This is a genomic window from Pseudomonas sp. NFACC39-1 (genome assembly GCF_900110355.1).
GTDB classification, from domain to species: Bacteria; Pseudomonadota; Gammaproteobacteria; order Pseudomonadales; family Pseudomonadaceae; genus Aquipseudomonas; species Aquipseudomonas tehranensis.
Genome location: NZ_FODL01000022.1, coordinates 1 through 46,585 on the forward strand (window position 1 = coordinate 1; position 46,585 = coordinate 46,585).

Genomic DNA, 46,585 nt, shown 5'->3' on the forward strand with positions numbered 1-46,585 from the left:
ACCCATACTAATTGCCCGTGAGGCTTGACCATATAACACCCAAGCAATTTGCTGACCCGATACACAGGGCACCAGATTGCGGTGTGTGAAGACGCTATGAACCGAAAGTTCGCACAACACACAAACCTATCGCATACCCATTCGCTGGAACGTGACCGCAAGGCACGCACCGGCTACCGAATTTCTTGACGACCATAGAGCATTGGAACCACCTGATCCCATCCCGAACTCAGCAGTGAAACGATGCATCGCCGATGGTAGTGTGGGGTTTCCCCATGTGAGAGTAGGTCATCGTCAAGATTAAATTCCGAAACCCCTATCTGCTGATGCAGGTAGGGGTTTTGTTTTTGTGCCGAAAAAAAAGGATGACCTCTTCAGGTCATCCTTTTTTGCATCCGGCAGTTAAGCCCCAGGGACCGGGCAGCTCAGATCGCCTTCTTCGCACTTGAGGTAGGTCTTGAACGTCTCGACCCGGGCCTTGGTTACGGCTGTGGTGCAATTGCTGTGGACCAGCGGGTAGACGCTCCCCCCCTCGACTCCGGACGCAGAAAAATTGCATTCGGCGTCACGGAAGCTGATCCAGGCTCGCTGTGCCTTGACCAGTAGCTGCTTGGCCTGCGGGTCATCTTTCAGGCGTGCAGTGATCTGCTTGTACAGCTGGTTCAGCTCGTTGTCAGCGGCTTCGTACTCTTGGGCTGCGCACTGGTTCATCGCTCCCTGGGTGGTAGCATTGGCGCAGTCATTGGCTTGAACGACGCTGACAAAAAGCAGCGGCGTCAGTCCTAGGAACAAGCGTGAGGACATGGTCGATCTCTCCCTGATGGGGTTACAAATGCCGAAGGAGTGTACCCAAACGCGGGTTCGATACAACTTTCTGGTTGGCCTCGTGGTCTTACAGGCCTAGTGTTGAACACAGGAGGTGACTCATGCATTCATCTGATCGCATCGAAAGAAAAATTCTGCTCAAGGCGCCGCGCTCGCAGGTTTGGCGGGCCTTGGCCAATGCTGAAGCCTTCGGTCAATGGTTCGGCGTCGCGCTTGAGGGTAGACGATTTGTCGCGGGCGAGCGTACCCAGGGGCAGATCACCTATCCAGGCTATGAACACCTCATCTGGGACGTTGCGGTGGAGCGAGTCGAGCCGGAGCGGGTTTTTTCGTTTCGCTGGCATCCGTACGCCATTGAACCGCAGGTGGACTACTCTCAGGAACCCGAAACGAGGGTTCAGTTCGAACTTGAAGACATGGATGGCGGCACCTTGCTCAAAGTGGTGGAGTCGGGCTTTAACGGTATCCCGCAGGCGCGTCGGCTTAAGGCTTTTCGTATGGACAGCCGTGGTTGGGACGAGCAGATGGTCAATATCGAAGCATTCCTGGCCAAGGCCTGATCTTCAGTGTTTGAGCACTCTAAGGGTTTACGGAAGGGCGGCTATAGCGAATGTCTTACACGCTATGGTTGCTATATCGTCTGTTGCGTTTTGGATCCGATGCGTAATCTGTACTCAACCACTGAAGCACAGGGAGTGCTTCAGGATCAGGGACGATCGACCTTGCAAGGATGGCTATCGACAGGGAGTCGTGATGGTCTTGGAAAAACCCGCCTCGGCGGGTTTTTTTTCGTCTGCAGAAAAGCCGACCTATCAAGCCAGGCGTTGCGCCATAGTACGGTCCGAGCCATCAGCAGCAAGGGCCTGCCCAGGTGTACGGTCCGAACCATCAGCAGCAAGGGCCTGCCCAGGTGTACGGTCCGAACCATCAGCGGCAAGGGCCTGCCCAGGTGTACGGTCCGAACCATCAGCGGCAAGGGCCTGCCCAGGTGTACGGTCCGAACCATCAGCGGCAAGGGCCTGCCCAGGTGTGCGGTCCGAACCATCAGCGGCCACAGGCTGCTGATATCCGAGCGTTTGCGTAAAGAAACGGTCCTGCTGCTGGCTCGGCAGGGCAAAGGCACTGACGCTCAGGACGAAGGTGGTAACGGCGATCAAGGAGCTGAAAGTTTTCATGGCGATGACTCCGGTCATATCAAAGGGGTTGAGTGCCGGGTCGTTCAGATGTCGCGATCTGCTGAACCCGTTGCAGCCCGGACGGTAGTCTTGCTGCATGGGTTCAGAGTAGGGGCGAGGAGGGGGACGCCGTTAGACGGATACTGCCCTCGGTTTGCCTGATCCTGTTTGTGTGCAGGATCAGGCGCGACTCACCTGCAAGGCCTCGGCACGTAGCCGGGCGATGTCCTTGCTCGGCGAGGCCCCGAATAGACGGCTGTATTCGCGGCTGAACTGCGAGGGGCTTTCATACCCCATTTTGTAGCCGATTGACGAAACGTCGCTATTCTCCGCCAGCAACAGCCGTCGGGCTTCCTGCAGGCGCAGCTGTTTCTGGTATTGCAGCGGGCTCATGGCAGTCACAGCTTTGAAGCGATGATGCAGTGCCGAAGGGCTGAGATTGATCATTTGTGCCAGGCTATCGATGCTCAGCGGCTCGGCATAATGGCTGTTGAGCCACTCAATTGCGCGACTGATACGGTGGGTTTGCGTGTCGGGGATAGCAATTTCGTGCAAGCGCTGGCCCTGGGCACCCCGTAGCAGGCGGTAGAAAATTTCCTGTTGGGCCAAGGGCGCGAGTGTGGCGATATCGTCCGGACTCTCCAACAGCCGCAGCAAACGCAACACTGCATCGAGCAGCGGCGCATCGATGCGATCCAGGAATAATCCGCGACCGGTCCGCTGGGCCGGTACTCCAATGGGGCTGGCGTCGGCGATCAGACGGCAGATCTGCGCCGGGTCGATATCCAGACGAATGCACAGGTAGGGGTGCTCGGGGCTGGCTTCGATCACCTGACCCGCCAGCGGCAGGGTGACCGATACCACCAGGTAGTTGAGCGAATCATAGACGTAGCATTCATCCGCCAGCCGAACCTCTTTGCGCCCCTGGACGATCACGCACAAACCGGGCTTGTGGATCGTGTGCAGGGCCTCTGTGGGCTGGTCGCTACGGATCAGGTGCAAGGCCTCGATGGCCGTGGGATGAACGCCGAATTCCGGGGCGAAGCGCTTCATCAGTTCCGCCAGTTCGGTGCGGCGCTGGTTGGCGCCGTCGTCGGGCGCAATGTGTATGGACGTGGATACCGACATGCCGATCTATCTCCCTGGCCAAATGGGTGGACCGCGCTAGTAAAGCCGATTGTGCGCCCGGCGACCAGAGGCGGTTTTATCGCTACAGGATCGTGCAAGGGCGCAGGAGGATCCGGCTAACCCAGACACGGATCTGCTCCCTAATCTGGACCTGTCAAAACGCTCCCACCGGGGGGCAATACATCCAGACGAGGAAACCATCATGTCCACTATTCAAAACAAAGTTGTGGTTATCACCGGCGCCAGCAGCGGTATTGGCGAAGCCGCAGCACGGTTGCTGGCTGCCCGGGGCGCGCGAGTGGTGCTGGGTGCACGACGCGTCGATCGCTTGCAGGCGCTGGTGCAGGAACTTGAAGCCGACGGCCAGCAGGCTGCTTGCAAAGCCGTGGACGTGACGCGCCGTGATGATGTCCAGAGCCTGATCGACTTCGCTGTCGAGCGATTCGGCAAGGTCGATGTGATCGTCAACAACGCCGGGGTCATGCCGCTCTCCAAACTCGAGGCGCTGAAAGTTGATGAATGGGACCGCATGATTGACGTCAACATTCGTGGCGTACTCCACGGTATCGCCGCCGGTTTGCCCTTGATGCAACGCCAGCGCAGTGGCCAGTTCATCAACATCGCTTCTATTGGTGCCTACACGGTCAGCCCGACGGCGGCGGTGTACTGCGCCACCAAGTTCGCTGTGCGGGCGATTTCCGAGGGTTTGCGCCAGGAGGTCGGCGGTGACGTGCGAGTGACGGTGATTTCCCCTGGCGTAACCGAGTCGGAGTTGGCCGAAAGCATTTCCGATGAAGGCGGGCGCGCCGAGATGCGCGAGTTTCGCCGGATCGCCATTCCCGCCGAGGCGATTGCCCGGGCGATTGCCTACGCTATTGAACAGCCGGACGATGTGGACGTCAGCGAACTGGTGGTGCGCCCAACGGCCAGCCCGTTCTGACTTGAATCGTTATTGCAGTGTCAATCGCGCCGCTGCTCGTTGAGTAATCTGCGAGCGCACTCGAAACGACTCTGCTGCGCGTCGGTTGGCTTCTGCCAGCACTTGGGACGGCGCAGTGTCCGGGCAGCCGGCGCTGAATGGCGGGGCCGGGGCGTATTCAAGCTGTAGCTGGACCAGCTCGGCGGTGTCCTGGTCGAACAGTTCGGCCGCCAGGGTCAAGGCAAAATCGATCCCGGCGGTGATGCCACCCCCGGTGAACAAGTTGCCGTCGCGTACCACGCGGTCCTTGACCGGTGTGGCGCCCAGAGTTTGCAGCAGACTGTGATAGGCCCAATGGGTGGTGGCCCGTTTACCCCGCAATAGGCCCGCCGCACCCAGCACCAGCGAACCGGTGCACACCGAGGTGATGTACTGCGCGTGGGCCGCCTGTTGCTTGATGAACGCCAAGGTCTGCTCATCTTCCATCAAGGGCCCGACGCCGCTGCCGCCTGGGATGCAGATCACGTCGAGCTTGGGGCAATTCTCGAATGTGGTGGTCGGTAGAAGTACCAGCCCGGTGCTGGCGGTGACGGGGGCCAGGTCTTTCCAGATCAGATGCACCTTCACGTCGGGCAGCGAGGCGAGCACGTCATAAGGACCGGTGAGGTCCAGTTGTTGAACCTGGGGAAATAACAGAAAACCGATCTGCAACGCCATGGCGTTTTCTCCTGAAGTGATACCTGAGGGGTGGACGGTTTAACTTTAGGCCCGTAGGCTCTGGCGTATACGCCAATAAGCCCACGAATTACGCCAATATGCCAAATCCCCCGAAAACCGTTCATGTGCTGGCCTTTGCCAACGTGCAGGTGCTGGACGTTACCGGGCCTTTGCAGGTCTTTGCTTCGGCCAACGACCTGGCACGCCAGCAAGGTTTGCCGTTGCCTTACGCCCCGACCGTGATTGCTGCCGGTGGCGGGGCGGTGATGTCGTCGGCGGGGCTGGCGCTGCTGGCCGAGCCGCTGCCGAGCGAGGGCAGCGACACATTGCTCATCGCCGGCGGTTGGGGGGTGTACGAGGCGGCGCAGGACACGGCGCTGGTGGCCTGGGTCAAGGATCATGGCCTGCGTTCGCGCCGGGTGGCGTCGGTGTGCACCGGGGCGTTTCTGCTGGCCGCCAGCGGTTGGCTGGACGGACGCCGAGTGGTCACACACTGGACCCGTTGTGAACTACTGGCCAGGCAGCATCCGCAACTGCGGGTCGAACCCAACCCGATTTTTATCAACGACGGCCCGGTCTGGACTTCGGCGGGCGTTACGGCCGGCATCGACCTGGCGTTGGCCCTGGTGGAGGACGATTTGGGTCGCCCCATCGCCCTGGAAGTCGCCCGGCAACTGGTGGTGTTCCTCAAGCGTCCGGGCGGTCAATCGCAGTTCAGCGTGACCTTGTCACTGCAGAATCAGGGCAGTCGTTTTGACGATCTGCACGCCTGGATTGCGGAAAACCTCACCCAGGACCTGGGCTTGCCGAATCTGGCGGCCGAGGCGGGGATGAGCGAGCGCAGTTTCGTGCGCCACTACCGCGCCGACACCGGTCAGACGCCGGCGCGGGCGGTGGAGCTGATTCGCGTGGAGACCGCCCGCCGGCTGCTGGCCGACACTGCACTGCCGATCAAGCGGGTCGCGGTGCAGTGCGGCTTTGGCAGCGAAGAAACCCTGCGCCGCAGCTTCCTGCGGGCCATGGGCGTGACGCCTCAGGCGTATCGTGAGCGTTTCGCGGTCAGCCTTCAAGCAGATCCAGCAATGCCCTGAGCGTGGCCTGGGGGGCTTCCTGGGGAATGTTGTGGCCAACGCCGGCCAGCACTCGACGCTGGTAAAAACCGCTGAAATGCTCGGCGTCTTCGTCGTGTTCAGGCGCAGGTCCGACGCCGTCATCGGCACCGCACAGGGAAATACTCGGCACGCTGATGGTCGGTTGCGCGGTCAGTCGTTCCTCCATCCACTCCAGCGTCGGGTCGCCCGGTGCGTACATGAAGCGATGGCGGTAGGAATGAATCACAACCTCGACGAAATCCGGGTTGTCGAAGGACGGGGCGCTGAGTGGATACAGCGCTGCGCCGCGCGTCCAGGTCGGTGACCACAGGCGCCAGAGCAACTGGCACAGTTCGCGCCGGTTCTGGGTCAGGCCCTCGACGCCCCGTGCGGTGTGGAAGTAATACTGGTACCACAATCTGTGCTCGGTCTCAGGGGCCAGTGGCTGAGTCGATCGGGGAATGTCCTGCAAGTTGTAGCCATCCCCAGTCACCAGGCAGCGAACCCGTTCGGGCCACAGCGCCGCCACGATACACGCGGCCCGCCCGCCCCAGTCGTAGCCGCATAACGCTGCTTGGGGGATGGCGAGTGCCTGCATCAGGTCCAGCAGATCCTGGGCCAGCGCCGCTTGCTGGCCGGAGCGCAGGATGCTCGGGTTATTGAACCGGGTCGGGCCGTAGCCGCGCAGGTACGGCACGATAACCCAATAGCCGCGCTGGGCGAGGGCCGGTGCGACGTCATCAAAGGCCCTGGGGTCGTAAGGGAACCCATGCAGCAGGATGACCGGCTCGCCGTTGGCGGGGCCATGCTCTTCGTAGGCGATGCGCAACAGCGGCGTCACCGCAAAACTGACCTTCGGTTCCTGCTTCATGTCGACCTCCGGCGGCGCCCGGTTGAGGTTATGCGGGTTCCTGATTCACGTATTTGCTCCGATCCGGCGTGAAGGTCACGATCATGTTCGTGCTGGAGCAGGTCAGGGTGCGGTCCTGGGACAGGTCGATGTCCAAATCTTCACCGCGCAGGCCCTGCCATTGGGCGAGGTACTTGAGGCAGCCGAACTTTTCGTTTTTCTTCAGGCTGCGGCTGACACCGCCTTTCCAGCCGAGCACCGGCAACTCACCGGCCAGGCAACGCTGCGCCAGCTCGGGAAACTTCAGCGCCCGGTCGCGGCCGATTTCCCAGCACTTGATCAGGCCCTTGTCCTGGCCTTCCCAGAGGTCTTCCCGGGTCAGGCCTGTTCGGGGCGGGGTGGTGATAGAGCGTTTTACATGGGTCATGTCAGATCCTTGAATCGGGTTTTATCGGGCAGCTCCGCTGCACCCGTGAGTGCATCGATCTTAGGAGGGGTTTGCGGGGCTGGCAACCTGTAGCGGGGCGTGGCGATAAATGGCGGGCGTAAGTTGACAACGCTCTTGTGGCGAGGGAGCTTGCTCCCGCTGGGTTGCGAAGCGACCCCCAGGTTTTTTGCGCCTGCTGCGCAGTCGAGCGGGAGCAAGCTCCCTCGCCACGGGCTGTGTTCCTACAAAAAAACAGGTGAGCCGGAATTTTCTGACGAGTCGTGGCGGTTGTCGGTTCGGAAGCGGCGGGGCTAGGCTTTGCCGGTCGCTGCAAAATCAGCGACCGGGTTTGGTCGCCCGGGTTTAGAATGGCGCACGGTGCCGCGTGAGCGGCAAGCTGTTTTATGGCTGGCTGTGCGTGGGAGGGCTTCGGGCCCTGCCGGGTTTCCATTCCCTGGTCGACCAACCTGCGTACAGTTCGCCACCCTCCTGCTTGGTCGCGGAAAGGGCGAACTCCCTCTTTTGAATGGAGCTTCACGTCATGGTCAAGATCACCCCCAACCCCCCAAAAGCCGAAAACCTGTCCGCCTACACCACCCTCGACACAAAAAAGCTCCGCGAAGCCGCCGACCGGGCGCTGAATATCCACTTGTCTCCCCTGACCCCAACCCAACCCGATACCCAGCATGGCCAGGTATTTTCAGTGGTCCCAGGCCTCAACACCGAATCCGTGTTGACCAGCCTCAGCGAAACCCTGGCTTCGGCCAACGCCATGGTCAGTGACCTGGCATTCGAGCTGGAAGGCTCCCGGCGGCATGTGGCGCTGGGGATTCAGCAGTTGATTGAGCTGGGGACGTTGCTGGCCGATCGTGCGTTGGATGACATCGAATTGGCTGAGCCTACGCGGTAGTCATTGCACCTGTTCTCTGTGGCGAGGGAGCTTGCTCCCGCTGGGTTGCGAAGCGACCCCCTTGTGTCATGGAGACTTTGCGCCTGCTGCGCAGTCGAGCGGGAGCAAGCTCCCTCGCCACAAAAGATTTATTTTCATTCACACGCACAACTCACGGCTGCCAATGGGTTTTGTCCCCACTCAATTTTCGGTCCAGAAAACTGGCGGCGCTGATCAGTGCCAGATGGCTCAACGCTTGGGGGGTGTTGCCCAGGTGGTAGCCGTGGCTGTCGAACTCTTCGGCATATAAGCCTAGTGGATTGGCGTAGCGCAGCAACTGCTCGAACTCCAGCTGGGCTTTTTCCACGCGGCCGGCGCGTGCCAGGCATTCGACGTACCAGAACGAGCACGCGACGAACGAACCCTCGGTGCCGCTAAGCCCGTCGATGGGGCTGTCGTCGTTGCGGTAGCGGTACACCATGCCATCGCGCACCAGGTCTTTTTCAATGGCATCGAGGGTCGAAAGCCAGCGCGGGTCGCGGGCGCTGACGAAGCGCACAAGTGGCATCAGCAACATCGAACCGTCGAGGGCGGTGCTGCCCAGGCGCTGGATGAAATGCTGCCGTTCCTCGTCCCAGAAATTTGCCCATATGTCTTCGTAGATGGCCTGTCGGGTTTGGTCCCAGCGCGCGAACGGGGCGGGCAGGGAGCGTTTTTCGGCCAGGCGGATGGCACGGTCGACGGCGACCCAGCACATCAGGCGCGAATGCAGGAAGTGTTGCTTGTCGCCGCGCATTTCCCAGATGCCCACGTCCTTGTCCTGCCAGATTTCGCACACTTGATCGACCACGTTGACGGTGTGCTTCCAGCCTTGATGGGAAATGGCTTCGCCGTACTTGTTGACCAGGTACACCGCATCCATCAGCTCGCCAAAGATGTCCAGTTGCACCTGTTTGTAGGCTAGGTTACCGATGCGCACCGGCTGTGCATTGCCGAAGCCGCTCAGGTGCGGCAACTCGGTTTCCGGCAGCTCCTGCCTGCCATCCAGGCCGTACAGAATGTTGAGTTTGGTCGGCTGGTCGCAGCAGTCACTGACCCGGCCCCGCAGAAAACGCATGTAGGCGTTGGCTTCTTCAACGAAGCCCAGGCGCATGAACGCGTAAACGGTGAAGGACGCGTCGCGGATCCAGGTGTAGCGGTAATCCCAGTTGCGCTCGCCGCCACGGGTTTCCGGCAGGCCGAAGGTCGCGGCGGCGAGGATGGCGCCGTGTTTGCGCGAGGTCAGCAGTTTCAGCGCCAGGGCGGAGCGGTTGACCACCTCGCGCCAGCGCCCGCGATAATTCGATTGGCCAATCCAGCCGCGCCAGAACGCCAGGGTTCGTTCCAGGCAGAGGGCGCTGACGTCATCCTGAAGTCGTGGGTCGTCGATACCGCCCAACAGGAACTCGGCAGTCTGGCCCTCTTCCAGGGTGAACTCGGCCTGCGCCGCGTTGCCGCTCAGCGTCATGGCCTGATCGGAACACAAGCGCAGGGTCGGTTGTTGCGCGGCTTCGAAGAGGACGTGATCACCGTCCCGGCGCGCAGTGGTCGCTGCTCGCGCATAGTCGTGGCGCACCGCGCAGCGCATGCGAAAGGTCGCTCGGCCGACGGTCATGTGCACTTTGCGCATCAGCACCGGCAAATCATCCTCGCTGTCGCTGATGGGTAGCATGTCGGTGATCTCCACCACCGCACCGTCACTCAGCCAGCGGGTTTGCAGCACGTTGGTATCAGGCAGGTAGATCTGCTGGCGACGGGCGTGGGGCAGGTCCGGGGCGAGCTGGAAGATGCCCGCTTCGGGGGTGTCCAGCAGCGAGCAGAAAATCGATGGGCTGTCGAATTCCGGCCAGCAGAAAAAGTCGACGCTGCCTCGGTCATTCACCAGCGCAGCACTGCGCATGTCGCCGATGATGCCGTGGTTCTCGATAGGGCTTTGTGGTTCGTGATCGTTAGCCATTGCCGCGAAACCCCGGATAAAGGCTCATCCCGCCATCGATGAACAATGTGGTGCCCACGACATAATCGGACAAGTCCGACGCCAGCCAGACCACCGCGTTGGCGACATCCTCCACATCGCCGACACGCCCGTAAGGAATCAGCTCCAGCAATTTCTGCTCCTGTTCGCCTTCGGTCACCTCGCGGTTGATGGCCGTGCGGATCGCGCCGGGCGCGATGCTGTTGATGCGGATGCGTTGGTGGCTGGTTTCCTGGGCCAGACTCTGCATCAGCAGATCGACGCCACCCTTGGACGCGGCGTAATTGACGTGACCCGCCCAAGGAATACGCTGATGCACCGAGCTCATGTGAATGATTTTGCCCGCAGCCCGGGACACGCCCTGGCGAATGCCCTGACGTTCGAAAATCCGCAGTGCAGCGCGCGCGCAGAGGAACTGACCGGTCAGGTTGACGCCGATCACGGTGTTCCAATCCTCCAGGCTCATGTCGACGGCGGCGGCGTCTTTTTGCAGGCCAGAGTTGGCCACCAGAATGTCCAGCGTGCCAAACGCATCCAGGGTCTGGGCGAACAACCGTTCGACGTCTTGCTCTTTCGATACATCGGCACCGATAGCGATGGCCTGGCCGCCGTTGTCGTTGATCTCGCGGGCTAGTTCTTCGGCCGGGCCGGCGCTGGAGTGGTAGTTGAGCACCACGGCGGCACCGGCCGCCGCCAATGCCCTGGCCGAGCCCGCACCAATGCCGGAACTGGCGCCGGTGACCAGGGCAACCTGTCGGGCGAGGGATATCTGCATGGTCTAGCACCTTGAATGGAGGGCCTTACCTGCTGACTGGTATGAGGTGCGTGGAGTTCATTTAGGTAAAACAGTCTTCACATTTCAACCGCTGCCGGACGCCAAGGGAGCAAGCGCCTGTAGGACCTGTAGGAGCTGCCGAGCGAAGCGAGGCTGCGATCTTTTCCCCAGGCACTTGGATTTCATGTGAAAGATCAAAAGATCGCAGGCTTCGCCAGCTCCTACACAGCCCGGCGGGAGCATGCGCTCTCACCCGAACGTCACCAACCCCGCCCCGAATTCACCCAGAAATTCACCGACAACGAAGTGGACACCGACTCCACCTGATGGAACCAGCCTTCGGGCAGGAACAGTAGATCCCCGGCCTCCAACGTCACCCGCAGGAAGGTCACATCACGGGCGCGGGGGAAGCGCTGGTAATCCGGCGCGTCAGGGTTGAAGTCGCAACCGTCCAGCCCGCCTTGGGGCGCTGTGGACCAAGTGCCAAGGGCTTCGCGGTGATGGGGCGCAGCAAGGGTGAAGGTTTTCTGGCCCCAGACCTGGGCGAACAGGTTGTCGGTGTCGTCGCGGTGCAGTGGCGTCAGGGTGCCTTTGGGGCCGATCCAGATGCGCGGGGGGATGAACAGCGACGGGTCGAAGTAGGCCGGGTATTTGATCTGCTCCATCAACTGCGCCGGCAGAATGTTGTTGCCCATGTAGGCCGGCGGTTCGCCATCGGCGCCCTTGATCGCCGGGCTGTCCAGGGAAGCAATGAAATCGGCCATGGACGTTGAGCGAAAATCCCGCTCGGTGGAGAAGGTTTTCTTCACGTAGTCGCCGTGGCGGGTGATGCCTTGTAGCTCGGCAAAATGCACCAGGGATTCTTCGCGACTGAGCTTGAACAACGGCCAGTCCTGCAAGGCATCGCTGATCACCACCGGAATGCCGTGAGGCAGGTAGCGCGCGCGAAACTCCTGCACCGACAGCTCGCTGCGCGGCCGACGTTCCACGCTGCGTTGGGTCGGCAGGCTGGCGGTGAGCTTTTCGCTGAAGCGCGGCGGGGTGGGGTAGCGCTTGTTCATGTCGACCTTTTCCACCGCGCCGCCGCCATGGCGGGCATGCTCGATGATCTGCGGCAACAATGTCGCCAGACCCATGTTGCCGCCGATCTTCAGGCGTCCGCTGGCGAACAGCTCCTCGACATTGGCCATACCGGCCATGATCCCGAGAAAGTCTTTTTCCGCCACTTCGATGGTCACGTCGGGGCTGCTGTGGCGACCGGCTTGGGTGCGGCTGCTGGTCTTGACCTCGGACCAGTACGCCTGCTGGGGGCCGAACACGAATTGGAAAACACCTTCGATACCAACGGCGCCGGCGTTGGCGAACAGTTTGCCCAGGATGGTTTGCAGGTCCACGGCGGTCACTCTTGTGGGTTTTAGTCTGAGCAGGTAACGAGGGCCGGAACCGGAAATTTAACCCTCCTAGCGGGTTGCGACCATGAACACACGAGGAAATGGCAGCAGGACCGTTCCATCGTCCAGGGCTGGATAAGCCTGTTCGACGGCGTTGCGGTACTGCTCCAGGTACTGCCCGCGTTGCACCTCATCCAGCGGCTCGAGAAACGGCCGCAAGCCGCTGCCCTTGAACCACTCCACCACGCCAGCGGCGCCTCTGGCCAGCGGGTGATGGTAGGTGGTGCGCCACACATCGACGCGCGTGCAATGGGGCTTGAGGATCGAATAGTACTGGCTGGCATCGGCCACTTCCGTGCGCGTATCGGCTGCTCCGGCCAGTTGCCTGGCCCAGGGGCCGTTGGCGGCGATTTCTCGCATCAAACGGTGGGACGGCTGGTGCAGCGTGTCGGGCATCTGGATCGCCAGGCTGCCACCCTCGGCCAGTTTGTTCACCAGTGACGGCAGCAGGGTGGCGTGGTCGGGCAGCCATTGCAGCACCGCGTTGGCGAAGATCACATCAAAGGGGCCGGGTTCGTCCCATTGGCCGATGTCCGCGGTGTCGAATGCCACTTCGGGCAGGCGCTGGCGGGCGGCCTGTATCATGTCGCTGGAGCTGTCCAGGCCGCGCACCGTGGCCCCGGGAAAGTGCTCCACCAATAATTCTGTGGAATTGCCGGGGCCGCACCCCAGGTCGATCACCGAGCGCGCCTGCCCCGGCGGGATGGCGGCCAGCAGGTCGCGGGCCGGGCGGGTGCGTTCCTGTTCAAACGTGACGTATTGCTTGGCGGACCAGCTCATGGTGCTCTCCTGTGGAGTGGATCTGACCGAGATGCTCGCCAGTATAGGGGCGCCTGTGAAAGCATGGGGGCCATCCCGCGACGCTGACTAATTCGCCGTGTTGCCACTTCGTTATCTTTCATACACGACCGATCGGAGAAAACCGCAGTGACCCAACTGACCCTGCTGTGCCTGCCGTATTCCGGCGCCAGCGCGATGGTTTACAGCCGCTGGCGGCGCAAATTGCCGCAATGGTTGCACGTGCAACCGGTGGAGTTGCCGGGCCGCGGGGCGCGTTTCGGCGAGCCGCTGCACACCGACATGGGCCCGTTGGCGATGCAATTGGCCCGCGAACTGCGCCCCACTCTCCAGACCCCTTATGCGTTGTTCGGCCACAGCCTGGGCGCGCTGCTGGCCTGTGAAATCGCCCATGCCTTACGCGAATTAGGTTGCCCGGAACCGGTAGCGCTGTTCGCCTCGGGCACCGCGGCGCCGACGATGCGCGCTGATTACGACCGCGGTTTTGCCACGCCGAAAACCGATGCCGAATTGATCGAGCAACTGCGCACCCTCAATGGCACCAGCGAAGAAATACTGGCCAATGAAGAACTGATGGCCCTGACCTTGCCTGTGCTGCGGGCCGATTTTCTGCTGTGCGGGCGCTTCGAGCCGCGAACCCGAGCGCCGCTCAAATGCCCGGTGCACGTACTCGGTGGCACTACTGACAAGGCCAGTACCGAGCAGCTGATCGGCTGGAGCCGGGAAACCTCCGGCAGCTTTTCGGTGGACATGCTGGCCGGCGGTCACTTCTTTATCCATGAGCACGAGGCGCGGGTGCTAAGGCTGATAAAGGATCAGTTGAGCGTGCATCATCGGCGGCATGGGTTGGCAATCAGCGCCTGATGCACTGATTCACAAACAATCTGCTTTTGTGGCGAGGGAGCTTGCTCCCGCTGGGTTGCGCCGCGTGTAGGAGCTGACGAGTGTAACGAGGCTGCGATCTTGTCCCGGACAGTTTAGGTCTCAAGCGAAAGATCAAGATCAAGATCAAGATCAAGATCAAGATCAAAAGATCGCAGGCTACGCCAGCTCCTACAGCCACGGATTTCCCTCTTTCCTGACCTCTATTCTCAAACGCTAATTTTTCCGGTCTGCATTCGTTTTATAGGGACGACATGCCTTTGTGCCTTGTGCCCACTGATTCCGGATACCCAGAAATGAATGCTGAAGACGCCTTGAAATTTGCTCGCCGGTTTATCGGGTTGCCCCTGGACAAGCGCCGGATGTTCCTGGCGGCGCTGGCCAAGGAGGGCGTCGAGTTCAGCGGTTTCCCCATCCCCCAGGGCGTCGAAGCCGAAGATCGCCAAGCCTTGTCCTACGCCCAGCAGCGTATGTGGTTCCTCTGGCAACTGGAGCCCGGCAGCGCGGCCTACAACCTGCCGGGGGCGGTGCGGCTCAAGGGCGCGTTGAGCCTGACGGCGCTGGAGCAGGCCTTCGCCAGCCTCGTCGCACGTCACGAAACCCTGCGTACGGTGTTCCAGCGTCAGGCGGACGATAGCCTGTTGCAAGTGCCAACCTGCGCGCCGCTGGTGATCGAGCAACAGGATTTCAGTGCCTTGCCGGCCGCCGAGCGCGAGCGGGCGGTGGCCGAGGCGGCGCAGCAACAGTCACTGCTGCCCTTCGATCTGGCGGTCGGGCCGCTGCTGCGGGTGAAGTTGCTCAAGCTCGACGAGCAGGAACACGTGCTGTTGCTGACCTTGCACCACATCGTCTCCGACGGCTGGTCGATGAACGTGCTGATCGACGAATTCATCCGCTGCTACGACGCCCATGAAGCGGGACAGACGCCGCAACTCACGCCACTGCCGATCCAGTACAGCGACTACGCCCTGTGGCAGCGCCGCTGGCTCGAAGCGGGCGAGCAGGCGCGGCAACTCGAGTATTGGCAGGCGCAACTGGGCAGCGAGCATCCGGTGCTCGAACTGCCGACCGATCACTCGCGCCCGGCCATGCCGAGCTATCGCGGCAGCCGTCATGAGTTTGCCATCGACGCCGCTTTGGCGGAGCAACTGCGCAGCACCGCCCAGCAGCATGGCGTCACGCTGTTCATGCTGTTGCTCGGCGCGTTCAACGTGCTGTTGCATCGCTACAGCGGCCAGTCCGATATCCGCGTCGGTGTGCCGATCGCCAACCGCAATCGCGATGAAATCGAAGGCCTGATCGGCTTCTTCGTCAACACCCAGGTGCTGCGCACCGAACTCGACGGGCAGACGCGGGTTGCCGATTTATTGCGCGCAGTCAAAGAGACCGCGCTCGGTGCCCAGGCTCATCAGGACCTGCCATTCGAGCGCCTGGTCGAAGCCTTGAAGCTGGAACGCAGTCTCAGCCATACGCCGCTGTTCCAGGTGATGTACAACCATCAGCCGCACGTAGCCGACATCACCACGGTCAGCACCGCGTCCGGGCTGGAGCTTGGCATGCTCGACTGGCAGGGCCGTACCACCCAGTTCGACCTGACCCTGGACACCTACGAAAAGGCCGGCAAGCTGCATGCCGCGCTGACGTACGCCAACGACCTGTTCGAAGCACCAACCATCGCGCGCATGGCCCAGCATTGGTTGCGTTTGCTGGCGGCGATGGTCGCCGATCCGTCGCAACGCATCGGCGAATTGCCGCTGCTCGACGCCGATGAGCACAACACCCTGGTGCACGGTTGCAATGCCACGAGCCAACGCTATCCGAGCGACCGCTGCATGCATCAACTGATTGAAGCCCAAGTGGCGCGCACTCCGGATGCTCCGGCGTTGTTGTTTGGCGAACAAAGCCTGAGCTACGCCCAGCTCGATGCCCGCGCCAACTGCCTGGCCCATCTGCTGCGTGAGCGCGGTGTGCGGCCGGACACGCTGGTGGGGATCTGCGTCGAGCGTTCGGTGGAAATGGTGGTCGGCCTGCTGGCGATTCACAAGGCTGGCGGCGCCTATGTGCCGCTGGATCCGGAATACCCGCAGGATCGTCTGGCCTACATGATCGAAGACAGCGGGATCGCGTTGCTGCTGACCCAGCGCTCGCTGGCGGCGGGGCTGCCAACCGATGGCGTCACCGTGATTTTGCTCGATCAGCCGAGCGGCTGGCTCGACGGTTACAGCCAGCGTCGCCCCGAGGTGACGGTTGATCCGCTGAGTCTGGCCTATGTGATCTACACCTCCGGCTCCACGGGCAGACCCAAGGGCGCGGGCAACAGTCACGCGGCATTGGTCAACCGTGTGTGTTGGATGCAGCAGGCTTACGGCCTGGACGACAGCGATGCGGTGTTGCAAAAAACGCCGTTCAGCTTCGACGTGTCAGTGTGGGAATTCTTCTGGCCGCTGATGGCGGGTGCGTGTCTGGTGGTGGCCGCGCCGGGCGTGCACCGCGACCCGCAGCAACTGATCGAGATCATCAACCGTTACGGCATTAGCACGCTGCACTTCGTGCCGTCGATGCTGCAGGCGTTTATCCATGAGCCGGGCGTGGAAACCTGTGAAGGGCTAAGGCGCATCGTCTGCAGCGGCGAAGCCTTGCCGCTGGACGCGCAGAAACAGGTCTTCGCCAAACTGCCGAACGCCAGCCTCTACAACCTGTACGGGCCGACCGAAGCGGCCATCGACGTGACCCACTGGACGTGCGTCGACGAAGGTGCCGATTGCGTGCCGATCGGTCGGCCGATCGCCAACTTGCGCACCCACGTGCTCGACGCCCAATTGGCGCCGGTGCCGTACGGCGTGTCTGGCGAGTTGTACCTGGGCGGGGCGGGGTTGGCGCGCAGTTATCACCAGCGCCCGGCGCTGACCGCCGAGCGTTTTGTGCCGTGCCCCTTCCATGACGGCGCGCGCCTGTACCGCACCGGCGACCGGGTGCGCCAGCGTGCCGACGGGGTGATCGAATACCTTGGCCGCCTCGACCATCAGGTCAAGCTGCGTGGCCTGCGCATTGAACTGGGTGAAATCGAAACCCGCCTGATGCAGCACCCGCTGGTGCGCGAGGCGGTGGTGTTGGTGCAGGACGGCAAGCATCTGGTGGGTTATCTGGTGCTGGAACACACCCACCCGCACGAGCAGTGGCAGCAGGACGTCAAGGCCTGGCTGCTGGGCAGTCTGCCGGAATACATGGTGCCGACCTACCTGATGCCATTGGCCGGATTACCGGTCACCGCCAACGGCAAACTGGACCGCAAGGCCCTGCCGCAACCGGACGCGGCGCCGCAGCAGGCGTTCGTCGCGCCGCAGGATGCGCTGCAGATCGCGCTGGCTGAAATATGGCAGGACGTACTCGGGCTGGAGCGGGTCGGCCTCGAAGACAACTTCTTCGAGCTGGGCGGTGATTCGATCATCTCCATTCAAGTGGTGAGTCGTGCGCGACAGGTCGGTATCGGCATCAATCCGCGTGATCTGTTCCAGTACCAGACCGTGCGCAGCCTGGCCCTGGTCGCCAGCCTCGACCATCACAGTGCGGTGGATCAGGGGCCCATCACCGGCGCGGCCCTCCTCGGGCCGATCCAGCAGCAGTTTTTCTCGCGGCCGATGAACGCCCGTGAGCACTGGAACCAGTCGCTGCTGCTGACCGCTCGCGAGCCCTTGAATGGGCAATGGCTCGACGCGGCGCTGACCTGCGTGATCAATCATCACGATGCCCTGCGCCTGCGCTTTGTGCCTGGCGCGGACGGCTGGCAACAGAGCCACGGACCGCTGCGGCAAAGCGCTGATCTGTGGCTGCGCGAAGCCCAATCCGCCGAGCAATTGAATGCGCTGTGCGACGAGGCACAGCGCAGCCTCTCCCTGCAAGAAGGGCCGCTGTTGCGCGCCATGTTGGTGAATCTGGCCGACGGCAGCCAGCGGCTGGCGCTGGTCATCCATCATCTGGTGGTGGACGGCGTGTCGTGGCGGGTGTTGCTGGAAGATTTGCAGCAGGCTTACGAACAACTGGCGTCGGGTGGCGGCGTGACCTTGCCGGCCAAGACCAGTGCATTCCAGAGCTGGACCGCGCGTCTGAGCGCCGAAACGTCGCGCTTCGACGATCAGTTGGCCTATTGGAAAGCCCAGCATCTGGGCGCGCTGGATCTGCCGTGCGATCGGCCCCAAGGCAGCCTGGAAAATACCCACGGCGCGAAGATCGAATGGCGTCTGGATGCCGAACTGACCCGACAATTGCTGCAGCGGGCGCCTGCGGCGTATCGCACCCAGGTCAACGATCTGCTGCTGACCGCGCTGGCCCGCACCATCAGTCACTGGAGCGGGCAGCCGGACACGCTGATCGAACTGGAAGGTCATGGCCGTGAAGCGCTGTTCGAAGACATCGACCTGACCCGGACGGTGGGTTGGTTCACCAGCCTGTTCGCGGTGAAGCTGACGGCCAGCGACGATCTCGGCGGTTCGATCAAGGCGATCAAGGAACACCTGCGCGGCGTCCCGGACAAAGGCCTGGGTTATGGCGTGCTGCGTCATTTGGCGGCACCTTCGGTGCGCGCCGAATTGGTGGATCTGGCGCCCCCGCGCATCACGTTCAACTATCTCGGGCAGTTCGACCGCCAGTTCGATGAGGCGGCGTTGTTCGTGCCCTCCAGCGAAGGCAGCGGCGTCGCCCAGGATCCGACCGCACCACTGGCCAACTGGCTGACCGTGGAAGGTCAGGTCTATGGCGGCGAACTGGCGATGAGTTGGGGTTTCAGCCGTGAGATGTTCGACCGCGCGACCGTGCAGCAACTGGTCGATCGATACGCCATTGAGCTCAAGGCGCTGATCGAACATTGCGCCAACCTGGTCACGCCGCAAGCCACACCGTCGGATTTCCCGATGGCGTCTGTCACTCAGGCGCAACTCGACGGGCTGCCGGTGCCGGCCGGCCAGCTCGACGATCTCTATCCACTGTCGCCGATGCAGCAGGGGCTGTTGTTCCACACCCTCTACGAGCAGGCCGCCGGTGAGTACGTGAACCAGTTGCGGGTGGACGTGCAAGGCCTGGACACCGAGCGTTTCCGCGCCGCTTGGCAAGCCACCGTCGATGCGCAGGACATCTTGCGCAGCGGCTTCGTCTGGCAGGGGCAATTGCAGCAACCGCTGCAGATCGTCCACAAGAAGGTGCAATTGCCGTTCACGGTGCTGGACTGGCGCGAGCGTAGCGATCCGTCGCAGGCCCTTGCCGCGCTGGCCGATACCGAGCGCGCGCAAGGTTTCGATCTGAGCCAGGCGCCACTGTTGCGCCTGGTGCTGGTGCAGACCGGCGCCGGCCAATGGCATTTGATCTACACCTATCACCACATCTTGATGGACGGCTGGAGTAATTCGCAGCTGCTCGGTGAGGTGATGCAACGCTACAGCGGCCGCACGTCGGCCAGCGCCGTCGGGCGCTATCGCGATTACATCGCCTGGCTGCAACGTCAGGACGGGCAATTGAGCGAGGCGTTCTGGAGCGCTCAACTGGCGACTTTGCAGGAGCCGACCCGCTTGGCGCGAGTGATGTCCGCCAGCGAAATCCACAGCGGTCATGGCGATCACTTCCAGACCCTGGACGTGCAGCGCACCCAGGTTCTGGAACAGTTTGCCCGCCAGCAGAAAGTCACCCTCAATACCTTGGTGCAAGCGGCGTGGCTGTTGTTGCTGCAACGCTATACCGGTCACGACTGCGTCGCCTTTGGTGCCACCGTGGCCGGGCGTCCGGCGGACTTGCCGGGCATCGAGCGACAGGTCGGCCTGTTCATCAACACGTTGCCGGTGATCGCTGCGCCGCGCCCGGATCAGTCGGTCGGGGCCTGGCTGCAAGCGGTGCAGGCGCAGAACCTGAGCCTGCGCGATTTCGAACACACGCCGCTGGCCGACATCCAGCGCTGGGCCGGGCAGGGCGGCGAAGCGCTGTTCGACAACATCCTGGTGTTCGAGAACTACCCCATCGCCCAGGCCCTGCAAGAAGGCGCCGGGCAGGGCGTGGTGTTCGGTGAGGTCACACACCAGGAGCAAACCCATTACCCGTTGAGCGTTGCGGTGACCATTGGTCAGAGCCTGGCGCTGCACTACAGCTTCGACCGGGCGCATTTCAGCCCGGCGGCCATCGCCGGCATCAGCGAGCACCTGTTGCAACTGCTGGAACGCTTCGCCGAATCGGCGCTGCGCAACCTGGGGGAAATCGCCTTGGCCGGCGCCGAGGAACAGGCCCGGCAACAGGCGAACAACCACCCGCAGCCATACCCGACCGACATTGCCGTACACCAGCGCATCGCCCATCTGGCGGCGCTAAACCCGCACAGTACGGCGGTGATCTTTGACGGCCAGCGTTTCAGTTATGGCGACATCGAGCGGCGGGCCAACCAATTGGCCCACGCACTGATAACCCATGGTGTGGGCCCGGAAACCCGGGTCGGTGTGGCTTTGCCGCGCAGCGAAGGGGTGATTGTCGCGCTGCTGGCGGTGCTCAAGGCCGGCGGTGCGTATGTGCCGCTGGACACTGGCTATCCCCGTGAACGCCTGGCGTACCTGATCGAGGATTCAGGGCTGGCGTTGTTGCTCACCGACTCCCGGGTGTCGGCGCAGTTGCCGTTGGAAAGCGCCGCCCGGGTGCTGGAACTCGATCGCCTGGACCTGAGCCTGCAACCGGTGAGCACACCGTCCGTCCAGATCGACCCGCAGAACCTCGCTTACGTGATCTACACCTCCGGTTCCACCGGAAATCCCAAGGGTGTGAGTGTGGCCCATGGTCCGCTGGCGATGCACTGCCAGGCCATTGGCGAGCGCTATGAAATGCACAGCAGCGATTGCGAATTCCATTTCATGTCCTTCGCCTTCGACGGTGCCCATGAGCGCTGGCTCACCAGCCTGACCCACGGTGCCTCCTTGCTGATTCGCGATGACAGCCTGTGGACCCCGGAACAAACCTATAACGCCATGCGCGAGCACGCTGTGACGGTGGTGGCGTTCCCGCCGGTGTACCTGCAACAACTGGCCGAACACGCCGAGCGCGAAGGCAACCCGCCGAAGGTACGGATCTACTGCTTTGGCGGCGATGCGGTGGCCAGCGCCAGTTTCGAACGGGTCAAGCGCGCCCTGAATCCAGACTTCATCATCAACGGCTACGGCCCGACCGAAACCGTGGTCACGCCGCTGATCTGGAAAGCCGGCCGTGACGTGGTGTGTGGGGCCGCGTATGCGCCCATCGGCAGCCGCATTGGCGACCGCAGCGCCTACGTGCTGGACGCCGATCTGAACCTGCTGCCCCAAGGCATGGCCGGTGAGCTGTACCTGGGTGGCAGCGGTCTGGCCCGGGGTTACCTCAACCGTCCAGGCTTGACGGCCGAGCGGTTTATCGCCGACCCGTTCAGTGCGGGTGGTGGCTTGCTGTACCGCACCGGCGACCTGGTGCGCCAGCGCGCCGACGGCACGTTCGATTATCTGGACCGTATCGACAACCAGGTGAAGATTCGTGGTTTCCGTATCGAACTGGGAGAAGTCGAAGCCAGCCTGCAAGCCCTCGATGGCGTGCGTGAAGCAGTGGTGGTCGCCCAGGAAGGCAGTGCCGGCAGCGGCAAGCGTCTGGTGGCCTATGTGGTGGCCGATGAATCAATGGTCCCGCGTGCCGATTTCACCGAGCACCTGCGCGACCAACTCAAGGCCACCCTGCCGGCGCACATGGTCCCGGCCTATCTGCTGCTGCTCGAACGCCTGCCACTGACCCCCAACGGCAAGCTCGACCGCAAGAACCTGCCCAAGCCCGACGTCAGTCAATTGCGGCAAACCTACGTGGCACCGCGCAGCACATTGGAACAGCAACTGGTGTCGATCTGGCAGGATGTGCTCAAGCTCGAGCAAGTGGGGCTGCGGGACAACTTCTTCGAGCTGGGCGGCGATTCCATCGTCTCGATCCAGGTGGTCAGCCGCGCCCGGCAGGCCGGTATTCACTTCACCCCCAAAGACTTGTTCCAGCACCAGACCATCGAAGCGTTGGCGGTGGTGGCGCGTCTGGGTGAAACCACGCACGTCATCGATCAAGGCCCGGTGAGCGGTGCGCTGACCCTGTTGCCGGTGCAACGGCTGTTCTTCGAGCAGGCGATCCCTGAGCGTCAGCACTGGAACCAGGCGGTGCTGCTCAAGCCCACACACGCTCTGGATGCCCGTGTGCTGGCGCAAGCCTTGAGCGCGCTGGTGGTGCAGCACGATGGCCTGCGCTTGAGCTTCAGCGAACGCAGTGAGGGCTGGCAGGCCACTTACCGGTCCCCGGCCAGCCACTGCGCAGACCTGCTCTGGGCGGTGGATGTGCCTGACGCCCAGGCGCTGGATAACATTGCCAACCGCGCGCAACGCAGCCTGGACCTGCAAGACGGGCCACTGCTGCGGGCGGTGCTGGCGACGCTGGCCGATGGCAGCCAGCGGCTGTTGCTGGTGATCCATCACCTGGTGGTGGATGGCGTGTCGTGGCGGATTCTGTTCGACGATCTGCAAAGCGCCTACCGGCAACTGGCCGACGGCGCGATGCTGCAGTTGCCAGCGAAAACGACCTCGGCACAGGTCTGGGCCGAACGTCTGCAAGGTTATGCCCGCAGCGCGTCGTTGCAGGAAGAACTGGCCTACTGGCAGGCCCAACTGGAGGGTGTCGATGGGCGGTTGCCGATGGACAATCCCCAGGGCGGCCAGCAGAACCACCTCGCGCTGACGGTACGCACCCGGCTCGATGCTTCATTGACCCGCCAACTGCTGCAAGACGCGCCCAAGGCCTATCGCACCCAGGTCAATGATCTGCTGCTCACCGCTTTGGCCCGGGTCATGGTGCGCTGGACCGGCAGCGACAGCGCGTTGATCCAGCTCGAAGGCCATGGCCGCGAAGCGTTGTTCGATGATGTGGACCTGACCCGCACCGTCGGTTGGTTCACCAGCATGTACCCGGCCAGACTGACGCCGTCGACGGACCTGGGCAGCTCCCTCAAGCAGGTCAAGGAGCAGTTGCGCTCGATCCCCAACAAAGGCCTGGGTTTCGGTGCCTTGGCCCATCTGGCGGATAGCTCGACGCAGGCGATCCTTGCCCGGCTGCCGGTACCGCAGCTGACCTTCAATTACCTGGGGCAGTTCGATGCCAGCTTCAGCGAAGCGCAAGGTGCCTTGTTCGTGCCGGCCAGCGAAGGCGCCGGCGATGAATTGAGCGCCCAGGCACCGCTGTCCAACGTCCTGGCGCTTAACGGCCAAGTGTTTGGCGGCGAACTGAACCTAGGCTGGACCTTCAGCCGCGAGCAGTTCAACGAAGCCACCGTCCAGGCCCTGGCCGACGACTACGCCCGCGAGTTGCAAGGCTTGATCGAACATTGCTGCCACGGCGAGCATGGCGGCGTGACGCCGTCGGACTTCCCCCTGGCCCGCCTGAACCAGCAGCAACTCGATGGATTGCCGGTGGCGACGGCGCAGATCGCCGACCTGTATCCACTGTCGCCGATGCAACAAGGGATGCTGTTCCATAGCGTCTACGGCGACGCCACGGGCGACTACATCAACCAATTGCGCCTGGACGTTGAAGGGCTTGACCCGCAACGTTTCCGTCAAGCCTGGCAGGCAGCGGTGGACGCCCATGACATCCTGCGCACGCGGGTGGTCTGGCAGGGTGACCTGCCAGATCCGGTGCAGATCGTCAGCAAGCAATTGGACTTGCCTTACCACTTGCAGGATTTGCGGGACGCTGCGCAGCCTGATGAAACCTTGCAGGCTCTGGCCGAAGCCGAGCGCCGGCAGCTGGACCTGAGCGCGCCGGCCCTGTTGCGACTGCTGATCGTGCGTCTCGATGAGCAGCGCTATCAGTTGATCTACACCCACCATCACATCCTGATGGACGGCTGGAGCAATTCCCAGTTGCTGGGGGAGGTGTTGCAGCGCTACAGCGGCCAGAGCGTTTCGGTGCACGGCGGTCGTTACCGCGATTACATCGCCTGGCTGCAACGTCAGGATGGCGCCGCCAGCGAAGCGTTCTGGAGACCTGCGCTGCAGCGCCTGGAAACGCCGACGCGGCTGGCCGATGCCATTGCGAAGTCCGGGGAGGCTGACACGGGCTACGGCGATCATGTGCAGGTCCTGGACGAGACGCTGACCCGGCGCCTGGAAACGTTTGCCCGCGCCTCGAAAGTCACCGTCAACACGTTGGTGCAGGCGGCGTGGCTGCTGTTGTTGCAGCGTTACACCGGCAAAGACACCGTGGCCTTCGGCGCGACGGTGGCCGGTCGCCCGGCGGACTTGCCCGGTATCGAGCAGCAGATCGGTCTGTTCATCAACACCTTGCCGGTGATCGCCAGCCCCCGGGCCGAACAGTCCCTGGACAGCTGGTTGCAAGCCGTGCAAGGGCAAAACCTGGCGCTGCGCGAGTTCGAGCACACCGCGTTGCTGGATATCCAGCGCTGGGCCGGGCAGGGTGGTGAAGCGCTGTTCGACAGTTTGCTGGTGTTCGAGAACTATCCGATTTCCCAGGCCTTGGAGCAGGGCGCACCGGACGGTTTGCGCTTTGGTCCGCCGCTCACTCAGGAACAAACCAGCTATCCCTTGACGCTGTTGGTGGGGGTGGATCGGCAACTGTCGGTGCACATGAGCTACCAGCAGGCGAGTTTCTCGGCGGCCACCGTGGAACGGATGGCGGTCCATCTCGCTCAGTTGCTGGGACAGATGACCGGTGGCGGCGAGCGTTGCCTGGGTGAACTGTCGATGCTGGAGTTCGATGAGCATCAGCGCCTGACCCACGACTGGAACCCGGTTGATGCGCCCTTCGAGCAAGCGCTGTGCATCCACCAGATGATTGCTCGCCAGGCCGAGGCCGCCCCGGATGCCCTGGCGGTGACTTTCGCCAACACCCGTCTGAGCTACAGCGAACTCGATGGCCGCGCCAATCGCCTGGCTCACCAGCTCATCGAATTGGGCGTCGGCCCGGAAGTGCGCGTGGGCGTGGCGATGCCGCGCTCCGAGCAACTGCTGATCGCCTTGCTGGCGGTGCTCAAGGCCGGCGGCGCCTACGTGCCGCTGGACCCGGATTACCCGGCCGAGCGCGTGGCCTACATGCTCGACGACAGCCGCGCGCGGGTATTGCTGACTGAACAATCCGTGGCGGCGTCGCTGAGCGTGCCGGCCGAAACCGCTGTGCTGATGCTGGATCAGTTCGACCTGGCGCACTACCCATTGAGCGCACCGCACACAACGGTCATGCCAGACAACCTGGCCTACGTGATCTACACCTCCGGCTCCACCGGCCAACCCAAGGGCGTGGCGATTGCCCATCGCAATGTGCTGGCGCTGATCGACTGGTCCAGATCGGTCTACAGCCAGGACGACATCCAGGGCGTGCTCGCTTCGACTTCAGTGTGCTTCGACTTGTCGGTGTGGGAGCTGTTCGTGACCCTGGCCAACGGCGGTTCGCTGATCATCGCCCGCAATGCCCTGGAGCTGCCGCAACTGCCGGCCCGCGATCAGGTACGGCTGATCAACAGCGTGCCGTCGGCCGTCGCCGCGTTGCAGCGCAGCGGTGAGATTCCGGCCAGCGTGCGCATCATCAACCTGGCGGGTGAGCCGCTGAAGCAGAGCCTGGTGGATGAGTTGTATCAGCATCCTCCCCAGCCTGTAGGAGTAACGCCTGTGGGAGCAAAGCTTGCTCGCGATGGCGTCCTATCGGCTGACTTGTGCGTGACTGACTCACCGCTATCGCGAGCAAGCTTTGCTCCCACAGGCCTGCTCCCACAGTTGGCAGGGATTGAGCATGTCTACGACCTCTATGGCCCCTCGGAAGACACCACCTATTCGACCTGGACCCGCCGCACCGCTGGCGGCACGGCGAACATCGGCCGGCCGCTCAAGCACACCGCCAGCTACCTGCTGGGCGCCGACCTGCAACCCGTCCCCCAAGGTGTGTCGGCCGAGCTGTACCTGAGCGGCGCGGGCATCACCCGTGGCTACCTCGGGCGGGCGGCGATGACCGCCGAGAAGTACGTGCCCAACCCGTTTTCCACCACCGGCGAACGTCTATACCGCACGGGTGACTTGAGCCGTTATCGCACCGATGGCGTGCTCGAGTATCAGGGTCGCATCGACCATCAGGTGAAGATCCGCGGTTTCCGTATCGAGCTGGGAGAGATCGAGGCGCGACTGCTGCAACAGCCCCAGGTGCGTGAAGTGGCGGTGCTGGCCCAGGACGTGTCGGGCGGCCAGCAATTAGTGGCCTACGTGGTCGCGCCGTCCCTGAACCTGGAGGGCGCCGAGGAGCAACGCGCACTGCGCGATGAACTCAAGGCCAGGCTCAAGGAACACCTGCCCGACTACATGATTCCGACCCATCTGCTGTTCCTCGATCAATTGCCGCTGACCCCCAACGGCAAGCTCGACCGCAAGGCCCTGCCGGCTGTGGACACCGGTCTGTTGCAGGCCGGTTATGTCGCGCCCGTCACTGAGCTTGAGCAGCAGGTCGCGGCGATCTGGGCACAGGTGCTCACGGTGCAGCGTGTGGGCCTGAACGATCACTTTTTCGAGCTGGGCGGGCATTCGCTGCTGGCGGTCAATGCCGTCTCGCGCATGGCGCTCGAACTGGGCTTGACCCTGACCCCACAACTGATTTTCCAGCACCCCGTCCTGAGGGATTTTGTCGCGCAACTGGACACCGGGGACGCGCCAATCAATGAACAGAAACTCAGCAAGCTGCAAACCCTGCTTGATGAAATGGAGGAAGTCTGATGGACAAGAGTGTTGCTTTGACGATTGCCAAGCGCTTTATCACTCTGCCGCTGGACAAACGTAAGCTGTACCTGGAGAAGATGCTCGAAGAGGGTGTTTCGCCGGCCAATCTGCCGATTCCCGAGGTGCGTCTGGGGTTCGAACACATCCGGCTCTCCTATGCCCAGGAACGTCAATGGTTCCTCTGGCAGATGGATCCCCACAGTTCGGCTTACCACATCCCCAGTGCCCTGCGCCTCAAGGGGCAACTGGACGTGCCGGCCCTGGAGCGCAGCTTCAACGCACTGCTCGAGCGCCACGAGAGCCTGCGCACCACTTTCATCGAGAACGGCGAGCAAGCCGTGCAGGTCATTCACCCGAACATGCCGCTGTGCATCGCGGTCCATGCCTTGACTGCCAGTCCGTTGGCCAGCCTGGACGACGACATCAAGGCGTTCGTCGAGGCTGAAACTGCACGCCCGTTCGATTTGCGCCAGGGGCCGTTGCTGCGGGTTTCGCTGTTGAAAATCGCCGAGGATGACCACGTGCTGGCGTTGATCCAGCATCACATCATTGCCGATGGCTGGTCGATGCAGGTGCTGGTGGATGAACTGGTGCGGCACTACGCGGCCGACACCGCCGGCCAGCCGTTGGCGTTGCCAGCGCTGAGCGTGCAATACGCCGACTATGCGATCTGGCAGCGTCACTGGCTCGAGGCCGGTGAGCGTGAGCGGCAGTTGGCCTACTGGGTGCAGACCCTGGGCGACGAACAACCGGTATTGGAGTTGCCCCTCGATCATCCGCGCCCGCCCGTGCAGAGCTTTCGCGGTGCGCGCCTGGACCTGAACCTGCCGCCGGAACTGGGCGCGGCGCTCAAGCAGTTGGCCCAGCGCGAAGGCGCCAGTCTGTTCATGGTCTTGCTGGCCTCGTTCCAGGCTTTGCTGCATCGCTACAGCGGCCAGCCGCAGATTCGCGTCGGCGTGCCGGTGGCTAACCGCAATCGGGTCGAGACCGAGGGCCTGATCGGCTTTTTCGTCAACACCCAGGTGCTCAATGCCCATGTGGATGGACAACTGCCGTTCGACCGTTTGCTCGCGCAGGTCAAGCAGTCGGCCATGGCGGCCCAGGCTCATCAGGACTTGCCGTTCGAGCAGTTGATCGAGGCCCTGCAACCTGAACGCAGCCTCAGCCACAGCCCGATCTTCCAGGTCATGTTCAACCACCAGACCGCCAGCGACACCCAGAATCGACAACTGCAACTGCCGCACTTGAGCGTCGAAGACCTGGTGTGGGAAGGGCGCACCGCCCAGTTCGATCTGACCCTGGGCACTTATGAAACCGGGCAGGGTGTCGCGGCGGAGCTGACTTACGCCACCGACCTGTTCGAACCGCAGACGATTGAACGACTGGCCCGCCACTGGCAAAACCTGTTGCAGGGCATCGTCGATGCGCCGCAGCAGCGCATCGGTGAGTTGCCGCTGCTCGACACCGCCCAGCAGCGCCTCACGCAGCAAGACTGGCACCGTGTGGTCGACCATGGCAGCGACGCCCTGTGCGTGCACCAGCGCATCGCCGAACAGGCGCGCAACACGCCCGATGCACTGGCGTTGACCATTGATGAACAGGCCTTGGGCTACGGGCAACTGGACGCACGCGCCAACCAGCTCGCCCACCACCTGATTGCCCTGGGCGTGACGCCGGATCAGCCGGTGGGCATCGCGGTGCAGCGCAGCGCCGAGATGATCGTCGGCCTGCTGGCGATTCTCAAGGCCGGCGGCGCTTATGTGCCGCTGGACCCGGCGTACCCCGAGGATCGCCTGGCCTACATGATCCAGGACAGCGGCATCGAGTTGCTGCTGACTCAGGCCCCTTTGCAAGCTCAACTGCCGATCCCAGCGACCCTCCAGACCCTGTTGCTGGACCAGCCGGACGCCGCTTGGCTCGATGCATCGCGCACTTGTCCGGCGGTGCCCTTGACCGCCGAGCACCTGGCCTACGTCATCTACACCTCCGGCTCCACCGGCAAACCCAAGGGCGTGATGGTGCGTCATGGGGCGCTGAGCAATTTCGTCACCAGCATGATCGCCCGGCCCGGCATCACGGCCAGCGATCGCATGCTGTCGCTGACGACGTTTTCCTTCGACATTTTTGGCCTGGAAATCTACGGGCCGTTGTCGGCCGGCGCCAGCGTGGTGCTGACCGGCCAGGACGTGCATCAGGATCCACAAGCGGTGTTGGCGCTGATCGAACAACACGATGTGACGGTGTTGCAAGCCACGCCTTCGAGCTGGCGCATGTTGCTCGATCATGAGCACTCGGCGTTGCTGGCCGGTCGCACGTTCCTCTGTGGCGGCGAGGCGTTGCCCCTGGAGTTGGCGCAACGACTGCTGGCGCTCTCGCCGAAGGTCTGGAATCTCTATGGCCCGACCGAAACCACGATCTGGTCGGCGGTGCATCCGCTGAGTCTGGAAAGCAGCCGTCCGTTCCTGGGCAAGCCGCTGGACAACACGGCCCTATACATCGTGGGCAGTGACCTGACGCTCAACCCTGCGGGCGCGCCGGGTGAGTTGCTGATTGGCGGCGACGGGCTGGCCCGCGGCTACTTTCAACGTCCGGCGTTGACCGCCGAACGTTTTGTACCGGACCCGTTCTCCACCTGCGGCGAGCGGCTGTACCGCACCGGCGACCTGACCCGTTATCGGGCCGAAGGCGTGGTCGAGTACCTCGGGCGCATCGACCATCAGGTCAAGATCCGCGGCTTGCGCATCGAGCTGGGGGAAATCGAAGCGGCGTTGCTGGCCCAGGACAGTGTGCGGGAAACCGTGGTGGTGGCCCATGAAGCCCCGACCGGTGCACAACTGGTGGGTTACGTGGTGCCCGCGACCGGTGAAGTAGCGGACGAGTCTTCGTTACGCGCTTCGCTCAAGGCCGCGCTCAAGGCGCAATTGCCCGAGTACATGGTTCCGGCACATCTGGTGTTCCTGGCACAACTGCCGCTGACGCCCAATGGCAAGGTCGATCGCAAGGCGTTGCCGGCGCCCGATGTTGGCGACGTGCAACGGCTTTACGTGGCACCCCGCAATCAGCGTGAGCAACAGGTGGCAGCGATCTGGCAGGAGGTGCTCAAGCTTGAACGAGTAGGGCTGGAGGACAACTTCTTCGAGTTGGGCGGACACTCGCTGCTGGTCACCCAGGTGGTGTCTCGGGTCCGTCGAGCGTTGGATATCGAAGTGCCGCTGCGTAGCCTGTTCGAACACAGCACGTTGCAGGACTTTGTCAATGGCCTCGACGCCGGCCAAGGCGAACAGGCGCCTGCGATGGTGTCGGTGTCGCGTGACGCACCGCTGCCGCTGTCGTTTGCCCAGGAACGCCAGTGGTTCCTGTGGAAAATGGACCCCGACAGCGCCGCCTACAATATTCCGACCGCGCTGCGGATACGCGGTGCGCTGGACAAAATCGCCCTGCGTCACAGCTTTGAAGCGCTGCTGGCACGTCACGAAAGCTTGCGCACGGCGTTCGTCGAGGACGATGGCCGCACCTGCCAGGTGATTCGCCCGCAGGGGCAGGTCCACTTCGTCGAGCACCGCCTGGCAGTGGCGGACGAGGCCAGTATTCAGGCGTTCCTCGAGCAGCAGACGCAACGCCCGTTCGATTTGCTGAGCGAGGCGCTGTTGCGCGTGGCGCTGCTGGAGCTGAGTGAGCAGGAGCACCTGCTGGTCCTGACTGTGCATCACATCGTTGCCGACGCCTGGTCGTTGCAGGTGATGGTCGATGACCTGATGAGCCTGTATTCGGCTTTCATTCAGGAGCAGCCCGCGCAGTTGCCGCCTCTGGCGGTGCAATACGCCGACTTTGCCGTCTGGCAGCGGCAATGGATGGCCGCCGGCGAACAGGAGCGACAACTGGCGTACTGGACCGGGCAACTGGGCAGCGAGCAACCGCTGTTGGCGCTGCCCACAGACCATCCGCGCCCGGCGCAGCAAAGCCTGCGCGGCGCGCGTATGCCGATTGTGCTGGATCGCGCGTTGAGCGATGCTCTCAAGGCCTTGGCCCGACGGGAAAACGTCACGCTGTTCGTGTTGTTGCTCGGTTCTTTTCAGGCGCTGCTACATCGCTACAGCGGTCAGGCCGACATCCGCGTCGGAGTGCCGATTGCCAACCGTCAACGCCTGGAAACCGAGCGGTTGATCGGTTTCTTCGTCAATACCCAGGTGCTGCGGGCCGAGTTCCACAGCGATCTGACCGGTGCCGGTTTGTTGCAACAGCTCAAGCAGACGGCCATGGCGGCGCAAATGCATCAGGACCTGCCGTTCGAGCAATTGGTCGATGCCTTGCAACCGCAGCGCAACCTGAGCCACAGCCCGTTGTTCCAGGCCATGTTCAACCATCGCAACGAAACCGGTGCGACACTGGCCCATGCCTTGCCGGGCTTGGCGGTCGAACCGTTTGGCTGGGCGCAGCGCACCGCACAATTCGACCTGAGCCTGGATACCACCGACAGCCCGCAAGGGTTGCACGCCGCCCTGACCTACGCCACGGATCTGTTCGAGCCGGCCACCGTCGAGCGCATGGGCCGGCATTGGCTCAACCTGTTGCGAGGCCTGGTGCAGGACCTGCATCGCCCCGTTGCGCAGTGGGCGCTACTGGACGATGACGAACGGCGGCGGATGCTGGTCGACTGGAACGCAACGACGGCCCAATATCCCCTCGATCGCAGCGTGCACGGGCTGATCGAAGAACAGGTGCGGCGAACCCCGGATGCGCCGGCACTGGTTTTCGGCGAGCACCGTCTGACCTATGCCCAGCTCAACGCCCGGGCCAATCGGTTGGCTCACCGGCTAATCGAGCTGGGCGTCGGTCCGGATGTGCTGGTGGGCATCGCCGTGGAACGTTCCGTGGAAATGGTCCTGGGGTTGCTGGCGATTCTCAAGGCCGGCGGTGCCTATGTGCCGCTGGACCCGGAATATCCACGGGAGCGCCTGGCCCACATGTTCGACGACAGCGGCATCGGTTTGCTGCTGACCCAGAACCACTTGCTTGAACAATTGCCGATCCCGCAGGGGCTGCGCAGCCTGGTGCTGGATCTGCCCGATGACGAGCTGCAAGCAGGCCGCGACGCCAATCCGCAGGTCAAACTCGACGGGGAGAACCTGGCGTATGTGATCTACACCTCGGGTTCCACCGGCAAGCCCAAGGGCGCGGGCAATCGTCATTCGGCGTTGGTCAACCGGCTGTGTTGGATGCAGGACGCGTATCGGCTGGAGGCGAACGACAGCGTGCTGCAAAAAACGCCGTTCAGTTTCGACGTGTCGGTCTGGGAGTTTTTCTGGCCACTGCTGACCGGCTCGACGTTGGTGGTGGCCGCGCCGGGCGCTCATCGCGACCCGACGCAACTGATCGAACTGATCACGGCGCAGCGCATCACCACGCTGCACTTCGTGCCGTCGATGTTGCAGGCTTTTCTGCAAGACCCACACGTGGCCGAATGCACCAGCCTGAAACGCATCGTGTGCAGCGGTGAAGCCTTGCCGGTGGATGCGCAGCAGCAGGTGTTCGCCAAACTGCCGAACGCCGGCCTGTACAACCTCTACGGTCCGACCGAGGCGGCCATCGACGTGACCCATTGGACCTGTGTCGAGGAGGGGCGCGACAGCGTGCCGATCGGTCAACCGATTGCCAACCTGGGCACCTGCATCCTCGATGATGAACTGTCGCCGGTGCCAGTGGGGGTAATCGGCGAGCTGTACCTGGCGGGCGAGGGCCTGGCCCGTGGTTACCATCGACGCGCGGCGCTGACGGCCGAGCGGTTCGTGACCGGTCCCTTCGGCCATGGTCAGCGGCTGTATCGCACCGGTGACCTGGCGCGATACCGCGCCGATGGCGTGATCGAATACGCCGGGCGGATGGATCATCAGGTGAAGATCCGTGGCCTGCGCATCGAGTTGGGTGAAATTGAAGCGCGCCTGGCCGAGCACGACGACGTGCGCGAAGCCGTTGTCATCGCTCAGGACGGGACCTTGCTGGTGGCCTACGTGGTGCCGGCGTGCGCCGAGTTGCTGGCCGCCGAAGACATCGCTCGCCAGACATTGCAAGGCCGTCTCAAGGAGCATTTGAGCCAGGCCTTGCCCGACTACATGGTGCCGCAGCACTGGTTGTGGCTGGAAAAAATGCCTGTCAGCCCCAATGGCAAACTGGAGCGCAAAGCCCTGCCCAAAGCCGATATCACTGTCAGCCCCAAGGCATACGCCGCACCGGTCACCGCCATCGAACAGGCCTTGGCCAGTATCTGGCAAAGCGTGCTCGGGCGCGGGAAAGTGGGGATCAGTGACAACTTCTTCGAGCTGGGGGGCGATTCGATTGTCTCCATCCAGATGGTCAGCCGGGCCCGTCAGGCAGGCATCCATTTCAGCCCCAAAGATCTGTTCATACACCAGACCATCCAGGGCCTGGCCAGCGTGGCGACCCTGGGTGACAGCGGGTTGACTATCGATCAGGGGCCGGTGACGGGAGAGACGCTGCTGCTGCCGTTCCAGCAATGGTTTTTCGACCAGCCCATGGCTGAGCCTCATCACTGGAACCAGTCGGTGCTGCTCAAGGGGCTGCGGCCGGTACACGCCGGGCATCTGGAGCAGGCGTTGCAAGCATTGGTTGCCCATCACGATGCCTTGCGCCTGGCCTTCAGGCGTGAGGACGACGCGTGGACCGCTCGCCACCAAACACTCGCCGAACAGCAGGCGGTTTGGCGCCGCTCACCGCTGTTGTGGACCGCTGAGGTGGCAGATGCCCCGGCGCTGGAGCGCTTGGCCGAACAAGCCCAGCGCAGCCTGGACCTGGAAAACGGCGCGTTGTTGCGCGGTGTCCTGGCGAACCTGGCCGATGGTAGTCAACGGCTGTTGTTGGTGATCCATCACCTGGTGGTGGATGGGGTGTCCTGGCGCATTCTGCTGGAAGACGTGCAACAGGCTTATGAACAATTGCAGGCCGGTCAGGCGCCGAAACTGCCGGCCAAGACCAGTGCCACCCAGGCCTGGGCACAACGCTTGAAAACCCATGCAGGCAGTGCAGCGCTCAACACCCAGAGGGCGTACTGGCAAGGGCAACTTGAGGGCGCTCGCAACGATTTGCCCTGTGACCGGCCGCAGGGCGAACTGCGCAGGTGCCATGGGGCGCAGGTCCAGACGCGTCTGGATAAAAACCAGACCCGCCAACTCTTGCAGCAAGCGCCAGCGGCCTATCGCACCCAGGTCAACGATTTGCTCTTGACGGCCCTGGCCCGAGTGATCGGTCGGTGGACCGGGGATGCCTCGACCTTGATTCAGTTGGAGGGCCATGGCCGCGAGGCTCTGTTCGACGGCCTGGATTTGAGCCGCAGCGTCGGCTGGTTCACCAGTTTGTTTCCAATCCGGTTGACACCGGCCGCGACCACCGAGGATTCGATCAAGGCCATCAAGGAGCAATTGCGCGCGATACCCGACAAGGGCCTCGGATTCGCCGTGCTGCGCTACTTGGGGGATGAGCAGACGCGGCGTACCCTTCAGGCGTTGCCGGTGCCACGGATCACCTTCAACTATCTGGGCCAGTTCGACAGCGGATTTGCGGATGACGCCGCCGGGCTGTTTATCCCGGCCAGCGAATCGGCGGGCACGCCACAGAGCCCGCTGGCGCCACTGGACAATTGGCTGACGCTCAATGGCAGCGTCTACGCGGGTGAGTTGAGCATCGACTGGACATTCAGCACGCAGATGTTCGATGAGTCGACGATCCAGGCGCTGGCCCTGGATTACGCTCAGGAGCTGCAGGCGTTGATCGAGCACTGCTGCCAGACCCGGCATCAGGGCTTCACACCGTCGGACTTCCCGCTGGCCGGGTTGACCCAGGCCCAGCTGGACGCGTTGCCGCTGGCTGCGCGGCAGATCGAAGACATCTATCCGTTGTCGCCCATGCAGCAAGGCATGCTGTTCCATACGCTGTATGAGCAACAGGCTGGCAATTACATCAATCAACTGCGTGTAGATGTTGCAGGCTTGGATGTCGAGCGCTTCCGTCAGGCCTGGCAGGCGGCCATGGACGCCCATGAAGTGCTGCGCAGCAGTTTCGTCTGGGACGGCGATTTCAAGCGGGCGCTGCAGGTGGTACATAAACAGAGGGAGGTTGCGTTCCTGTTCCACGATGGGGGCGCCGTAGCGAATCCATCCCTGGACCTGGACGCCCTGGCGTTGGCGCAGCGCCAGCAGGGTTTCGAGCTGGATGCGGCGCCGCTGTTGCGCTTGCTGGTGGCGCGCGTGGCGGAGGACCGCTATCACCTGATCTACACCAGCCATCACATCCTGATGGACGGCTGGAGCAACTCGCAGTTGCTCGGTGAAGTGCTGCAGCGCTACAGCGGCCAGACACCGGCCCGACCGTCTGGACGTTACCGGGACTACATCGACTGGTTGTCGCTTCAGAACCCACAGGCCAGCGAGCAATTCTGGACGGCACAACTGGCCGAACTGGACGAGCCGACCCACCTTGCGGGGGCCTTTGCCCGGGACCATCGCGGCGAGGCAAGCGCCGGCCACGGCGAATATGAGCAGGTGCTCGATACCCATGCCACGGCCCGGCTGCATGCCTTTGCCCGCGAGCAGAAAGTGACGGTCAACACACTGGTGCAAGCGGCCTGGCAGTTATTGCTGCAACGTTGCACCGGGCAGTCGGTGGTTGCCTTTGGCGCCACCGTGGCCGGACGTCCCGCACATATCCCCGGCGTGGAACAACAGATCGGTCTGTTCATCAACACCTTGCCGCTGGTGGGCAGCCCGCGGGCGGAGCAGAGCATCGGCCAGTGGTTGCAAGAGGTCCAGGGGCGAAACCTGAGCCTGCGCGAGCACGAACACACGCCGCTGTTCGACATCCAGCGCTGGGCCGGGCAGGGTGGTGCGGCGCTGTTCGACACGTTGCTGGTGTTCGAGAACTATCCAGTGTCCCAGGCGTTGCAGCAGGGCGCCCCGGACACGTTGCGCTTCGGTGAAGTCGCCAATCATGAACAAACCAACTATCCACTGACCCTGGCGGTGAACCTGGGTGACACGCTGTCGTTGCTCTTGAGCTACAACCACGCCAGCTTCGCGCCAGACGACATTGTCGGTATCGGCCAGTCCCTGCGTTATCTCCTGGAACAGATGGTGCTTGGCGGCGAGCGCTCGGTGGGGCAACTGTCGTTGCTCGATGCAGGACAGCAACGGGTTCAGCAGGCGTGGAACGCCACCGCGACGCCGTACCCGCTCGATTGCAGCGTGCAGCGACTGATTGAAGCGCAGGTGGCCAAGACGCCTGATGCGTGTGCCCTGGTATTTGCCGGGCAACGGCTGAGCTATGCGGCCCTCAATGCCCAGGCCAACCAACTGGCCTATGTACTGATGGAGCAAGGCGTCGGGCCGGAAGTGTTGGTGGGCATCGCCATGGAGCGTTCAGTGGAAATGGTGGTCGGCCTGCTGGCGATCCTCAAGGCCGGTGGCGCCTACGTACCGCTGGACCCTGAGTATCCACAGGAGCGCCTGGCCTATATGTTCGAAGACAGCGGCATTGGCTTGTTGCTGACCCAGCGCCACTTGCTTGAACAATTACCGCTGCCGGCGGGCCTGCGCAGCCTGGTGCTGGATCAGCCGGGCGACTGGCTGGCTGGCCGCAGCGAGGCCAATCCGGTGGTCGAGCTCAGCGGCGAAAACCTGGCCTATGTGATCTACACCTCCGGTTCCACCGGCAAACCCAAAGGTGCGGGCAACCGGCATTCGGCCCTGGTCAATCGGTTGTGCTGGATGCAGGACGCCTATCAGCTGGACGCGAGTGACCGTGTGCTGCAAAAAACACCGTTCAGTTTCGACGTATCGGTCTGGGAGTTTTTCTGGCCATTGCTGACCGGTTCGACCCTGGTGATGGCGCCACCGGGTGCCCACCGCGATCCGGAGCAACTGGTCGAGCTGATTACCTCGCAGCAGATCACCACCTTGCACTTCGTGCCTTCGATGTTGCAGGCGTTCATGCAAGATCCCGCAGTCGGCGGCTGCCAGAGCCTGACGCGGATCATTTGCAGCGGTGAAGCCTTGCCGGTGGATGCTCAATTGCAGGTGTTCGCCAAGTTGCCGGCGGCCGGCCTGTACAACCTGTACGGCCCCACCGAAGCGGCCATCGACGTGACCCATTGGACGTGCGTGGACGAGGGCCGCGACGCGGTGCCGATCGGTCAGCCGATTGCCAACCTGAGTATGTTTATCCTCGACCACAACCTTTCGCCGTTGCCGGTGGGGGTGACGGGCGAGTTGTACTTGGGCGGTGAAGGCCTGGCTCGCGGTTACCATGCTCGCCCGTCGCTGACGGCCGAGCGCTTCGTCACCAGCCCGTTCGGTGACGGTACGCGCCTGTACCGGACCGGCGATTTGGCGCGCTACCGTGCCGACGGTGTCATCGAGTACGCCGGGCGCATGGACCACCAGGTGAAAATCCGTGGCCTGCGCATCGAGTTGGGGGAGATCGAGGCGCGGCTGGCCGAGCATGCGCAGGTCCGCGAAACCGTAGTGATCGCCCAGGACGGTGCGGTGCTGGTGGGCTATGTGGTGCCACAACGCCAGGCGCTGTTGAGTGCCGAAGACGACATCCGCCACGAATTCGAGCAGGCATTGAAGGCCCACTTGAGCCAGCATCTGCCGGACTACATGGTCCCGCAGCACTGGGTATTGGTGGAGCGCATGCCGGTGAGCCCGAACGGCAAACTGGAACGCAAGGCGCTGCCTCGGTTCGACGCCAGCCAGTCGCAGCAAGGCTTCGTGGCACCTGAGGGTGAGCTGGAGCAACAGATTGCCGGTGTCTGGCAAGAGGTGCTGGAGCTGGAACAGGTCGGTCGCAACGATCACTTCTTCGAGCGCGGGGGGCACTCATTGCTGGCGACCCAGGCCGTTTCACGCTTGCGCAAGCTGACCGGCTATCCGCTGAGTCTGCGTGACCTGTTCAATCATCCGCAGCTCAAGGCGCTGGCGACGCTGATGGCCGGCACCACCGATGGGCCGGTCCGGGCGGGCGATTCCCGTGAGGTGCGGCTCCAGGCCCATGGGCCACGACGTTCCGCGCCGCTGTCGTTGGTGCAGCGACGTTTGTGGGTCGCCGAACAATTGTCCGGCGGCACTTCGGCGTATGGCATGCCCATGGCGCTGCGCCTGTGCGGCGAGTTGTCGGTGGAGCGTCTGATGAGCAGCTTTGCCGACGTGGTACGCCGTCATGACGTATTGCGCACTGCGTATCGCCAAAACGAAGAAGGGGATCCGGTGGCGCTGATTGCCGATGAGGTCCGACTGGACTTCCCGGTGATCGACCTGTCTGGTCTGTCGCCCAGTGCCCGGCAGGAACAGGTGGCCCAGGCGACGCTGGAAAATGCCCGCACCCCGATCGATCTGGAGCAGGCACCGCTGCTGCGCGGGCGGATCCTGCACCTGGGGCCGACTGAACATGTGTTGCTGTACGCCATGCATCACATCATCTCCGATGGCTGGTCGATGGGGTTGTTGATCAACGAACTGGTGCAGGTCTACGAAGCATCCCTCACGAGTGAAACGATGCCGCTGGCGCCCCTGGAGATTCAGTACCATGACTTCGCCTTGTGGCAGCAGGCGCTGGAAGAGCAGGGCGTATTGGCGCGTCAGGCCGACTACTGGAAACATCGGCTCAGTGGCTATGAGGGGCGCCTGAACCTGCCGCTGGCAAGTCCTCGGGGCCAGACCGCCTCCTATGACGGTGATGCGCTGCAGTTCCAGCTTCCTACCGGGCTGACCGGAGCCTTGCGCCGGCTGTCCAGTGAAGCCGGGGTGACGCTGTACAGCACGCTGCTGGCGTCCTTCCAGGTGTTGCTGCATCGGCTCTGCGCTGCGCAAGACCTGGTGGTTGGCGCCGACGTGGCGGGTCGTGAACAGCCGGAGCTGGAGCGGCTGATCGGTTTCTTCGTCAACGTGCTGCCCCTGCGTTCGCGCTTGGACGCCGATGCCACGTTCGCAAGCTTTTTGTCGCAAACCCAGGACAACCTGCTCAGCGCCCTGGAGCATCAGGACTTGCCGTTCGACCAAATTGTCGAAGCCTCGGGCGTGCCGCGACACAAGGGCATGAACCCTTTGCTCCAGGTGTTGTTCGTGATGAACAACGTACCGGTGCGTACCCGCGCCATAAAGGGGTTGAGCGTGGAATTGCTACCGGCGCTGGAGACCCATTCTAAATTCGATATGGCGTTGTTCGTTGACGAAGAAGAAGGGCAATTGCGCGGCACTTGGCAATTCGCCACAACCTTGTTCGGACATGAGCGCATTCAGCACCTGATTCAGGCCTGGACCGCCCTGTTGGAACAGATCGTCGCTGATCAGAACATTCAATTGGGAGCTATCAGCATGCCAGTCGACAACTTGGCGGCCGCCGCCAGGCCTGCCACCGTCCCGGGGCCCAAGGCCGATAAGCTGGGCAAGTTTCTCAAACGCTCCGTGACACCGCTCGCCAAGCCTCGACCGGCGCGGGTGCGTGAATCACTAGTGGCAGCACCGCAGCGATTCCCGTTGATGCTGGAGCCGGGTGAACCCCAGCTGGATGTCATCGAGTGGATTCACCAGAACCGGTCGCTGATCGAGCAAAAACTGGCCGAACACGCGGGCATTCTGTTCCGCGGCTTTGAACTGGACGGCATCCAGGGCTTTGAAGCGTTCGCCGAAGCGATCCAGCCCGGCCTTTATGGCCAGTACGGCGATCTGCCGAAGAAGGAAGGGGGCAAGAACACCTACCGTTCCACGCCGTATCCGGAGCGCAAGATGATTCTGTTCCACAACGAAAGCTCCCATCAGGACCGCTGGCCGCGCAAGCAGATGTTCTATTGCGAGCAAGCCGCGCCTGTGGGCGGTGCGACGCCGGTGGTCGATTGCCGGTTGATGTACGAAAAGCTGCCGGCGGACCTTCGCGAGAAGTTCGAAGACAAAGGGCTGCTGTATGTGCGCACCTTCACCGACAAACTCGACGTGTCGTGGCAGCACTTCTTCAAGACCGAGGACCGCCGCGAAGTGGAGGCCCGGTGTCGGGCGGGGGGTATCCAGTGGCGCTGGCTCGACAACAACGAGTTGCAGACCCGTACACCGGGGCCGGCGATCATCACGCACCCGATCACTGGGGAGAAGTCGTTCTTCAATCAGGTGCAATTGCATCACATCTATTGGCTGGAGCCGGATGTGCGGGAGGACCTGCTGTCGATGTTCGGCCTGGAACGCATGCCTCGGCATGTGTATTACGGCGATGGCACACCCATCGAGGATGAGGTGATGGCGCGCATCGGTGATTTGTATGAAGCCTGTGCGGTGCGTTTCGACTGGCGCAAGGGCGACGTGATCTTGCTGGACAACATGCTGGTGGCCCACGCCCGCGACCCGTTCGAGGGCCCCCGCAAGATCGTGGTTGCCATGGGCGATATGTATGAGCGCAGCGCTCTGGAGGGCCAGGCCGATGCCGGGCCCGCCATCCAGGGCATCCGCAACCTGGAGGAAACCGGAGCATGAACGAGGTATTGATGGAGCAGCAGGATCCCGGCTTCGCCTTGACCCCCGAGCAACAAGCGATGCTCGAGCAACTGTCGAGCACGGCGACCTGTGGCGAAGCCTTGCGTTGGCTGAACGTGGTCATCGACGGCGATCTCGATCCGCAGCGCTTGCAGATCGCGTTCGATACGTTCCTGGCGCAGCAGCCAATGCTGCTGGCGCGGCTGGACAAAGTGGCCGGTTTCCACGGTTTGCGTCAGGCCGCCAGCGGCGCCGCTCGTTTCCCGCTGACGATACCGGCAGGCGAGCAACGGACTGAGGATGTCCAGGCGCAGATCAAGGATTGGCTGGGCCGAGCTTTTGTGGTGGGCGAATCGCCAAACGTCCAGGCCGTGCTTTATCGTCTGGCGCCGCAGCAGTGGCAACTGGTGCTGGGCATCGCCCGCTACAGTGCCGATGCGCAATCGCTGAATCTGTTGCTGGAGCAAATCCAGCAAGTGTACGCCGCAGTTCAGGCGCCGGAAGACGAAGCGCCGGGCGAGTTTGCCCAGTACCTGGAATGGCGCAGCGAGGTGGTGCTTGATGAAGATGCCGCCGCCGGACGAACCTACTGGCAGCAATACCTGCAGGGCGTGCAAACGGACATCGCCACCCCGTGGTTGGCTGCGCGCAGCGCCGGCAGTGAGGCGGGGCCCGCCGATACCTGTGTGTCGCTGACACTGGAACCGGCCCAGCGCGACGCGTTGCAACGGTTGGCCGAGCAGCTCGGTCAGCCGCTTTCCACGGTGTTGCAAGGCGCATGGTGGGTGTTGCTGGGACGTCTGAGCGGCCTTGAGCAGGCGCTGGTGGGCGTGCGCCATGACAGCCGTGGCGACTATGAATACTTCGCCAATGCCGTGGGGGTGTTCGAGAAAACCCTGTCGCTTAGCGTTTCATTGCCCGCGACGGTGTCGTTCAGCGAGTGGCTGGACGAGCTGGCGGCGCGTCTGGAAGCCCATCGTACCTGGCAGGAATACTGGGCGCCGGAACTGTCGCCTGGGGCGGCGCGCCCGGCCTACGGCTTTACGCTGGGGCAGGAGAGGCCTACCGGGACCCGTGCTGGTCTGAACTGGGCGGTCGCAGAGTCCGTGCGTGTGCCGGCAGACTCGTTCGAATTGCTGTTGCAGGTTAAATTGAACGCTGCCCAGCAGCTTGCCGCGGTCAATCTGTGTTACGCCAGCTCGCGTTATTCGCCGGCCTCGGCCAGCGCCGTGTTGGAACAGTACGGCGTGCTGTTGGCGTCGATCCTTGCCGCTCCACACACCGCATTAGCGGGGCTCGGCCTGTTGAGCCGCACCGCAGAGCAGCGCTTGCTGGCAATCAACCCCGCCATGCAGGCATTGGCTGATGGTCGTTATCTGCCGCAGCGCATCGCTGATCTGGCGTTGCATACACCGAACGCCATTGCCCTGACCGACGCCCGTCAGCAACTGAGCTACGGCCAGTTGCAAGCCCGGGTCGACAGCATGGCGCAGGGCCTCAAGCAGCAAGGCGTGGGCGCCGGTTCGATTGTCGCGCTGGCGTTGCCGCGTTCGTTGGATCTGGTGATTGCAATGCTGGCGAGCTGGCGCCTTGGTGCGGCGTATCTGCCCCTTGATGTGCAGTGGCCCCAGGCGCGTCAGGCGTTGATGCTGGAACAGGCCGGCGCGGCAGTGTTGTTGACCGATGCGGCGCATCTGCCGGTCTGGCAGGGGCAGCCGTATAAGGCGCTGACCGCGGCTGAGCTGAGCCATCCGGCTATGGCACTGCCTGCGCTCGCTACCCAAGGCAACGATATCGCCTATGTGTTGTTTACCTCCGGCTCCACCGGTGTGCCCAAAGGCGTGGTGATCGAGCATCGGCAACTGCTCAACTACACCACCCAGGCCAGTCAGGCGCTGGGGCTTGCCCAGTGCAAAAACGTCGCTTTCAGTTCCACCGTGGCGGCGGACCTGGGCAATACGGCGTTGTTTGGCGCGTTGTTCAACGGCGCGACCCTGCATGTGGCCAGCGATGAGCAGATGCAGGACGGCGCGCTGTTTGCCCAGTACCTGCAACAGCAACAGATCGATTGCCTGAAAATCGTGCCCTCGCACCTCGCGGCGCTGCTGGACAGTGACCGGGCGATGCTGCCGCTTACGCTGGTGCTTGGCGGTGAGCCGATCGCTGCGACGTTGGTCGAGCGCATCGCCCGGTTGCGCAGCGATTGCCGGGTGTTCAACCACTACGGGCCGACCGAGGCCACGGTGGGGGTGATGATTCATCCGCTGTCACTGAACGGCGCGGCCGGCGACTGTTCGGCGCTGACCCAGGTGTTGGGCAACAACCAGGTTTACGTGCTGGACGCCGATCTGCGTTTGGCGCCGGTGGGCGTGCTGGGTGAGGTGTACCTGGGCGGAGCGCAGTTGTGCCGGGGTTATCTGAATGCCGAGGCCGATGAGTCTATGTTCATCCAGAGTCCGTTCGATCCAGCGCAGCGTTTATATCGCACCGGCGACCTGGCGCGTTATCGGCCGGACGGAGCGATCCAGCTATATGGACGGCGCGATCAGCAGGTCAAGGTGCGTGGGTTCCGCATTGAACTGGCGGAGATCGAGGCCGTGCTTGTACGCATGCCTCAAGTGGCCGAAGCATTGGTGTTGCCGGCAGCGTTGGCCGAGCAGGGGTTGTTGGCCTTTGTCGTGGCGCAGCATGGGCTGTCGACGGGCTTGCTCGACGCCGCCCGCGCTGAGCTGAGCGCCCGCTTGCCCAGCGTGATGGTGCCCCAGCACGTGCACCTGATCGAACGATTCCCGCGACTGGCCAACGGCAAGATCGATCGCCACGCACTGCAGCAGTTGGCGATGGCTACAGCGGATGATGAAGACGCCGCGCCACGTGATGCGCTGGAGCAATTGCTCGCCGCGCGCATGGCGCAGTTGCTTGGGCTTGAGCGATTGGGCATCGATCGCGACTTCTTCGCCGCCGGAGGTCATTCGTTGCTGGTGATCAAACTGGTGGCTGGTATTCGCAAGTTGTTGCAGTGCGAAATTCATCCGGGACTGGTCTTCGATCATCCGACCGTGGCGTCGTTGGCCCTGGCCTTGCGGGCGCTAGAGAGCAGTCCGGGGCAGCTGGAAAAAATGGCCCAGGTGCGCTTGCGCATGGAGGCGATGAGTCCTGAGGAAAAGGCCCTCCTGACCGAACAGGCTCGGCAGCTGCAAGCTGCCAAGGCTGCGCAAGGCATCTGAAATCTCATGAAACAAAAGGCCGACGTCCATCTGCGTCGGCTTTTTTTTATTTTTTACACGAATGATAAATAAACTCATTCCGGTTTTTGGCAGGTGCTGCGTCTTACTTAGGTATGTGGACAAATCGGGTCGGGCAGGACGCTCAGGCACCGGATGTGTTCAGCAAAAATTTCGCCGTCGTCCAGCTGGATGACCGTGCCCGGGGAGGGGCCGGTCGGCCCCGCACTGACACATTGCCCTGGGGCAATCGACCGTGCGGGTTCTCTCGTGCTGGCGAGCGGCGGGCCCTTTGGCCCCATGGACTTTTACTTCTACCAATAATAGAGAGCACGATGTCATCCATTCATGAGTTCAAACCTCTGTTCAAGGCACTCGTCATGTCCCGCGGCCTGCGTTCGCGTAGGGTGTTGACCGGTCTGGGGCTGGTCTGCTTGCTGCCACTCAGCGCTCAGGTGATGGCTGAAGACGTCAGCATCGACATCCCTGCGCAATCGCTGCCCCAGGCACTGCAAGCGTTCGGTCAGCAGACCAACCAGCAAGTGATCTACAACGCCGGCGATATGGCCGGACTGAAAAGCAACCGCGTCAGCGGCAAGATGAGCCCGCAGGCGGCCCTCACCGAATTGCTCAAGGGCACTGGCGTACGCTACAGCATTGAGGGCAATACCCTGATGCTGGTGCGCGGTTCCACCCAAGCCCTTGAGCTGGGCGCGACCACCGTCAAAGCACAGGAGCTGGTGGCGACGACCGAAGGCAGCAAGTCATACACCAGCAACGCCGTGACCATCGGCAAGGGCACCCACAGCCTCAAGGAAATTCCTCAGTCGATCACCGTGATGACGCGTAAGCAGATGGATGACCAGAACCTGGTCAACCTCAAGGACGCCGTCAACCAGACCACCGGCATCGTCGGCCTGCAGGGCGTTGGCCAAGGCATGATCCTGTCGTCGCGTGGTTTCCAAATTGACGATTGGCAATACGATGGTGTGCCGATCCTGCGGAACAACTATTCGCTGGGCAACTGGGCGACCCAGGACCTGATCTTCTTCGACCGCCTGGAAATCATGCGCGGCGCCTCCGGCCTGCTGCAAGGCACCGGCAGCCCCGGTGGTGCCGTCAACCTGGTGCGCAAGCGTGGCCAGAATGCACCGACCGTGACCCTGACCGGCAAGGCCGGCTCCTGGGATCACTACGGTCTGCAACTGGACGCCGGCGGCCCGCTGAACCAGGCCGGTAACATTCGCGGTCGCATCGTCGTCGATGAAGACCAGAGCAATTCATTCGTCGACCATGCGTGGAGCAAGACCCACTCGCTGTACGGCGCGCTGGACGTCGACCTGAGCGAAGACACCACCCTGGGTTTCGCGGTCAGCCAATCCAACGGCGAATCGCGGGGCAACATCCGCGGCCTGCCACGCTACGCCGACGGCAGGATGCCGGACGTGTCGCGCTCGACCTACACGGGGGCGCGCTGGAACCGGTCCGAAATCGACGTCACCACCCTCTATGCCGATCTGGAGCACCGTTTCAACGAGGACTGGGCGTTGAAGATCGGCGCGGTGCATATGAGCGAAGACAACCAGGCGAAAAACCAGCGAGTCCAAAGGGGGGGTGGTCTCTTGCCTGATGGCAGTGGCGTGCAATACGCCGACTTCCTGACCGATTTCCAGTCCACGAAGGCCGGTCTCGACATGAACCTGACCGGCAAGTTCGAAGCCTTGTCGATGGAGCAGGAAGTCATGCTGGGCGGCAACTACTCGCAGTTGGAGACCGATGACCGCTACGCCCGTACATTCAACAACACCAGTGATTCCATCTTCGACATTGACAATGATCGTCCGGACATCAGCTACGACAGTTTGATCGCCGCAGGCGGCCAGGGCACCCTCAGCAAATACGATATCCGCCAGAAGGGTGTGTACGGCACCTGGCGCGTCAAGCCGGTGGACGATCTGACGCTGGTGCTGGGTTCCCGGGTCAGCTGGTACGACTACAGCTACAAGTCGAAAACCGAAAACTCAGTCGGTATCACAGGCAACGCGCCTAGCACCGGAACTGAAACCGGGGTAGTCACGCCCTACGCGGGCATCATCTATGACCTGAGCCGCGAATGGGCCGTGTATGCCAGTTATACCGACGTGTTCCAGCCGCAGACCAATCGCGATGCCAACGGTTCGGTGCTCAAGCCGATAGTCGGCACCAACTACGAAGTCGGCCTCAAGGGCGAGTTGATGGACGGTCGGGTCAATACCTCCCTGGCAATCTTCCGCTACGACCATGAGAACCGTGCCATCAACGACGGTGGTTCGGGGTGTGGCGGCTCGGGTTGCTCGGTGGCCTCGGGCAAAGTGCGCAGCCAGGGTATCGATGCCGAAATCAGTGGTGAAGTGATAGACAACCTGCAGCTGTTCGCGGGCTACACCTACAACACCACCAAGTACCTGGAGGACCCGGACAATGAAGGGAGTGTCTTCAGCACCTGGACGCCGAAACACATGCTGCGTGTGTGGGGCAACTACCAGTTCACCGGCGACTGGAGCCGTGTCAGCACCGGCTTGGGCTTCACCACCCAAAGCCACACGCTGGTTTACGACTATGATCGTGAAATCCCGGGTTACACCGTATGGAACGCCCGTGTCGGCTACCAGTTGACGCCGGAAATCGCTTTGGCGGTCAACGCCAACAACCTGTTCGACAAGACGTACATAACGTCCGCCTACAACCAGCTCAATGGCAACAACAACTTCGGTGACCCGCGCAATCTGATGTTCAGCGTGACGTACAAACCGCAGTTCTGATCCTCGCGAGAGTGATATAGACCTGCCTTTTGGGTCATGCTGTTCACTTAAGGAAACGGCGCTTTTCGAGACGGGAAAGCGCCGTTTTCTTTGCCGAGGTGCCCACTGCGCAACACCTGCGTTCGGCCAGAGTGGTTAACGGGGCGCCGAGATCAACGTCCACCGCGAGGTGGCCTCATAGCCGACCTGTTTTTGCGGGGGGACTCAATCCAATGTGGGAGCGGGCTTGTTCTGGTCAAGTTTTTCCGGACACCGATTACGGTGATCAAGCTGCCTGCTGCTCCATGGCTATTGGCGGCAGGTAGTTG

General features: G+C 62.6%; 19 protein-coding genes and 1 rRNA gene. 10 read left to right on the forward strand and 10 right to left on the reverse strand.

The window, feature by feature from the left end:
- Positions 1–184 precede the first annotated feature (184 nt).
- Positions 185–300, forward strand: a 5S ribosomal RNA gene (gene rrf / locus BMY45_RS26065).
- A 102-nt stretch (positions 301–402) separates the two neighbouring features.
- Here the strand turns inward: rrf and BMY45_RS26070 are convergent.
- Positions 403–804 carry a lysozyme inhibitor LprI family protein gene (locus BMY45_RS26070; protein ID WP_092403138.1) on the reverse strand — a complete coding sequence of 134 codons (402 nt, stop codon included), beginning with the start codon at positions 802–804 and terminating at the stop codon, positions 403–405.
- 122 nt (positions 805–926) lie between these two features.
- Here BMY45_RS26070 and BMY45_RS26075 point away from each other — a divergent pair, with 122 nt between their 5' ends.
- The gene (locus BMY45_RS26075; protein ID WP_092403140.1) at positions 927–1,385 is read left to right on the forward strand and encodes an SRPBCC family protein; all 459 of its coding nucleotides are present in this window, start codon (positions 927–929) and stop codon (positions 1,383–1,385) included.
- Between the two features lie 252 nt (positions 1,386–1,637).
- Here the strand turns inward: BMY45_RS26075 and BMY45_RS26080 are convergent, their stop codons facing one another.
- Both BMY45_RS26080 and BMY45_RS26085 read right to left on the reverse strand, forming a co-directional pair.
- Positions 1,638–2,018: a hypothetical protein gene (locus tag BMY45_RS26080; protein WP_371913977.1), complete on the reverse strand. Its 381-nt coding sequence runs from the start codon at positions 2,016–2,018 to the stop codon at positions 1,638–1,640.
- A gap of 162 nt (positions 2,019–2,180) precedes the next feature.
- A complete protein-coding gene (locus BMY45_RS26085) occupies positions 2,181–3,128 on the reverse strand; it encodes an AraC family transcriptional regulator (protein ID WP_092403144.1) in 948 nt (315 codons plus the stop codon).
- A 202-nt stretch (positions 3,129–3,330) separates the two neighbouring features.
- Here BMY45_RS26085 and BMY45_RS26090 point away from each other — a divergent pair, with 202 nt between their 5' ends.
- The gene (locus BMY45_RS26090) at positions 3,331–4,068 is read left to right on the forward strand and encodes an SDR family oxidoreductase (RefSeq protein ID WP_092403146.1); all 738 of its coding nucleotides are present in this window, start codon (positions 3,331–3,333) and stop codon (positions 4,066–4,068) included.
- A 9-nt stretch (positions 4,069–4,077) separates the two neighbouring features.
- Here BMY45_RS26090 and inhA read toward each other — a convergent pair whose 3' ends face one another.
- On the reverse strand, positions 4,078–4,764 hold the full coding sequence (gene inhA, locus BMY45_RS26095) for an isonitrile hydratase (protein ID WP_092403148.1): 687 nt from the start codon (positions 4,762–4,764) through the stop codon (positions 4,078–4,080).
- A 98-nt stretch (positions 4,765–4,862) separates the two neighbouring features.
- Between inhA and BMY45_RS26100 the strand changes: the two genes are divergently transcribed.
- Positions 4,863–5,855, forward strand: coding sequence for a GlxA family transcriptional regulator (locus tag BMY45_RS26100; RefSeq protein WP_092403150.1), 993 nt, complete (start codon positions 4,863–4,865; stop codon positions 5,853–5,855).
- Here BMY45_RS26100 and BMY45_RS26105 read toward each other — a convergent pair.
- Entirely contained in the window at positions 5,824–6,726 is a 903-nt protein-coding gene (locus BMY45_RS26105; protein WP_092403152.1) for an alpha/beta fold hydrolase, read from the reverse strand. The two genes, BMY45_RS26100 and BMY45_RS26105, sit on opposite strands and share 32 nt — an antisense overlap.
- Before the next feature lie 28 nt (positions 6,727–6,754).
- Positions 6,755–7,132, reverse strand: a complete 378-nt coding sequence (locus BMY45_RS26110) for a hypothetical protein (RefSeq protein WP_092403154.1) — start codon at positions 7,130–7,132, stop codon at positions 6,755–6,757.
- A gap of 541 nt (positions 7,133–7,673) precedes the next feature.
- On the opposite strand from BMY45_RS26110, the gene BMY45_RS26120 reads away from it, so the two are divergent.
- Positions 7,674–8,042 carry a DUF6124 family protein gene (locus tag BMY45_RS26120; protein WP_092403158.1) on the forward strand — a complete coding sequence of 123 codons (369 nt, stop codon included), beginning with the start codon at positions 7,674–7,676 and terminating at the stop codon, positions 8,040–8,042.
- A 151-nt stretch (positions 8,043–8,193) separates the two neighbouring features.
- Here the strand turns inward: BMY45_RS26120 and BMY45_RS26125 are convergent, their stop codons facing one another.
- From BMY45_RS26125 to tam, 4 genes are all read right to left on the reverse strand, one after another.
- The gene (locus BMY45_RS26125) at positions 8,194–10,017 is read right to left on the reverse strand and encodes a glycoside hydrolase family 15 protein (RefSeq protein ID WP_092403160.1); all 1,824 of its coding nucleotides are present in this window, start codon (positions 10,015–10,017) and stop codon (positions 8,194–8,196) included.
- A complete protein-coding gene (locus BMY45_RS26130; protein WP_092403162.1) occupies positions 10,010–10,810 on the reverse strand; it encodes a glucose 1-dehydrogenase in 801 nt (266 codons plus the stop codon). Before BMY45_RS26130 ends, BMY45_RS26125 begins: the two co-directional genes overlap by 8 nt.
- 260 nt (positions 10,811–11,070) lie before the next feature.
- Entirely contained in the window at positions 11,071–12,204 is a 1,134-nt protein-coding gene (locus BMY45_RS26135) for a cupin-like domain-containing protein (protein WP_092403164.1), read from the reverse strand.
- Between the two features lie 66 nt (positions 12,205–12,270).
- Positions 12,271–13,041: a trans-aconitate 2-methyltransferase gene (gene tam / locus BMY45_RS26140; RefSeq protein WP_092403166.1), complete on the reverse strand. Its 771-nt coding sequence runs from the start codon at positions 13,039–13,041 to the stop codon at positions 12,271–12,273.
- Positions 13,042–13,188: 147 nt separating this feature from the next.
- Here tam and BMY45_RS26145 point away from each other — a divergent pair, with 147 nt between their 5' ends.
- From BMY45_RS26145 to BMY45_RS26165, 5 genes are all read left to right on the forward strand, one after another.
- Entirely contained in the window at positions 13,189–13,923 is a 735-nt protein-coding gene (locus BMY45_RS26145; protein WP_092403168.1) for a thioesterase II family protein, read from the forward strand.
- 314 nt (positions 13,924–14,237) lie between these two features.
- The gene (locus BMY45_RS26150) at positions 14,238–26,723 is read left to right on the forward strand and encodes a non-ribosomal peptide synthetase (RefSeq protein ID WP_092403170.1); all 12,486 of its coding nucleotides are present in this window, start codon (positions 14,238–14,240) and stop codon (positions 26,721–26,723) included.
- Positions 26,723–40,252, forward strand: a complete 13,530-nt coding sequence (locus BMY45_RS26155) for a non-ribosomal peptide synthetase (RefSeq protein ID WP_092403172.1) — start codon at positions 26,723–26,725, stop codon at positions 40,250–40,252. Before BMY45_RS26150 ends, BMY45_RS26155 begins: the two co-directional genes overlap by 1 nt.
- Positions 40,249–43,479, forward strand: a complete 3,231-nt coding sequence (locus BMY45_RS26160; protein WP_092403174.1) for a non-ribosomal peptide synthetase — start codon at positions 40,249–40,251, stop codon at positions 43,477–43,479. Before BMY45_RS26155 ends, BMY45_RS26160 begins: the two co-directional genes overlap by 4 nt.
- A gap of 332 nt (positions 43,480–43,811) precedes the next feature.
- Positions 43,812–46,277 carry a TonB-dependent siderophore receptor gene (locus tag BMY45_RS26165; RefSeq protein ID WP_092403176.1) on the forward strand — a complete coding sequence of 822 codons (2,466 nt, stop codon included), beginning with the start codon at positions 43,812–43,814 and terminating at the stop codon, positions 46,275–46,277.
- Positions 46,278–46,585: the final 308 nt, after the last annotated feature.

Bases quoted from the DNA above. Each gene is read 5' to 3' on its own strand.
- BMY45_RS26125 (WP_092403160.1), bottom strand. From the start codon at position 10,017: ATGGCTAACGATCACGAACCACAAAGCCCTATCGAGAACCACGGCATC.
- BMY45_RS26150 (WP_092403170.1), top strand. From the start codon at position 14,238: ATGAATGCTGAAGACGCCTTGAAATTTGCTCGCCGGTTTATCGGGTTG.
- BMY45_RS26110 (WP_092403154.1), bottom strand. From the start codon at position 7,132: ATGACCCATGTAAAACGCTCTATCACCACCCCGCCCCGAACAGGCCTG.
- BMY45_RS26070 (WP_092403138.1), bottom strand. From the start codon at position 804: ATGTCCTCACGCTTGTTCCTAGGACTGACGCCGCTGCTTTTTGTCAGC.
- inhA (WP_092403148.1), bottom strand. From the start codon at position 4,764: ATGGCGTTGCAGATCGGTTTTCTGTTATTTCCCCAGGTTCAACAACTG.
- BMY45_RS26080 (WP_371913977.1), bottom strand. From the start codon at position 2,018: ATGACCGGAGTCATCGCCATGAAAACTTTCAGCTCCTTGATCGCCGTT.
- tam (WP_092403166.1), bottom strand. From the start codon at position 13,041: ATGAGCTGGTCCGCCAAGCAATACGTCACGTTTGAACAGGAACGCACC.
- BMY45_RS26075 (WP_092403140.1), top strand. From the start codon at position 927: ATGCATTCATCTGATCGCATCGAAAGAAAAATTCTGCTCAAGGCGCCG.
- BMY45_RS26120 (WP_092403158.1), top strand. From the start codon at position 7,674: ATGGTCAAGATCACCCCCAACCCCCCAAAAGCCGAAAACCTGTCCGCC.
- BMY45_RS26155 (WP_092403172.1), top strand. From the start codon at position 26,723: ATGGACAAGAGTGTTGCTTTGACGATTGCCAAGCGCTTTATCACTCTG.
- BMY45_RS26100 (WP_092403150.1), top strand. From the start codon at position 4,863: ATGCCAAATCCCCCGAAAACCGTTCATGTGCTGGCCTTTGCCAACGTG.
- BMY45_RS26165 (WP_092403176.1), top strand. From the start codon at position 43,812: ATGTCATCCATTCATGAGTTCAAACCTCTGTTCAAGGCACTCGTCATG.
- BMY45_RS26085 (WP_092403144.1), bottom strand. From the start codon at position 3,128: ATGTCGGTATCCACGTCCATACACATTGCGCCCGACGACGGCGCCAAC.
- BMY45_RS26130 (WP_092403162.1), bottom strand. From the start codon at position 10,810: ATGCAGATATCCCTCGCCCGACAGGTTGCCCTGGTCACCGGCGCCAGT.
- BMY45_RS26090 (WP_092403146.1), top strand. From the start codon at position 3,331: ATGTCCACTATTCAAAACAAAGTTGTGGTTATCACCGGCGCCAGCAGC.
- BMY45_RS26160 (WP_092403174.1), top strand. From the start codon at position 40,249: ATGAACGAGGTATTGATGGAGCAGCAGGATCCCGGCTTCGCCTTGACC.
- BMY45_RS26105 (WP_092403152.1), bottom strand. From the start codon at position 6,726: ATGAAGCAGGAACCGAAGGTCAGTTTTGCGGTGACGCCGCTGTTGCGC.